Origin of the sequence: Arsukibacterium sp. UBA5043 (genome assembly GCA_002415085.1) — a bacterium.
Taxonomy (GTDB): domain Bacteria; phylum Pseudomonadota; class Gammaproteobacteria; order Enterobacterales; family Alteromonadaceae; genus Alishewanella.
This window is the reverse complement of sequence record DIBV01000016.1, coordinates 82,188-139,858: the sequence shown is the minus strand read 5'-3', so window position 1 is coordinate 139,858 and position 57,671 is coordinate 82,188. Positions and strand designations below refer to the sequence as shown.

Annotated in this window: 50 protein-coding genes (2 of these 50 cut by a window edge); 24 read left to right on the top strand and 26 right to left on the bottom strand. The window is 49.2% G+C overall.

The genetic code is table 11. The annotated features are described in order from the left end of the window. Nucleotides 1-27: the end of a phosphoenolpyruvate carboxylase gene (gene ppc, locus B2Q61_RS13745; protein ID WP_290618218.1), read on the top strand. 2,604 nt of this gene lie to the left of the window's left edge; 27 of the gene's 2,631 nt are visible here — the last part of the coding sequence; its start codon lies beyond the left edge, outside the window; it ends in the stop codon at nt 25-27. An 83-nt stretch (nt 28-110) separates the two neighbouring features. Next, nucleotides 111-1,466: a mechanosensitive ion channel family protein gene (locus B2Q61_RS13740; protein ID WP_290618220.1), complete on the top strand. Its 1,356-nt coding sequence runs from the start codon at nt 111-113 to the stop codon at nt 1,464-1,466. Between the two features lie 2 nt (nt 1,467-1,468). On the opposite strand, the gene msrA is transcribed toward B2Q61_RS13740, so the two are convergent. The 3 genes from msrA to B2Q61_RS13725 form a co-directional block, all read right to left on the bottom strand. Continuing rightward, nucleotides 1,469-2,785 carry a peptide-methionine (S)-S-oxide reductase MsrA gene (gene msrA, locus B2Q61_RS13735; RefSeq protein WP_290618222.1) on the bottom strand — a complete coding sequence of 439 codons (1,317 nt, stop codon included), beginning with the start codon at nt 2,783-2,785 and terminating at the stop codon, nt 1,469-1,471. A gap of 89 nt (nt 2,786-2,874) precedes the next feature. After that, the gene (ltaE, locus tag B2Q61_RS13730; RefSeq protein WP_290618224.1) at nt 2,875-3,951 is read right to left on the bottom strand and encodes a low-specificity L-threonine aldolase; all 1,077 of its coding nucleotides are present in this window, start codon (nt 3,949-3,951) and stop codon (nt 2,875-2,877) included. Nucleotides 3,952-4,113: 162 nt separating this feature from the next. Further along, the gene (locus B2Q61_RS13725; protein ID WP_290618226.1) at nt 4,114-6,354 is read right to left on the bottom strand and encodes a TonB-dependent receptor; all 2,241 of its coding nucleotides are present in this window, start codon (nt 6,352-6,354) and stop codon (nt 4,114-4,116) included. A 205-nt stretch (nt 6,355-6,559) separates the two neighbouring features. On the opposite strand from B2Q61_RS13725, the gene B2Q61_RS13720 reads away from it, so the two are divergent. The 7 genes from B2Q61_RS13720 to B2Q61_RS13690 all read left to right on the top strand — a co-directional run bounded on the left by B2Q61_RS13720 (nt 6,560) and on the right by B2Q61_RS13690 (nt 17,713). Further along, nucleotides 6,560-8,668 carry a protein-disulfide reductase DsbD family protein gene (locus B2Q61_RS13720; protein WP_290618228.1) on the top strand — a complete coding sequence of 703 codons (2,109 nt, stop codon included), beginning with the start codon at nt 6,560-6,562 and terminating at the stop codon, nt 8,666-8,668. 48 nt (nt 8,669-8,716) lie between these two features. Continuing rightward, nucleotides 8,717-9,316, top strand: coding sequence for a redoxin domain-containing protein (locus B2Q61_RS13715; RefSeq protein ID WP_290618230.1), 600 nt, complete (start codon nt 8,717-8,719; stop codon nt 9,314-9,316). Nucleotides 9,317-9,554: 238 nt separating this feature from the next. Then, nucleotides 9,555-9,743, top strand: coding sequence for a hypothetical protein (locus B2Q61_RS13710; protein ID WP_290618232.1), 189 nt, complete (start codon nt 9,555-9,557; stop codon nt 9,741-9,743). A 190-nt stretch (nt 9,744-9,933) separates the two neighbouring features. After that, on the top strand, nt 9,934-11,127 hold the full coding sequence (locus tag B2Q61_RS13705; protein ID WP_290618234.1) for a lanthionine synthetase C family protein: 1,194 nt from the start codon (nt 9,934-9,936) through the stop codon (nt 11,125-11,127). A 24-nt stretch (nt 11,128-11,151) separates the two neighbouring features. Then, nucleotides 11,152-14,283, top strand: a complete 3,132-nt coding sequence (locus tag B2Q61_RS13700; protein WP_290618236.1) for a lantibiotic dehydratase — start codon at nt 11,152-11,154, stop codon at nt 14,281-14,283. Nucleotides 14,284-14,387: 104 nt separating this feature from the next. Beyond that, the gene (locus B2Q61_RS13695) at nt 14,388-15,629 is read left to right on the top strand and encodes an HlyD family efflux transporter periplasmic adaptor subunit (protein WP_290618238.1); all 1,242 of its coding nucleotides are present in this window, start codon (nt 14,388-14,390) and stop codon (nt 15,627-15,629) included. Next, complete coding sequence (locus tag B2Q61_RS13690; protein ID WP_290618240.1) at nt 15,629-17,713, top strand: peptidase domain-containing ABC transporter; 2,085 nt, start codon at nt 15,629-15,631, stop codon at nt 17,711-17,713. The genes B2Q61_RS13695 and B2Q61_RS13690 overlap by 1 nt, the downstream gene beginning before the upstream one ends. Nucleotides 17,714-17,798: 85 nt before the next feature. On the opposite strand, the gene B2Q61_RS13685 is transcribed toward B2Q61_RS13690, so the two are convergent. The 6 genes from B2Q61_RS13685 to mtnK all read right to left on the bottom strand — a co-directional run bounded on the left by B2Q61_RS13685 (nt 17,799) and on the right by mtnK (nt 24,256). Continuing rightward, entirely contained in the window at nt 17,799-19,034 is a 1,236-nt protein-coding gene (locus B2Q61_RS13685) for an ABC transporter permease (RefSeq protein ID WP_290618242.1), read from the bottom strand. Nucleotides 19,035-19,038: 4 nt separating this feature from the next. Then, a complete protein-coding gene (locus B2Q61_RS13680; protein ID WP_290618244.1) occupies nt 19,039-20,238 on the bottom strand; it encodes an efflux RND transporter periplasmic adaptor subunit in 1,200 nt (399 codons plus the stop codon). Next, nucleotides 20,228-21,259: an HlyD family secretion protein gene (locus B2Q61_RS13675; protein WP_290618247.1), complete on the bottom strand. Its 1,032-nt coding sequence runs from the start codon at nt 21,257-21,259 to the stop codon at nt 20,228-20,230. The genes B2Q61_RS13680 and B2Q61_RS13675 overlap by 11 nt, the downstream gene beginning before the upstream one ends. Further along, nucleotides 21,256-22,239 (bottom strand): HlyD family secretion protein, encoded by a 984-nt coding sequence (locus tag B2Q61_RS13670; RefSeq protein ID WP_290618249.1) that lies wholly within the window; start codon nt 22,237-22,239, stop codon nt 21,256-21,258. Before B2Q61_RS13670 ends, B2Q61_RS13675 begins: the two co-directional genes overlap by 4 nt. Next, complete coding sequence (locus B2Q61_RS13665) at nt 22,215-22,907, bottom strand: ABC transporter ATP-binding protein (RefSeq protein WP_290618250.1); 693 nt, start codon at nt 22,905-22,907, stop codon at nt 22,215-22,217. The genes B2Q61_RS13670 and B2Q61_RS13665 overlap by 25 nt, the downstream gene beginning before the upstream one ends. Before the next feature lie 146 nt (nt 22,908-23,053). Further along, nucleotides 23,054-24,256: an S-methyl-5-thioribose kinase gene (mtnK, locus tag B2Q61_RS13660; RefSeq protein WP_290618252.1), complete on the bottom strand. Its 1,203-nt coding sequence runs from the start codon at nt 24,254-24,256 to the stop codon at nt 23,054-23,056. Between the two features lie 369 nt (nt 24,257-24,625). On the opposite strand from mtnK, the gene B2Q61_RS13655 reads away from it, so the two are divergent. From B2Q61_RS13655 to B2Q61_RS13640, 4 genes are all read left to right on the top strand, one after another. Beyond that, the gene (locus B2Q61_RS13655) at nt 24,626-25,876 is read left to right on the top strand and encodes an HlyD family secretion protein (protein WP_290618254.1); all 1,251 of its coding nucleotides are present in this window, start codon (nt 24,626-24,628) and stop codon (nt 25,874-25,876) included. Between the two features lie 52 nt (nt 25,877-25,928). Then, on the top strand, nt 25,929-26,309 hold the full coding sequence (locus B2Q61_RS13650) for a hypothetical protein (RefSeq protein WP_290618256.1): 381 nt from the start codon (nt 25,929-25,931) through the stop codon (nt 26,307-26,309). Nucleotides 26,310-26,722: 413 nt separating this feature from the next. After that, nucleotides 26,723-28,828, top strand: coding sequence for a peptidase domain-containing ABC transporter (locus B2Q61_RS13645; protein ID WP_290618258.1), 2,106 nt, complete (start codon nt 26,723-26,725; stop codon nt 28,826-28,828). A 56-nt stretch (nt 28,829-28,884) separates the two neighbouring features. Beyond that, nucleotides 28,885-29,175 carry a hypothetical protein gene (locus B2Q61_RS13640; RefSeq protein WP_290618260.1) on the top strand — a complete coding sequence of 97 codons (291 nt, stop codon included), beginning with the start codon at nt 28,885-28,887 and terminating at the stop codon, nt 29,173-29,175. Nucleotides 29,176-29,341: 166 nt separating this feature from the next. On the opposite strand, the gene B2Q61_RS13635 is transcribed toward B2Q61_RS13640, so the two are convergent. Both B2Q61_RS13635 and B2Q61_RS13630 read right to left on the bottom strand, forming a co-directional pair. Further along, nucleotides 29,342-29,866 (bottom strand): hypothetical protein, encoded by a 525-nt coding sequence (locus tag B2Q61_RS13635; RefSeq protein WP_290618262.1) that lies wholly within the window; start codon nt 29,864-29,866, stop codon nt 29,342-29,344. Between the two features lie 210 nt (nt 29,867-30,076). Beyond that, on the bottom strand, nt 30,077-30,964 hold the full coding sequence (locus B2Q61_RS13630) for a LysR substrate-binding domain-containing protein (protein ID WP_290618264.1): 888 nt from the start codon (nt 30,962-30,964) through the stop codon (nt 30,077-30,079). 134 nt (nt 30,965-31,098) lie between these two features. Between B2Q61_RS13630 and B2Q61_RS13625 the strand changes: the two genes are divergently transcribed. Together B2Q61_RS13625 and deoA are read left to right on the top strand one after the other, a co-directional pair. Beyond that, on the top strand, nt 31,099-31,530 hold the full coding sequence (locus B2Q61_RS13625) for a cytidine deaminase (RefSeq protein WP_290618266.1): 432 nt from the start codon (nt 31,099-31,101) through the stop codon (nt 31,528-31,530). 2 nt (nt 31,531-31,532) lie between these two features. After that, nucleotides 31,533-32,849, top strand: coding sequence for a thymidine phosphorylase (gene deoA / locus B2Q61_RS13620; protein WP_290618268.1), 1,317 nt, complete (start codon nt 31,533-31,535; stop codon nt 32,847-32,849). A gap of 57 nt (nt 32,850-32,906) precedes the next feature. Here deoA and B2Q61_RS13615 read toward each other — a convergent pair whose 3' ends face one another. From B2Q61_RS13615 to trxA, 3 genes are all read right to left on the bottom strand, one after another. Further along, nucleotides 32,907-34,202, bottom strand: a complete 1,296-nt coding sequence (locus tag B2Q61_RS13615; RefSeq protein WP_290618270.1) for an NAD(P)/FAD-dependent oxidoreductase — start codon at nt 34,200-34,202, stop codon at nt 32,907-32,909. A gap of 80 nt (nt 34,203-34,282) precedes the next feature. Next, nucleotides 34,283-35,548: a transcription termination factor Rho gene (gene rho / locus B2Q61_RS13610; RefSeq protein WP_290612559.1), complete on the bottom strand. Its 1,266-nt coding sequence runs from the start codon at nt 35,546-35,548 to the stop codon at nt 34,283-34,285. 191 nt (nt 35,549-35,739) lie between these two features. Further along, nucleotides 35,740-36,066: a thioredoxin TrxA gene (gene trxA, locus B2Q61_RS13605; RefSeq protein ID WP_290618272.1), complete on the bottom strand. Its 327-nt coding sequence runs from the start codon at nt 36,064-36,066 to the stop codon at nt 35,740-35,742. A gap of 101 nt (nt 36,067-36,167) precedes the next feature. On the opposite strand from trxA, the gene rhlB reads away from it, so the two are divergent. Next, complete coding sequence (gene rhlB, locus B2Q61_RS13600) at nt 36,168-37,454, top strand: ATP-dependent RNA helicase RhlB (RefSeq protein ID WP_290612561.1); 1,287 nt, start codon at nt 36,168-36,170, stop codon at nt 37,452-37,454. After that, nucleotides 37,420-38,979: a guanosine-5'-triphosphate,3'-diphosphate diphosphatase gene (gene gppA / locus B2Q61_RS13595; RefSeq protein ID WP_290618274.1), complete on the top strand. Its 1,560-nt coding sequence runs from the start codon at nt 37,420-37,422 to the stop codon at nt 38,977-38,979. Before rhlB ends, gppA begins: the two co-directional genes overlap by 35 nt. A 58-nt stretch (nt 38,980-39,037) precedes the next feature. On the opposite strand, the gene B2Q61_RS13590 is transcribed toward gppA, so the two are convergent. Next, entirely contained in the window at nt 39,038-39,661 is a 624-nt protein-coding gene (locus B2Q61_RS13590) for a superoxide dismutase family protein (RefSeq protein WP_290621897.1), read from the bottom strand. 172 nt (nt 39,662-39,833) lie between these two features. On the opposite strand from B2Q61_RS13590, the gene B2Q61_RS13585 reads away from it, so the two are divergent. The 6 genes from B2Q61_RS13585 (at nt 39,834) to B2Q61_RS13560 (ending at nt 47,810) form a co-directional block, all read left to right on the top strand. Next, nucleotides 39,834-40,061, top strand: a complete 228-nt coding sequence (locus B2Q61_RS13585; RefSeq protein WP_290618277.1) for a ChaB family protein — start codon at nt 39,834-39,836, stop codon at nt 40,059-40,061. A gap of 22 nt (nt 40,062-40,083) precedes the next feature. Then, on the top strand, nt 40,084-40,992 hold the full coding sequence (gene pip / locus B2Q61_RS13580) for a prolyl aminopeptidase (RefSeq protein WP_290618278.1): 909 nt from the start codon (nt 40,084-40,086) through the stop codon (nt 40,990-40,992). A gap of 5 nt (nt 40,993-40,997) precedes the next feature. Continuing rightward, entirely contained in the window at nt 40,998-41,771 is a 774-nt protein-coding gene (locus B2Q61_RS13575; RefSeq protein WP_290618279.1) for a TVP38/TMEM64 family protein, read from the top strand. Next, a complete protein-coding gene (locus B2Q61_RS13570) occupies nt 41,768-44,023 on the top strand; it encodes a hypothetical protein (RefSeq protein WP_290618281.1) in 2,256 nt (751 codons plus the stop codon). Before B2Q61_RS13575 ends, B2Q61_RS13570 begins: the two co-directional genes overlap by 4 nt. After that, nucleotides 44,020-45,315 (top strand): glycosyltransferase, encoded by a 1,296-nt coding sequence (locus B2Q61_RS13565; protein WP_290618283.1) that lies wholly within the window; start codon nt 44,020-44,022, stop codon nt 45,313-45,315. Before B2Q61_RS13570 ends, B2Q61_RS13565 begins: the two co-directional genes overlap by 4 nt. A 68-nt stretch (nt 45,316-45,383) precedes the next feature. Then, nucleotides 45,384-47,810: an endonuclease/exonuclease/phosphatase family protein gene (locus B2Q61_RS13560; protein WP_290618285.1), complete on the top strand. Its 2,427-nt coding sequence runs from the start codon at nt 45,384-45,386 to the stop codon at nt 47,808-47,810. Here B2Q61_RS13560 and hemB read toward each other — a convergent pair. From hemB to B2Q61_RS13505, 11 genes are all read right to left on the bottom strand, one after another. Then, a complete protein-coding gene (hemB, locus tag B2Q61_RS13555; protein WP_290618287.1) occupies nt 47,807-48,817 on the bottom strand; it encodes a porphobilinogen synthase in 1,011 nt (336 codons plus the stop codon). The two genes, B2Q61_RS13560 and hemB, sit on opposite strands and share 4 nt — an antisense overlap. Next, the gene (locus tag B2Q61_RS13550) at nt 48,807-49,547 is read right to left on the bottom strand and encodes a GGDEF domain-containing protein (protein WP_290618289.1); all 741 of its coding nucleotides are present in this window, start codon (nt 49,545-49,547) and stop codon (nt 48,807-48,809) included. Before B2Q61_RS13550 ends, hemB begins: the two co-directional genes overlap by 11 nt. Beyond that, on the bottom strand, nt 49,544-50,350 hold the full coding sequence (locus tag B2Q61_RS13545) for a TatD family hydrolase (RefSeq protein WP_290618291.1): 807 nt from the start codon (nt 50,348-50,350) through the stop codon (nt 49,544-49,546). The genes B2Q61_RS13550 and B2Q61_RS13545 overlap by 4 nt, the downstream gene beginning before the upstream one ends. A gap of 1 nt (nt 50,351) precedes the next feature. After that, nucleotides 50,352-50,900 (bottom strand): hypothetical protein, encoded by a 549-nt coding sequence (locus B2Q61_RS13540; protein ID WP_290618293.1) that lies wholly within the window; start codon nt 50,898-50,900, stop codon nt 50,352-50,354. Beyond that, nucleotides 50,900-51,658: a twin-arginine translocase subunit TatC gene (tatC, locus tag B2Q61_RS13535; RefSeq protein WP_290618296.1), complete on the bottom strand. Its 759-nt coding sequence runs from the start codon at nt 51,656-51,658 to the stop codon at nt 50,900-50,902. Before tatC ends, B2Q61_RS13540 begins: the two co-directional genes overlap by 1 nt. Next, nucleotides 51,648-52,016 carry a Sec-independent protein translocase protein TatB gene (tatB, locus tag B2Q61_RS13530; RefSeq protein WP_290618298.1) on the bottom strand — a complete coding sequence of 123 codons (369 nt, stop codon included), beginning with the start codon at nt 52,014-52,016 and terminating at the stop codon, nt 51,648-51,650. Before tatB ends, tatC begins: the two co-directional genes overlap by 11 nt. Further along, entirely contained in the window at nt 52,017-52,265 is a 249-nt protein-coding gene (tatA, locus tag B2Q61_RS13525; protein ID WP_290618300.1) for a twin-arginine translocase TatA/TatE family subunit, read from the bottom strand. It abuts the gene before it with no gap. A 53-nt stretch (nt 52,266-52,318) separates the two neighbouring features. Next, the gene (ubiB, locus tag B2Q61_RS13520; protein ID WP_290618302.1) at nt 52,319-53,947 is read right to left on the bottom strand and encodes a ubiquinone biosynthesis regulatory protein kinase UbiB; all 1,629 of its coding nucleotides are present in this window, start codon (nt 53,945-53,947) and stop codon (nt 52,319-52,321) included. Nucleotides 53,948-53,950: 3 nt separating this feature from the next. Beyond that, entirely contained in the window at nt 53,951-54,559 is a 609-nt protein-coding gene (locus B2Q61_RS13515; RefSeq protein WP_290618304.1) for a ubiquinone biosynthesis accessory factor UbiJ, read from the bottom strand. Next, entirely contained in the window at nt 54,559-55,314 is a 756-nt protein-coding gene (gene ubiE, locus B2Q61_RS13510; RefSeq protein ID WP_290618306.1) for a bifunctional demethylmenaquinone methyltransferase/2-methoxy-6-polyprenyl-1,4-benzoquinol methylase UbiE, read from the bottom strand. The genes B2Q61_RS13515 and ubiE overlap by 1 nt, the downstream gene beginning before the upstream one ends. 98 nt (nt 55,315-55,412) lie before the next feature. Further along, on the bottom strand, nt 55,413-56,435 hold the full coding sequence (locus B2Q61_RS13505; RefSeq protein ID WP_290618308.1) for a GGDEF domain-containing protein: 1,023 nt from the start codon (nt 56,433-56,435) through the stop codon (nt 55,413-55,415). A 235-nt stretch (nt 56,436-56,670) separates the two neighbouring features. Here B2Q61_RS13505 and B2Q61_RS13500 point away from each other — a divergent pair, with 235 nt between their 5' ends. After that, nucleotides 56,671-57,671: the 5' portion of a DUF885 domain-containing protein gene (locus B2Q61_RS13500; protein ID WP_290618310.1), read on the top strand. It continues 745 nt past the right edge of the window; the window shows 1,001 of its 1,746 coding nt (coding positions 1-1,001); the start codon lies at nt 56,671-56,673; its stop codon lies beyond the right edge, outside the window.

Below are 57,671 nucleotides of genomic sequence, written 5' to 3'. Positions count from 1 at the left end.
GCTGCAGGCATGCGTAACTCGGGATAACCAGCTGCAGCTATAACCGTGAGCCGTAGCCAACAGGCTGCTATAGTTAGCTTACTGAAAAATAGGCTTAAGCCGGAGGGATAATGCGGCAATGGTTATTACTGATACTATTCATTGGCATCTGGGGATGCCCCGGCGTTGTTGCTCAGCAGAGTGACAACGGGCAACCTGCCACGGAAATAAAAGTTGTTAATGCGCCGCAGGATCAAGAGATTGCCACCCGCTTAACACAGATAACCGGGTCAATCTCTGGTTTGGAGCATATTGAAATAACGGTGCAGGCCGGAGTTGTCACCCTGCAGGGTGAGGTCGCCAGCGCTCAGCTGAGAAATGAAATAACCACCATTGCCAACAGGCTGGAAGGGGTGGTTCATGTTCAAAATCAGTTACAGGAACAATTGGCAGTGCGCTCGCGCCTGGCGCCGGCTGCCGAAAAATTCCGGGAGATGCTCGGCACTACAGTGCAAATGTTACCGTTGTTGTTACTCGCTGTGCTGGCCGTTGTGCTGTTTTCATTGCTGGGCAGTTGGCTATCGAGGCGCAATGCTTTATTGCGCCGGGTCGGCCTTAGCGAATTGGCCACCAACCTCGGTATGCGTTTTGTGCGGTTGATTGTTACCAGTATTGGTATTTTAATTGCGCTGGAACTGCTTGATGCCACCGCACTGGTTAGTGCCATGCTGGGAGTAGCCGGTGTTATTGGTATCGCGCTGGGGTTTGCTTTTCGCAATATTGTCGAAAACTATCTGGCCGGGGTACTGCTCAGCACCCGCAACCCTTTTGCCATTGGTGATTTTATTCAGGTTGACGACATGACCGGCAAAGTGATGCGGCTAACCTCGCGCGATACGGTGCTAATGACCTTAGACGGCAATCATTTACGCATTCCTAACAGTCAGATAATTACCTCACCGATGACCAATTTCACCCGCAATCCACTGCGCCGCTTTGAATTTAATGTTGGTGTATCGGTAGAGCTTGATCTGGTCAGGGTAAGAGCGTTGGCAATAAGCACGTTAGCCGATATGCCCGGCATTCTGGCTGAACCCCGGCCCCGGGTTCTGGTGCTGGAGCTGGGTGACAGCGCAGTAACCGTGCGGGTGCTGGCCTGGATTGACCAACGGCAGACCGATTTTTTAAAAGCCCGCAGCGAAGCAATTCGCCTGGTGAAAACCGCCTTTGATCAAGCCGGTATTGAAATGCCAGAGCCTATCTACCGGATCCATATGGCTGATATGACAGCAAAAAGCACTGAGCAGAATAATAATGAACCCGCAAAAATGGCGAAAAGCCCGGTGGTAGCCGACTCGGTTGCCGCGGCGGTAGACGTTAGCGCCGACACCACTATTGAGCAGCAGCTGAATGAAGAGCTAAGCCAGTCATCAGAGCAGAACTTACTGCCAGCCACTAACAACAGCCCCGCTGGCAACGGGGCCTGATCTTATGTCCGTGGTTTAAACTCCAGCACAGTGGCGTTGATGCAATAGCGGGGACGACCATTGGGGCCGTCATTAAACACGTGGCCTAAATGAATGCCGGAAACTTTAGCGCGGATCTCTGTGCGGCGTATGCCATAACGGTTATCCGGTTTTTCGACCACGGCATCCTTAACCGGTCTGGTAAAGGATAACCAGCCACTATTTGAGTTAAAGCGATCGCGGGTGTCAAATAGTGGTGCACCACTGAGTTTATCGATGAAAACGCCATCGGGGGTGTTGTTAAATATTTCATATTCTTTGCAAAACCGCTGATCAGTTCCCTCATCAAAAGCCACATCGAATGCCTCACTGTCACCCAGTTTAAATTTACCTAACAGCAAATAAAACTCATCCGCAGACAAGAAGCCCTGTCGGCTATAAACCTCTTGGCCATCTTGGAGCAATATAATAGTAGGTGTAGCCCAGGTTGGTGATGTAATTGACAAGTCCTTAAGCTGGCTGGCAAACCGGAAATGCATCGGAATGTCACCCATGTAGGTGCTGGCAACCTCTGCTTTAAACTTTTCGCAATATGGACAGTAGCTTTCAGAATCGATCACCAAAATGTGCTTGCCGTTTAGCATTGCGCTGTTATCCACTGCTGCAGTCTGTGCTGGCGTATCGCGGTTAAAGCGCACCCCGGTGGAGTGATCCGGGCAGTAACCATTCGGGTTTTTGGCAATATAATCCTGATGATACGCCTCGGCTGGAAAAAATTCTGACAGCGGTTTTAACTGCGTCACAATCTGGCCATAGCCGGCGGCGGTTAATAACGGCTGATACTGCTGCATCACTGCCTCAGCCCGAGCGTATTGCTCGGCGCTGTTGGTCAGAATAATGGAGCGGTACTGGGTGCCGACATCATTACCCTGGCGGTTAAGCTGGGTCGGGTCATGACTTTCAAAGTAATGTTGCAGCAAGGTTTCAAGGCTGATTTGTTGCGGATTAAACGTTACCTGTACCACTTCAGCATGGTTGTTGGGGTTCATTTTATTACTATGCTTTGTAATAGCCCGATAATTCGGCTCCACTCCTTTACCATCTGCATAACCGGATACGGCATCAACGACACCAGCCAGCTTTTCGTAGCGCATCTCAGCACCCCAAAAGCAGCCTGAACCCAGTACTATAGTGTCCAGCTGAGCAGTAAGCGGCATGTCCGACGCCAGTTGCTCTGGCTTAATCGGGCTGGCAGCGGGTAATTCCCGCGCCGGGGCATTTAATGCTGAAAATACCAGCAAGGATAGTAATAATGCGACAATAAAACTCAGATATTTCATCAAATTTTCCTGCAGTTGCTTTGGCTACTGAACTTGTTCGGTTACTAAAGCAGACCGGATAGCTCGCTGCAGGCTTTCAAGTGCTAAGCTTATTTCATCGAAAATTGGCGAACTAACGTTAAGGTCTGCTCTATCTGGCGGCGGCTGATATCCAGATGACATACCCAGCGCAGCCGCATCAGCGTCCCCCGGGCAGCATGATAACGACTGGCGGTAACCTTAATACCCATATCAGCCAGATAAGGTAGCAAGCCATCAGCCAGCACGGGATCCACATCGGTAAATACGATATTGGTTTGCGGTGCGATCACTGTCAGCGAGCTCAGCGTAGGCAATTGGCGGGCCAGCTGGCTTAAGCCGTCAGCCAAAAGCTGAGCATTGCCATGGTCGTCGGCCAGCCTGTCAATATTGTGTTTAAGCGCATAAAGGCCGGCAGCGGTTAGCACACCGGTCTGGCGCATGCCGCCGCCGAGCATTTTTCTGACCCGTTTTGCCTGTTGAATAAAATCTGTTGAGCCCAGCAGTAGCGAACCGACCGGGCAGCCCAGGCCTTTAGATAAACATAAAGATACCGAGTCATAACCCTGACATAATTGGCGGGCCATTTGCCAGGGGCTTAGCTGGTGATCGGGTGCCAGCGCCACCGCCGCATTCATCAGCCGGGCCCCGTCAATATGACATTTCAGGCCTTTTTCTTTGGCTAGTGCTGCGACATCGCGCATATAACCTAGCGGTAATACCTTACCACCGACGGTATTCTCAATCACAATTAAGCGGGTGCGGGCAAAATGAGGGTCGTCAGGTTTGATAGCTGCGGCGATATCGTCAAGCGCCAGCGTGCCATCGCTTTGTAACTCCAGGGGCTGTGGCTGAATGGAGCCCAGTACCGCCATACCGCCCGCTTCCCATTTGTAGGTGTGCCATTGCTGACCAACAATGGCCTCATCACCACGCTGGCAGTGGCTCATCATGGCGATTAAGTTAGTCTGGGTGCCACTGGGCGCAAACAGCGCGGCGTCAAAGCCCAGCAGCTCAGCAGCATAGCGTTGCAGCTCAAGGGTGGTTGGGTCGTCGTTAAACACATCATCGCCCAGCGCAGCATCATGCATGGCGTGGCGCATTGCCGCGCTGGGTTGGGTTACGGTATCACTGCGAAAATCGGCCATTGAGGTTCTCTGGGTTGTCAGTTCTGTAAAGTTGCGCTGATACCTTCAGGCTAAAACGGCAATACAGAGAAAAGCAAGTTCGAAACGTCGGATAGCACTTAAAACAGGAAATAAAAAAACCGCCCGGTTAACGCCGGGCGGTTTTTATCAAGCGAGTACTATTTAGTAGAAGCTGATTCTGAAATCAACGCCCAATACCCGCGGTTCATTAACAAAACCAGTCAGGTTGTTGAAGTCGATCGCACCTTTGAGGTTATCTTCATCGGTAATATTGCGACCAAAAAAGCCCACTTCATAATTGTGTGCATAGTTGATATACGCCACCCTTATGCCCGCTTCGAAGTTATTGTCCGAGTTAAACTCGGCTGATTCATACAGAAACAGGTTAGTTTCGCCCTGTAACTGATAATCGGCGTAAATATAAATTTCACCACTTTCGATTGGGAAGTCGTAACGGCCATTTAAGGTCAGAATGGTTTCCGGTGCCTGTGGGAACGGGTTACCATCAATAAATACCAGATTGTCACCGGCGCTTGGGTCCAGAGGCGTACAGTATGGTTGGAAGCTCTGATTTAGTGCGCCACAGTAGGCTACTGTTAAAGAGTCATCTTGTAGTTCAGTATGGTTATAACTGAAACCACCGCCAAGGGTGAAGTACGGCGTAGCACGCCAGTCAAAGTCGATTTCAAAGCCGTAGCCTACGCCTTTGTTAGCGTTGATCAGCTGGTTACCCTGCGTTTCACCACCAATTGCTGACAGCTGAATGTCGTCTATGGTGTAGTAAAACAAGGCGCCGTTTAAGCGCAGGGTGTTATCCAGTAAGTCTGACTTAGCACCGACTTCATAAGACATAATGGTTTCTGATTCAGCTACTGATGGTGGCGCTTCAAACGCGACATCACGACCCTGAATAGACTGGGCACGGAAGCCATCAGCTGCGCGGGCAAATAAACTGGTTTTGTCAGTTAATCGATAGTTAGCACTTAGCTCCCAGCTGATCTGATCGTCAGACACTTTAATCGGATCATACTGCTGAACTCTTGCATCACCGGTTACCAGTGCAAAACCATTAACGTTTTGCTCGCCAACGTAAAAGGTTTTTTCATCGTCGGTGTAGCGGATACCGGCAGTGATATCCAGTTTGTCATCTACTTTATAAGAGCTCTGGCCAAATACAGCCCAGCTGGTATTGCCATGGAACACTTCCGTGGCACCAAAGTAACCATCAATACTGTTTACGCCAAATGATGAATCGAAATAGAAACCACCTACCTGCCAACTTAATGCATCACGGGTGTCACTGGCTAAGCGAACTTCCTGCGTGAATTGCTTTAAATCTTTTAACTGGTCTTCGGTTACCGCCTGAAACAAAATAAAGTCAGGGCCGGTCGGGTTGCCGCCGTCAATATCGCCAATACCACCGCCATCGGCTTTCTCCACCGCTGAAATACTGGTTAGGGTCATATCCTTAAGCTCAAAGTCCATTTTTAATGAACCGCCCCAGCCATCATAGCTTTGCGGGTTATTACGCCCTTCGTTGTACGCTACCGAATCACGATCATAGTTGTCATTGAGCTCGTTACTGCCCGGGCTTAAAATATTGGCCCGGAATAAGGTGGAAGTGCCGTCATAATTGCGGGCATGCAGGTTTAGCAGGGCATCAAAACCAGCACCTTCATATAAAAACTGTACCCGGCCGGCTTTTTCATCGTAGCCGCCCATGACATCGTTATTACCGTAGAAGCTATTGCTGACCCAGTCGTCACGGTGGTTAGACATTAACGAAAGCCGCGCAGATAACTCATCGGTCAAGCCGCCGCCGATGGCACCTTCCGCATTCATCATGCCCAGGCTGCCCACACTGGTCTTAAAGTAACCATCAAATTCCTGGCGTGGCTTAACCGTATCAAACTTAATAATACCGGCAGTGGTGTTACGGCCAAACAAGGTGCCCTGCGGGCCGCGGATAACTTCCACTGCCTGCATGTCAAATAATGGAAAGCTTTTTAATATCACGTTCTCCATTACCACTTCGTCCATAACAATAGACACTGGCTGGGAAGCCGCTAAATCAAAATCGGTATTCCCTAAACCACGAATATAAAAGCGCGGTGCAGCACGGCCATTGGATGTTTCAGCATACAAACCAGGAACTTTTACCGCCAGCGCGGTAATATCATCGCCGCCGGAAAAAATGGCGTTAAAACGATCCTGGCTGATGGTCGCTACCGAAATAGGCACTTCCTGGATACTCTGGCTGCGTTTCTGCGCCGTAATGGTTATGGTTTCCAGCTTATTATCTTTTTGCTCGCTGTTATTTTCCTCAGTTTGTGCCATCGCAGCAAAACTTGCAGCGCCAAACAAACCAGCGCAAATTGCCAGATTCAGAGCAGACTTTTTCATGCCTTTCATTAAGTTTAACCTTCATATCATCACTGGGGTGGGTTCAGACTAGCCGGAGTGATCACGACTGGCCACAGAATAAAGCAGCACCAATATAGCATTTTGTCGTAAATTTTGCTGTTTTTGGCGTAATAAAACCGCATTCAGTGCACTTTTTTTGAACTTTAGTGGCTTAATAACGTACGGCCGATAAAGAGGTAACACAATGATCCGATTACGTAGCGGGTTGCTACTGAGCGCCGCTTTGGCGTTGAGCAGCATACTGGCAAGTTTTTCATTGCATGCCAGCAGCAGCGGCTGGCAGCAAGCTAAGCACATTAAAGCTGAGCTGGTAAGCGAGTACCGCACGGTTGCACCAGGCCAGACTATTGCTGTGCTGCTGCATTTTGAGCCCGACCCTGGCTGGCATACCTACTGGCAAAACCCCGGCGACTCGGGGTTGCCTTCCATTATTAACTGGCAGGTGCCTGCCGGGGTCCAGACTGCTGATATTCAGTGGCCAACGCCTGAAGCTTTTCTCATACCGCCGCTGGTTAATTATGGTTACGCCGGCCAGACGTTGTTACTGAGCAATATCACTCTACCGCCTGATTATACTCACGACACGCTCACCATCATGGCTGATGTTGACTGGTTGGTATGTGAGGAAATTTGCATTCCGGCTGATGCCAGCTTTGAACTGACAATAGCCGTTGCCGACCAGACCGAATTGGCAACCAGCCAGCAGCCACTATTTAACAAGGCCCGTGCGGCCCTGCCCATTGATACCGGCTTTACCGGCGACTACAGTATAAGTGGTGGCGCGTTCTCAGCCGTGTTAAATGATCAACTGCCTCAACCGCCAGTGGCGTTTTTTGTGGCCGCTGGCGAGTTAGTTGACCATGCTGCACCGCAGCAGCTGATACCGCAACACGACCGCCTATTATTGCAACAGGCGTTAAATACCTACTTTAGCAGTGCACCAGAGCAGGCCGAAGTTGTACTGGTCGATGCGACTGGCCAGGGTTACACCGTTTATTTTCAGCAGCGGCAACAGGATCTGCTGGCCAGCGGTACTACCGAGATTCTGGTGACGGGTGGCACGCTCAGCCCAAACAGCTTCTGGCTAATTTTACTGATGGCCGCCGGTGGTGGCCTGATCCTGAATTTAATGCCTTGTGTGTTTCCGGTATTGTCGCTCAAAGCGCTAAGTATCGCTGCTAACAGCCAGCAACGGCAACTTCAGCGCCGTGACGCCTTATTTTATGCGGCAGGGGTGGTACTAAGCTTTCTGGCATTAGCCGGTTTGCTGATCGCACTTCGTGCGGCCGGCAACGTGATTGGTTGGGGGTTTCAGCTGCAAAGCCCGTTACTGGTTGCTCTGCTGGTCTATTTATTACTGGCGCTGGGCTTAAGCTTATCCGGCCTGGTGCAGTTTGGCCTGGGCTTAATGAATACCGGTGGTGCTCTCACTGCAAAAAGTGGCGGCAAAGGCTCATTTTTTACCGGAGTACTGGCAGTGGTGGTCGCCAGCCCCTGTACGGCGCCGTTTATGGGCACCGCGCTCGGTTATGCAGTAACCCAAAGTCCGCTCGTCGCTTTACTGGTATTTGCCGCGCTGGGTCTTGGCATGGCATTACCATTTTTATTGCTGGCATATATTCCGGCGCTGGCACGGCTGTTACCCAAACCCGGCGCCTGGATGGATACGCTAAAGCAGCTGTTGGCCTGGCCCCTTTATTTAAGTGCAGTGTGGTTGCTATGGGTATTTGGCCGCCAGGCCGGTATCGATGCTATGGCAATATTAATGATTGGTATGGTGTCGTTGGCTGCAGCGATATGGCTATGGGGCAGGGTGCAACTGGGTGCTGGCGGGTTCAACAAGCTGACGGCACTGGGCTTGTTATTACTGGCGCTCGTTATTCTGTGGCAGGGGGCTAAGCTGCACCCTGAAGCAAATATTAGTTCGCACGCCGATAATAAGGCGCAACACTGGCAAAGCTGGTCTGCTGATAAACTCAGTGCACTGCGCCAGCAGGGTAAACCGGTACTGGTGAACATGACCGCCGACTGGTGTATTACCTGCCTGGTAAACGAGCGGGTAGCATTGAATACCGAGCGCAGCAAAGCAGCGCTCAGCCAATATAATGTCAGTTACTTAAAGGGTGACTGGACCCGCCGCGACAGCGATATTACTGCTTATTTGCAGCAGTATCAGCGTGATGGTGTGCCGCTATACGTGTTGTACTGGCCAGGGCAGCCGCCACAAGTGCTGCCGCAAATTTTAACACCTGATACTCTCAGGCAAACATTTGAGTCGATAAGTCAGCAATAAGCTGCCAACAATTAAGTTGTAATCAATCACACAACAGGAGTGATATCTATGAAATTAGCAAAACTCGTTGTTTCCGCTGGTGCCATGCTTTTTGCCGCTACACTTGCTGCGGCGCCACAAGTTGGCCAGCCAGCGCCGGATTTTACGGTGAAAGATGCAAATGGCCAAAGCCATAGCCTGCAAGATTTTGCCGGTAAAAACGTGGTATTGGAATGGACTAATCACGACTGTCCGTTTGTGGTCAAACATTACAGCGGCAATATGCAGCAGCTGCAAAAAGATATGCAGGCCAAAGACGTAGTCTGGCTTAGTGTGATCTCGTCAGCACCGGGCAAGCAGGGCCATGTAGACAGCGCCAAAGCAGCAGAGCTAACCAGCAATCGCAAGGCGGCGCCCACCGCAATTCTGTTCGATGAGACGGGCGTTATGGGCAAAGCGTATGACGCGAAGACCACGCCACATATGTATGTTATCGATAAAAACGGTGTACTGCAGTATATGGGCGGCATCGACAGTATCCCATCCGCTAAAGTGGATGATATTGCCAAAGCTACGCCGTACTTTGCCAACGCCGCCAAAGCCGTACTGGCCGGCAATACACCGGACCCGGCCGTTACCCGTCCTTATGGCTGTAGTGTTAAATATTAGTCAAGTGTGTGGCATTGATGTGCTGCGTTTAATGTCGCCATACTGAGCAATGGTGTGCGAAGCTTGTAATTTAATCAGTTATGTTGAATTGCGGTGATGTTTTGGCGTCGGATGTTTATCTTGTTTTATCAAAATACTAATTTGTTGCCAGTGATTTAAATTTGTGTATTATTAGTTCTTGTTGCTTAGCGATTTGCAACATAAATATTTTAGAACTAATTATAAGAAGGAACATGTTATGAAATTAAATTTCAAAAAAGTTGAGCTTGCAAATTTATCTAATGATAACAAAGTATTGCCTCAGGATATGACGCCTGACAACAAGGTGCTTCCTAACGAATTGACTCCTCAGGTAGCTGGTGGTGGTACTTTGACGCTGATGTCTTTCAATGACTGCACCACTGTTTACACTTGTAAGCAATACTAAGTAATTAGTATCTGACATGCTTACGTTCACAATGTAGGCATGTCAGCTTTTGCTCAGTGACTATAACCTGGACGGTTACAAAGCGGGTTTTAAAAGTAAGTTATAGCGAATAATGTACATATAATTTAACATTATTTGATTCGCGTTAGGTAACGCCGTGATTAACAAGACGTAAGTTCTGAGAATTATTTTGAAGTATGAATCTGAAATTCAGAGTGTTATTCAAAGGCTAATTGATGCTACGCAATCTACTGATGCTTCTATAACAAAAAATTTATCATTGCTTACGGGCACGCCAGGACATCTTCTGTTTCATTGGTATGCGGCGAAATCATCGCTATATCAGCTTGAAACATCCCAATTCCAACTGCAACTCGATCAATTGATAGATAGCATCCCTTTAATGGGAAATAATATTAATTTTGGTTATGGTTTAGCAGGTTATGGCTGGTTAATGGAGTTGCTGCTTACTGAACAAAATGAAGGTTATGATCCTGAGATTAATCAAGAGATAGAGGAATACATCACATCGGTATTAAAACAGACCCCAGTGTGGCACGGTGAGATTGAATTTGTTTTAGGGCTAAGCGGAATTGCTGTTTTCGCAGAGCGGCGCCTCCGGCACGAACGTGGGGTGGAGCTTTACCGGATTATTATCAATCGACTCTCAGAATGCGCAATATACAAAAGCGCCGATACCTGTACTTGGTCAACACCCGCTACGTCAATTTATCGCTTTGATAAAGCGAATCCCGACAAACCTGAACACAATTTGGGACTAGCGCATGGTGTACCCGCAATAATATGCGCGTTATTACCTGCAGTTGCTCATCCTGATTCTGGTCAGAAGGCTAAGAAGTTGGTGTCAGACGGGTGTAACTGGTTGATTCAACAACAGCTACCCGCTGGAAAGACAGGCAGCCTTTTTTCTAATTGTGCTGAAGAGAATCAGCCAAGTCGTTTAGGATGGTGCTACGGTGACCTCACTATCGCACTTACCTTGGCAAGAGCCGGAAAAGCCTTGGGACGCCAGGATTTAATAGATTTTGCTTGCAACTTAGGTGTTCATGCGGCGCAGCGCAGAGAAGATAGTGCTATGGTCCATGACGCTGGGATTTGCCATGGCAGTTCTGGGTTAATGTTAATATTTCAGTTGCTTAACGACATCATCCCTAAGCCTGAGTTTAAAGTTGCGTCAGATTACTGGTTAGAAAATACCTTAGCCCGGATAAAAAAAGATAACAAGAAGGGCTTTTATGCTAATAAAGCTGGCCAGCTGGTTGAGGACAGAGGTTTGTTAGAAGGTTATTCGGGAATTGGGCTTTGTTTACTCGCCAGACAAGGTATTGCACCGGATTGGGCTGACGCGCTACTGCTAGCCTGAAAATAATAATAAGAAAGGTATAAAATGGGCAGTAAAACTGAATGTTTGGCTGATTTTATTGTAGTTCGGGTACCACGGCTGAGCTTGAATAAAATCAAAGATCTTCCTGGTTCAGCGCTATCTTTGAACGATTACTTGTCGGGCTGGCTTGCCACTCCTGGTATTTTAGAGGCTATTTATTTAGCTAGCCCTTCCTTAGCTGAACGGCTTGAAATCTGGCGCGATAAGCCTGAAAGCAAATCAGGTCGCAAGGTAACGACTGCATTATTGAAATATCTGATTCGGATGTGCAGCAGGCCGACACCTTTTGGCTTGTTTTCCGGAGTCGCCGTCGGCAGTTTGTCTGACTCAAGTAATTTCAAGCCTGAAGATTTGCAACAAGATAGCCGCAAAACCCGGCTGGATATGTTTTATCTGAGTACGATTCAACAGCAATGGGCGCAAAGCGAGGAAGGTAGACGGCAGTTATGTTATAAACCCAACACTACCTTATATCGGTTGGGTTCATATTTACACTATATTGAATCTTACCAATCTTCACAGCGTCACTATCGTCTTAGCTCGGTTGAGCTGGATGAAGCTTTAGAATCTATGCTTCGCCTATCTGGAGAGGGGCAATCGGAATCTAAACTGGCACAGTTATTCGGTCAGGAATATCCAGAGGCGAGCAAAGCAGACATCGAAAACTACATCCAGCAGCTGATTAAAGAGCAAGTTTTGGTTGCTGAGTTGAAATTGCCACTCACCAGTGGGCAGCCAGATCAGGCATTTGTACGGCAGTTATTGCAAGTAGAAAACAAGCGGGATGGAGAGTTATTGCAGGCGGTATTAGACCAGCTGGAAGTCCTTGACCAAAAAGGTGCTGCAGAGCCAAACGATTATCAAACCGTAGTAACTCAATTAAAGCAATTGCCATATCCTGTTTCGGAAAATAAGCTTTTTCAAACAGATAGTTGGCGTGCGATGAAGCACTGCCAACTCGATCGCAGCCTCCTGACTATATTGGAAAACACTGTACTTGCTTTAAAAGCCCAGTCAGGGAAAAGAGATAGTCCTTTTAAGGCATTTGTTACTAGTTTCCAGCAGCGATTCGAAGGACAATTCGTACCATTGTTACCGTTGCTTGATGAAGAGAGTGGCATTCCGTTTTCGGCAGAAACCGGCTATGAAACGCCATTACTTGCCGGAATAAATATTGCCAACCGCCATCATGAGTCCCCGGGCCAGCCTCAAAACCCATTAGAGCAACTTGTGGTAAATGCCATGCAGCACCAGGGAAGAGTGAATTGTATTCAGCTGAGCAGTAACGAGATTCTAAAAGATACCGATAGAGTAGCTCTTTGGCAGAAGCTTCCGTCATCATATGCACTTAATATAAGTTATTATTTAGATGACAACAGGCAGCCCTTAATCCACTTTCATGGTTGCTCCGGTCCCTCCGGTGCAAATTTACTGGGGCGCTTTTGCCACCTAAATAGTGAGCTCCTGCAGCAGGTCCGTCAATACTTGGCCGCTGAAGAGGCGCTATCGCCAACGGTGATTTTTGCTGAAGTTGTGCATATGCCCGATGGCCGCCCTGGTAATGTTATAGCCAGGCCGCCTTTGCGAAATTATGAAATTGTTTTTCTGGCGGATACGGTTTCACCTGATGAAAGACAAATCCCTGTGCAGGACCTTTATGTATTTGTCGAAGCAGGCCAGGTTAAGTTATGGTCAAAGCGTTTAAATAAGCAAATTGTTCCTCGATTAACGTCTGCCCATAACTATTCAGGTCGAAGTCTCGGCGTATACCGTTTTCTATGCGTTCTACAACATCAGCAAGGACGATTGCCGCACTTTAGCAGCCCTGCAAACTTTTCGCAGATGGATTATCAGCCGCGGATACAACTGGATAATGTGATTTTACACGAAGCGCAATGGCAAATAGATCGCAGTATGCTGGAAGCGTTAGTGGTAAATAATCAATGGCAGCGAGAAGCATGGGATGCTATTGCGCAACGATACCAGCTTTGCCGTTATGTTTGCTATGCGATTAGCGATAATGTCTTGATAGTCGATTTACATAATCCGGCTATGATCGACCTGTTATTATGCGAAACAGCAGGGCAACCGCGGATTAAGCTAAAAGAGTCGTTGGCGATGCAATATGAAAGTGCAGTAGTGAACGACGAAGGGAATTTTGCCCATGAAATTCTTGTTCCCATGTTGAATCCTCAGGCTGCTCCATTCGAAACGTTACATCCGAATCCGGCAAAACAGCTTGATATGACTGTGCAGCGCTACTTTGCACCCGGTTCTGAATGGCTAAGCCTGAAAATCTATGCCGCAAACAGTACCGCTGAGCTAGTGCTTATTGAAAGTTTAACACCGTTCCTGCGCCAGTATTGTCAGCAGGGGCTTGTTAAAAGCTGGTTTTTCATTCGTTATGCCGATCCAGATTGGCACTTGAGGTTGAGATTATTTGGTGAGCCTGCGGCGCTGTGCGGTCAATTACTTCCCCTTTTACAAAAGCAGTTAGCGTCATGGCTGAGTTGCCAGCGGATCAGTAAAATTGAAGTATTCACTTACCAGCGAGAAGTCGAGCGTTATGGTGGTGACATTGCGATGCTGTACTGTGAACAAATATTTCAAGCTGACAGTGAGTTTGTTCTCAGTAGTCTGCAATTAATTTCTGAACATGGAGAATCAGTGCGATGGCGCATGGCCCTGCTGGGAATTGATACAATGCTGGATGCCTTTGGGTATGACTTGTCCCAAAAGCTAAAATTGATAAGCGGTTTACGGGAAAGCTTTGGGCAGGAGTTTCAGGAACACGCCAAATTGCGTAGTCAATTGGGTTTGAAATTTCGTGATTGTCAGCAGCAGCTGCGCCAGGACTTTCAGGCGATGGAATATGGTTCTGCTGAACAGCCGAGACCACAAATGTTGAAAGTCCGGCAACAATTTTTGCAGCAATTGCAGCCAGCAGTGTTGCAGCTTTTAGCGCTAGAAAATAGCAATCAACTTAGCTGTACGTTGGACATTTTGCTGCATTCTTTACTGCATATGTTTAATAATCGTATTTTTAAAGCTTATGGTCGGGAGCAGGAGTTCGTGGTGTACGATTTTCTTCGTCGATACTATCTATCTTGTCAGTCCCGCCAAGAGTTGCATTAGCGCATGGCAGTAATACGCCTGAATGGGTTAATCATTGCGTGTGTCGCTGAACCTTCTGGTAGGATGGCAAAGGGCAAATTTCTGTTGAACACGATTAAATCTCTATGAAATCTCTATTCCGTGAACAAGTGCTCAATCAGCAAACGTCGCGAATGCAGGGCGAGGTTAGCCTGGTGCAGGTACCTGCTTTTTACTGGCTAACTGGTTTGATCCTCTTTGTTGTGGTCTGCTCATTCATTTTTCTACTCAGTGGAAGTTATGCGCGCAAAACGGTTGTGTTTGGCGTTTTGCAGCCTGAGCAAGGTGTAATTCGGATTCAAACATCTCAGGCAGGCACTGTACAAAAGCTTCTGGTTAAAGAAGGGGAGAAGGTGAAAGCGGGCCAACCTCTGATAGAGCTAACTATGCAGCACTTTTCATCTGAACAAACTGAGCTGAATGCATCACTAAAAAAGGAGCTCGGCGCTATTCTGTCAAATCTGCAACGGCAAAAACAACAGGAAATCGCCAGTCAGCGTATCCGCGAGCAAGATATTATAGAGCGTAATGTCAGTGCGCAGTTGCAGCTTAACCAGGTATTGCAGCAGCAAGCGACTTTTCAACAGCGGCTGGAGTTAAATCAACGGTTAGTTAAGCAGGTTTCCCAGCTTTCAGGTACCGGTTTTATTTCGAATCTGGAGTTAAGCCGGCAACAAGATACGTTGCTGGCATTGCAGCAGCAGGAGCAAGTGTTGCAAGGTCAGCGACTGACGCTGGAAGAACAATTAAAGCAGCAGCAAAGCCTGCAAAAACAGCTACCAATAGACCATCAAGCTACCGTGGCACAGTTAGATAACCAAATTTCAGAACTTCGGAATCAACTTACACGCCTGCAGCATGAACAAAGCAGCATGATCAGAGCACCTAAAGCGGGGACGATCAGTGGTATTTTGCCTGGGCCAGGTTATTTCATTAACGCTGGTAGTATTGTTTTAAGCTTGCTTCCAGAGGGCGCTGAATTAGAAGCCATTGTTTATGTACCCACAAGTGCCGTTGCTTTTATTGAACCCGGCCAGGATGTCCGGCTGCGTTTTCACGCTTTTCCTTATGAGCGTTTCGGTGTGCAATTAGGGCGGGTGAATGAAGTAAGCCACACGGTACTCATGCCTGAAGAAGTTGCGGACATTACTCTCCAGGAGCCAAGTTATAGAGTTCGGGTGCAACTGAGCTCGCAGCAGATACAGGCTTACAACCGCGAGCTACCGTTAAGGGCTGGCATGACGCTAGATGGCGATGTTATTACCGAGCGCCGGAGTTTGCTGCAATGGCTGTTTGATCCGATTTACAGTATAAAAGGACAGATGTAGTGCAGGCATTGACCGAAAAACTGACTTTTTGGCAAGGCAGCCGCTTGCCCATGATCCATCAGACAGAAGCCGCTGAGTGTGGACTGGCTTGTATGGCGATGGTGGCTGGCTTCTACGGCTATAAAGCGAATTTAAATGAATTGCGGCAGAAGTTTTCACTATCGATTGAAGGTTGCACGCTGCTTGATTTGATGAATTTTGCCGAAAGACTACAGCTAACATCCCGGCCGTTGCGTATCGAATTAGAAGATCTGCCAGCCTTAAAGCTTCCTTGCATTTTGCATTGGGATCTCAACCATTTTGTGGTGCTTAAAGCAGTACACGCTAAGCATATTGTCATCCAAGATCCTGCATTCGGAATCCGCAAACTGAGCCTGGCAGAGGCAGGAAAACATTTTACTGGCGTCGTTCTGGAGTTAACACCTACAAATGAATTTAAACTGAAAGAGGGACAACGCAGGTTAGGGTTATCAAATTTCTGGTCAAAAATTTCTGGACTTAAACGCTCCCTTGTTTTGCTATTTACGCTGTCAATATTGCTGCAGGTGTTCACCCTGATCGCTCCTTATTATATGCAACTGGTAATTGACGATGTGATATTAAGTAATGACACCAGTCTGCTGTTGGTGTTGGCCTTAGGTTTTTCATTAGTGTTGTTGTTTGAAATTGCTACAAGCGCGTTGCGGGGTTTTGTCATGCTGCATTTTAGCAATTTAATGAATATTCAAATGTCCGGCAATCTGTTCCACCACTTAGTGCGCTTGCCATTAAATTACTTTGAAAAGCGCCATATGGGTGACGTGGTATCGCGTTTTGGTTCGCTGCGACAGGTTAGAGAACTACTGACTACAGGCATGATTGAAGCATTAATTGATGGCTTGATGGCAATGGCCATTTTGGTGGTTATTCTGATTTATAGCCCGATGTTAAGCATGGTAGTGTTGGCCGCGGTGTTAGTTTACGCCCTATTCAGATTGGCGATGTATCATTCACTGCGGGCTGTATCAGAACAAGAAATTCTTGCCTTGGCGAAAGAGAATTCAAATTTTATGGAGACTGTTCGCGGTATTCAAACCATAAAACTATTTGGTTCTGAGGTTAAGCGGGAAAGTATCTGGCAACATCATTTTGTTGAAGCGACAAATCAATCTATCAGGCTTGGCGTATTCAATATCTCATATCAAACAGTGAACCGGCTACTTTTTGGTATTGAAAATATATTGGTTGTTTATCTGGCCGCCCATCTAATTCTGGCAGGTGGCTTTAGCACGGGTATGCTGTTTGCTTTTATGGCTTACAAAACTCAGTTTATGGATCGGATGGCGCGGCTAATTGAAAAACTGATTGAGTTTAGAATGCTTAGTCTTCACTTTGAACGCTTAGGTGATATCGCACTGACAACAAAGGAAAATGTACATCCGGAGCAAGAGCGTGAACAGAAACTACTGGCTGGTAATATGGAACTTCGGGGTATTCAATTCGCTTATAGCGATACAACGCGCCCTGTATTACAAAATGTCAGCCTGACGATTCAGGCAGGTGAATCTATAGCCTTGGTCGGTCCTTCAGGTTGTGGCAAAACTACGTTGATGAAAATCATGCTGGGGTTACTGCTACCCAGTGACGGTGAAGTATTGGTTGATGGTATGCCTCTGCAACAGCTGGGGCTGGCCAATTATCGTCGACAAATTGCAGCCGTCATGCAGGATGACCAGCTGTTGTCGGGCTCTATTCGCGACAATATTGTATTTTTTGAAGAGCAGCCAGATATGGCCAGAGTACTGGAGTGTGCTCAAATGGCTGCGGTGCACCAGGATATCGAGCAGATGCCAATGGGCTATAACAGCCTTATTGGCGATATGGGATCGGCCCTATCTGGAGGGCAGAAACAGCGGATCCTGTTGGCCAGAGCACTTTATCGCCAACCACGCATTTTATTTATGGATGAAGCTACCAGTCATCTGGATACTAAAACAGAATCCTATGTCAGTAATGCCATTAAAAATTTAAACATCACAAGAATTGTTATTGCTCATCGCCCGGAAACCATAGCCTCTGTTGATAGGGTAATAGAACTTGGCTAGCACTATTAGCGACTTACGATTGATATGTTGCCAGTACGTCCTGTAAAACCGAATTATAGTGCTACTGGCAAATTATTACACTTAGCTATTCACTTTGCAGCGCCGTTATCGGGTCCAGTTCTGAGGCTTTAATGGCCGGATACACGCCAAAGGCCACGCCAATCAGGGCGCAGATACTAAATGACAAACCAATTGCTAACAGTGACCAGCTAACGGCCCAGTCGGAGTAAAAGGCGATAAGCTCCGACAGCAAGATGCCAAATACGATACCGAGCAGGCCGCCAAGAATGGCGATAGCAAAGCTTTCGGCCACAAACTGAATTTTAATATCGCGCCGGGTGGCACCGATGGCCCGTAGCAGGCCAATTTCCTTGGTACGCTCCAGTACCGTCGCCAGCATGATATTCATAATGCCAATGCCGCCGACTAATAGTGAAATGCCAGCGACGCACGACATCACAATATTGAATATCTGTTGGGTTTGCTTTTGCTGTGCCAGTAAAGCAGCCGGCACAATAATGTTGTAATCGTCGATGTCGTTATGGCGCTGCTTTAGCAAAAAATCCAGCGCCCTGGCGCTTAACGCATTATTGGCATCCTCGCTCAGTTGCAGCCGGAATGAGGTAAGCTCGGCAGTTAGCGGCTCGGCTTTAAAGCGGGTCTGGGCGGTGTTCAGTGGCATAAACAATTGATTTTGCTCGCCGCCCAGTTTAATGCCCTGAAATTCATTACTGCCGGCATAGGGCTCGGCCAGTACACCCACAACTTGTAACCAGACATGGTTAACCTTTACTGGCTTACCAAGCGCATCGCCATCGGGAAATAAGCTTTGCGCCACCCGGGCACCTAAAATGGCCACCTGGGCGGCGTAGCGATTTTCCTGTTCGGTAAAGTTGCGACCGGCAACAAACTGCAGCTTACTTAACGCCATATAACTGGGTGACACCCCAAGCGCAATACCATCACTTTTGCCCTTGTGGCCGTAGATGCCGTAGGTATCCAGGGTGCGCTCAGCGCTGTAAGAGGTTACGCCGGGAATGGTGGCTACGGCAGCATCAATGTCGCTTTGGTTCAGGCCCAGCGAGTGCTTGCGCTGCTCTTGCAGGGTTTTTTCATCAAATTTGCGGCCTTCCACAATTAGATTGCGCAAGCCCATGGTTTCAATGGTTTTTAATGCTTCACGTTCAGCACCCTCACCGATATTCAGCATCGCAATCACAGCGCCCACGCCGAAGATCATACCCAGCAGGGTCAGAAAAGTGCGCAATTTATGCTGAGCCAGTTCGGCCAGGGTGTCTTTAATCAGAGGTGTATGTTTCATGGCTTCAGCTTTCCGGGTTAACAAGGGCAATTTCATCGCCGGCGGCGATACCACTGCTGATCTCAGCATGGCTCAGGCTTTTACTACCCAGACTGATGGGTTGTCTGACAAAAGTGCTGCCATTGCGTTTGTAAACATACAGCTGCTGTTGTTCACTAAAAATGGCTTGCAGTGGTACTTTTAATATTTCAGGTTTTTCGTTTACCCACAGAGTGGCAATAGCTTTAATACCAGGCATAAAGCGGGGGTCTTGTTGCTCGGGTGCGACAATGACTTCGATATATTTACGCGGGTCGCGTCGCTCGCGCGATTGCGCTATCGCGCCAACGGAAACAATTTTACCGTTAAGCACCGTATCGGGCCAGGCGGCCAGATAAAATGTCACCCGCTGCTCTGCTGCCAGCCCAATGGCCTCTTGTTCGATAACCTGTAATTTCAGATGCTGCAGGCTTAGATCGGGAATGCTGCCTATTTTAAAGCCAGGAAACACCATGCCGCCTACTTCTGGCTTTTCACCGCGCCAGTTGGTATCGAACAGCAAAATACCAGCGTGTGGCGCTTTGACTTCCAGCGCGGCTAAACCAGTTTCGGCCTGTTGCAGCAGGCTTTGTTGCTGGCCGCGTTGCAGCTGAAGCAGTTCTAGCTCGCCACTACTGCGCTGACTGAAACTTTGTTCCTGCCAGCCCAGATATTGTTTTTTCTCGCCGAGATATTCTTTATTTTGCATCGAATCAAGAATTTCCAGCTTTGAACGAATTTGCACATCGTCAATACTGAACTGATCGGCAAAACGGAATTCCTGCGCTATCAGAGATTGATCCAGCCCCAGGCCTTTTTGCTCGTTATTTTGTTCAGCCAGTTTTTGCTGCTCGTCGGCCAGCACACTGCTAAGGCTGGAGCTGGCTTTACGCTGCGAGCGCTCCAGCTGAGTGGCATCGAAAGTTACCACCACATCACCAGGTTCAACCCTGGTGTATTCGCGGGCCAAGCTGGCAATAAAACGTGGGCCCTGCACATTACGCGGCGCATTAATAGTTACCGAATTTACCGCAAATAATTCACCTTCAGTATGCACCTTATGCACCAGAGTGGCGGGTGCTACTTTATATACCGGTACCTGTAGCTCGGGCTCAGCACAGCCCGATAAAACGAGCAGGCCAAAGGTAACTGTGGCCGGCAGCAGTCGATAACACTTAGTTTTCATTCGGCTCTCCCTGCAGGTTGCCCAGACTGATATTAAGACGGGCCGACATACCAGGGCGCATCAGCTCGGTATCCAGATTGGTCAGGCTGACACTGGCATCGACTACCCGGCGCAGGTTGTCGTTAGATTTATCCCGCACTGCGTTGCCCAGGCTTTGCAGTACGCCATTAAATCGTCGCTCCGGATAAGCATCCAGTGTAACTTCAACCGCTAATCCTGGTTGCAGCTGTTTTAAATCGATCTCGTCAATTTCGGCTTTAACATACAGGCTGTCCAGCTGGCTAACTTCGGCAACCGGCTGACCAAACTGGGCACTGTCGCCAACTGAAAATTTCTCGCCGTCAAAACCAATGCTGTAGACCATGACACCGGCAAAGGGGGCTTTAACCTGCATACTGGCGATATTGCGTTGCAGCTGGCTAACCTCTGACTGCAAGCGACTGACTTTTGCCAGCAGCATTTGCTCTTCAGCCTGGCGCTGTTGCTGATGGCTGGCCAGCCTCGCCTGAGCCAGCTGGTATTGGTTGTCGGCAATGGTAAAGTCTATTTGGGCTTTACGCCGGTCATTAGCAGAGGTCGACTGGTCAACAATCTCGGCTTTACGTTGCTCGCGATCATATTCCATTTTCCGCTCGGCCAGGGTCAGTTTCAACTCTTCAAATGTCTGCTCGTCGCTGCGCAAACGGTTGGCCAGTTCCTGCTCGGCACTTTTCAGTTCAATATTTTTGTTATTCAGCTCGTCGGTCAGCCGCTGGCCGTCAAACGCCACCACTACGGTGCCTTCGGTTAACATGCTGCTTTCCGGTGCTAACTGCTTAATATTATATTGCCACATATTGCTGACGCTGGGTGGCGAGGCTTTAAATGAATTAGCGGCGGTTAACTCGCCGGTGGCACGGACATAGCTGACAACAGCACTGGTGCTATCCTGGACGCGTTCCGGCTGACAAGCGCTCAGCAGCAAGGTGCATAATACCGCGCTAAGGCAGTACTGGTATGGTTTTGGGTTTGATAAAGTCACTTTGCCGCTACCTCTATTAACATGCCCATACCCAGCATCGGACTGGTAACAGGCAGCTGGGCGGCGGTAAATGAAGCTTTATAATACAGGGCATTACCCCAACTCTGGCGTTTCTCGCCCTGATTAGCTAACTCACTGAGAGTAACAGTGAAAGGTTGGTCGGGGGCAATATCAAACCGTGCCTGCAGCGCATCGGCCTGCTGCAGGCGCGGTAAATCCGTTTCATGCACCCAGGCTTCAATATATAAATTGTCTTTGCGGTTCAGTTCAGCAATCAGCCAACCCGGCTGCGCCGTAACGCCGGCATATATTTTGGTACCATACCAGGGGTGGTTGCCATAACTGATATTGCCATCCTGGGTAGCGTAAACACTCATCCGGCTTAGCACATTTTCAGCGTCCGTTAGCTCAGCCTGGGTTTGTTTTATAAGCAACTGTTGCTTGGTTAATGCGGCATCGGCGGTGATCCTGGCAACGGCTAATTGTTCTGCCGCCTTGCTGGCTTCCGTGCGCGCCCGCTTTTGTTCCAGTTGATATTGCTCGAAGTCGTATAAGCTTAAATTTGCCTTAGGTACGCCGGCATCGATACCGGCTTTTTCCAGCAGCAGCTGGCGGCGATTCAGCTCATACTCTGCTTCCATCACACTTTGTTTATGCTCACTTTTCAACTGATTTAGCCGCTCTTCATGGTTAACTAAGCTGCTTTTCAACTGTTCAATCTGGGCCTGGGTATTACCAGCGTCAAATACTGCAATCAAATCGCCGGTTTTCACCGGCTCACTTTCATTTTGCAGCCATTGCACCTGTACCCGCCAGTTATCACTCATCGGGGCAACCACACTCTGGCGGTCAGCTGATTGTAAGGTTCCGGTGAGTAGTAACGGTAACTCACTATTGCCGGTGGTGTCCGCGGTGCTGAAGGCACTGAAACTTAACTGGCCGACAGCCAGAAATACTATGCTGAACGTGCGTTTGAACATGCGCTGTCCTCCGTTATCTGACCATCACGCATCCGGATCACGCGGCCGGCATAGGCAGCGATTTCATCTTCATGGGTGACCATAACAATAGTATTGCCCTGCTGGTGTAAGTCACACAGCAGCTGCATGATCTCTTTGGAGGTTTTGCTATCCAGATTGCCGGTAGGTTCATCGGCAAAAATCACTTTAGGCCGGTTTACCAGAGCCCGGGCAATGGCCACGCGCTGGCGCTGACCACCTGACATTTCATGGGGCTTATGGTCTTTGCGATGGCCCAGCCCCACCTGATCCAGCAAATCATTGGCCCGGGCGATAGCCTGCTCCGGGGCAATATCAGTGTAGCGTAATGGCAATGCCACATTCTGGGCAGCGGTAAGTCTGGGTAATAAGTGAAACGACTGAAAAATAAAACCAATATGCTGATTACGCATCGCCGACAGGCTGACATCATCCAACTGGCCAATGACCTGGCCTGCCAGTTGATATTGGCCGGCACTTGGCGTGTCCAGGCAACCAAGAATATTCATCAGAGTCGACTTACCTGAACCTGAGCTACCCATCACGGCAACAAATTCGTTTTCAGCAATGTCCAGGCTGACATTACGCAGCGCCTGTACCTGGCTATCGCCACTGCCAAAGTTTTTATAAAGGGCTTTCGCCGTAATCATCTGCTCAACCTGCTTGTGGTTAGAATCGCTCCAGTTTGCCACAAGCTAAACTGGCCTGACAGCCGGTTATGGCTGCCAGAGTTGATTAATTGTAAGTAGATGTAAAATACGTCAGGCGGGCTAGACCCAACGGCTAATTGGCGCGATCAGTCAGACTGCTGATAGCGCACTAAATTAAGTAACTGGCTGATATTATTTAAATCTGAGCGCTGCATAATCAGCTCCCGACCCAGCTTTAACGCATTTCGCTGACACTGCGCCCGCTTACCAGCATCGCTGATACTGTCAATATCTGCCGCATGCGCCAGGCCTACCGTCCGTCGAATCAGCTCACAGCCGGCATAGCCGGCTGTATCGCTAAATACCTGCTGTAAAAAGCGTTGCTGATACAAGCTGCTTTCCAGCGCCGGGTCCTGGGTCTCCCGGCTCATCAATTCAGTAAATGTCTCGCTGAAATCCAGCCACAGCTGTTCAGCTTGCTCCAGTAAATAGGCCTGCTGGCTGGTGCAATCAGCTGCGTCCTGTAAGCCAGGGCAGGCTAAATAGTTAATAAGTAAGTTGCCCAGCAAGCTGCCAACATCAAAGCCTATCGGGCCAAAAAAGCCAAATTCGGCATCAATTACTTTGCAGTTATCGCTGTTAATAAACACGCTGCCACTGTGTAAATCGCCATGTAATAACGCCTGAGGCTTACTTAGAAAACTGGCTTTTAATGCGGCAACCTCTGCTTTTAAGGCATCGTCATGCCAAAGTGTTTTCGCTTTTTCCAGCATCGATGGTTCAATGTTATTGCGTTCATGATTGCAGTAAGGGTCGGTAAAAAATAAATCTTCTGTGATCAGGCACAGTTCCGGGTTTAAAAAACGGGCAACTTCGGCTTTTTTATGTTCGCTGCTCAGCACAAAATCGCTGGTGTAAAATAAGGTATTTGCCATATAGCTGGCCATTTGTGGCGCTAGATGGTTAAATTTTTTGCCGTCGATCAGTTCGGCACGTAATATCCGGTAGTCGTCCAGGTCTTCCATTAGCATGGCGCAGGCTATCGGGTCAAAATAACGTACTTCAACCGTATGCTGCGGGCAAAACCGTCGGTGTAATTTCAGCACTTCGGCTTCAATCCGCGACCGATCGGTGGTCAGTGGCCAGCTTTCACCCATCAGGTGGGCGTAAGGTAGAGCTTGTTTTACAATCAGCGAGGTACCTTTATCATTCTCGATCCTAAAAACCAGGTTTTGATCGCCGTCTGTTAATTCAACCGCGCTGAGCTTGCTATGCTCGCCAAACAATTCGCTGTGTTCATCGGCAAAGGCGATAGCGTCATCGGCATTGAAGGTTTTGTACTCACTCATCAGGCGCACCGTTAATTGAAAAGATAAAAGCAGGGCTGCATAATCGCAAACCCGATAGCCGTCTGCAATGCTAAAAAAGCGTTAAGCAGGGATTAGTCACGTAAAATGTAACTGCGTTTAGCCTGGTCGGCCGGATATTGCTTGGTCGAAATTTAAGCGATCAGTGTTCTGCAATTTTTTAGAGGCCAAATGTACTGCTGATAAGTACCTGATTTTACTACCCCCCCCCCTGTTAATTTGTTGATTAAGCAATATTAATATAACAAAAAAGAATATAACAAATTATTGTGTATTAAATTGAAACATATTAGCTTGCTCGAACTTACAAAGTTTGCAGTATTGTAAACACAATAGAAGTTTGAGGTTGTTGTGGCAGAACAGGGATTGTTTCGCGCTAATGCTGTTAAGCAGCAGAGCGCGCGTTTAGATGGCGATGTAATTATTGCCCAGCCGCTTAGCAGCACAGTGCTAACCACTATTTTACTCTGTGTGGTGGTGGCTATTGTGGTGTTCCTTAGTGTTACCTCTTTTAACCGCAAAGAAACCGTAACCGGTTACCTGAAACCCGATATTGGTCTGGCCAAAGTCGTGTCATCCCGCGCCGGGGTTATTCAGCAAGTGTTTGTTGAAGACGGCCAGCAGGTTAAGGCCGGCGATCGCCTGGCGTTAGTAACCATTCCCGAGCATTTATCGGCTGGCGACAGCCTGACCGGCACTTTGTTTCAGGGCCTGGTGCAGCAAACTGAGCTGGTTACCTTACGCAAGCAACAATTGGTCAGTCAGTTTAGCCAGCAGGAAACTGAGTATCGCAATCGCTTAACCCTAAGCCATAATTTACTGGATGATATTGCTGCCCAGCAGCAATTGTTGCAACAACGGCTGCAGTTAAATCAACAGCGCCAGCAGGATTTTCAGGGGCTGCATAAACGCGGTGCTATTTCCACTACCGAGCTGCAACAACAACAGGAACTGGTGTTGAATATTCGCCAGCAACTGGCCGAACTTAATGCCAATGAACAAAACCACAAAGCCCAGCTAGCCCAGCTAAGCGGCCTGCTGCAGCGCCTGCCCAGCGAGCGAGAGCAGCAACTGGCGCTGCTGGATAGCGATATTTCCCGCCTGCAGCAACAACAAACCGAGCTTAATGCCCGCGGCGAAATGCTGATTACCGCGCCTATCAGTGGCCGGGTTACCAACCTGGTAGCAGAAATTGGCAATAATGTGCGGGTCGGCTTGCCGCTATTAACCATTATGCCCGACAACGCTCAGCTGCAAGCCATTTTGCTGGTGCCGACCCGTGCCTACGGCTTTGTAATGCCGGGTCAGCGCACCCGCTTACGCTTTGATGCCTTTCCGTACCAGCGTTTTGGCTTGTATGAAGGGCAAGTAATAAAAACGGCGCAGGCTATCGTGCTTCCCAACGAAGTCGATATGCCTGTCGCCGTACAGGAGCCAGTGTATCGGGTACAGGTAGCACTGGATTCGCAACTGATCCGCGCTTATGGCAACACAGTCCCGCTGCAATCGGGCATGCTGTTAAGCGCAGATATCGTGCTGGAACAACGCAGTCTGTTAGCCTGGTTGTTTGAGCCGATTTTAAGCCTGAAAGGGCGCTTATAGCTCTGAAACAGAGCAAACCTTTAAACTTAAAAGCATCTCAAGGAGAGATACTATGCAAGAGTTAACATTTGATCAAGTTGAAGTGGTTAGTGGTGGTGTATATCAGGCAAGCAACGGCAGTGATGCTCCAATCACAAATCTAACTAGCCCGTCAGCCATGGATATGAGTGGAGATAATCAATTTATTATTACTAGTGTTGCTGGTGGTATTTTAGGTGGATTCATTGGTGGTGTTGCTGCTGCATTTAAAGGCGAGAGCATTGGAGCAGGTGTGGCTGGAGGAGTAGTTTCTGGAGTATTGCTTGGTTCAGGCGCGGCTCTTGCAACAACCGGGCTACGTGTAGCTGGTCAGGTGTACACCTCAGTGGTAGGCGGAACAAGTGTAGCAGGTGTTGGTGTCATTACCGCTGTAGTGCCTCACGCTCCAAATTAATACTCAAATATATTTTTTAAAGCAGGGATAGCTCCCTGCTTTCTGAGTGAGTACTCAGAAAACTTGAGGAAAGAGAAAATCATGTCACTCCTTTTCATTTTCATTAATGTGTTTATTGCCATAATTATTTTGTCCCCTTTATTTGCAAAAAAAGAGCATAAAAAAATCATTTATACCTGCGTTTTGATTTTTGTGGTCAATTCTTACTCATTCTATTTGAAATTTCCAGATGCAGTAGTTTCGTCAATAGTTAAAGCGCTTTTCTTTACAGTGATTATTGTTTCTGCAACATATGTTCACTCACTTGTGATCGCTAAGTACGGGAAAGGCAAGTAACGATGTACTATGTCCAGAAAAAAAGTATTGTTTTGCATTGTTATGCTAATTCGCATCAATCTTGTGATATAAAATAAATGATACTACAAACCGAATCAGCTGAATGCGGCCTGGCCTGTATGGCTATGGTGGCCAATTATCATGGCCATCAGCTGGATTTAACCACATTACGCAGCCGCTATAGTGTGTCGCTAAAAGGCGCCAATATGCAGCAGTTAATGCTGCTGGCTAACCAGTTAAATATGACTGGCCGTGCATTAAAACTGGAGTTGGATGACTTAGCCAAGCTGCAAACGCCTTGCATTTTACACTGGGAAATGAACCATTTTGTGGTACTAAAGAAAGTGCATCGCAATGGCATTACTATTCTGGACCCGGCCATGGGCGAGCGGCGCTTGTCATTTAAGGAAGTGGATAAAGCCTTTACCGGGGTAGCACTGGAGCTGACACCCACCAGTGAGTTTAAAAAGGTTGATGAGCGGGTAAAGCTCGGCCTCACCGCATTCTGGACCAATATACGTGGCGTAGTGCCAGCCCTGGTAAAGCTGTTTGCTCTATCGTTAATTTTACAAATTTTTGCCCTTGCCTCGCCATATTATACGCAGCTGGTAGTTGATGAAGTATTGGTTAGTCATGATAAGCCTTTACTAATGGTGCTGGCATTGGGTTTTGGTTTACTGATGCTGATTCAAATGGTGGTGGGGGTGTTGCGTAGCTGGATAGCGCTGCACCTTGGCACCATGATGAGTATGCAAATGGTAACTAACCTGTTCCGCCACTTGCTGCATTTGCCTGTACCATTTTTCGAAAAGCGCCATATGGGAGATATTACTTCACGCTTTGGCTCGCTATCGGCTATTCAATCATTATTAACCACCAGCCTGGTTGAAGGGCTGCTGGATGGCATTATGGTAGTTATTGTTTTCGCCATGATGTATCTGTATAGCCCGCAGCTAAGCCTGGTGGTGGTCGTTGTAGTGCTGCTGTATGCGTTGGTGCGCTGGGCATTTTATTGGCCAATGCGTAAGTTGACTGAAGAAAGCATTATTACCTCGGCTAAAGAGCAAAGCGTGTTTATGGAGTCGATACGCGGTATTCAAAGTTTAAAGCTATTTGGCCAGGAAGTGCAGCGGCTTAACCTATGGCAAAACCGCCATACTGAAACCATTAATGTCGGTTTCAGGTTGGCCAAGTGGGGCATCAGTGCCGGGGTGGTCAATCAATTATTGTTTGGCATTGAGGGTATTTTAATTATCTATCTGGCGGCCCACTTAGTGATGGCCGGAGATATGACCGTTGGAATGATGTTTGCCTTTGTTGCGTACAAAAGCCAGTTTACCGGCCGGATGAGTAGCTTAATTGGCCTGATAGTACAGATTAAAATGACTAAGCTGCATTTGGAGCGATTAGCCGATATTGCCCTGACCGAGAAAGAAGACGAAGGCAATAGTATTGATGGCAAGGAGTTAACCGGAGGGTTAGTTTTGGAAGGGGTGAGTTTTCGTTACGCTGACACCGATCCGCTGCTGTTTGAAAACCTGAGCCTTAACGTTAAAGCTGGCGACAATATTGCGATTATTGGTCCATCTGGTACCGGTAAAACCAGTTTAATGAAAATTATGCTGGGTTTAATGCCAGCAACATCCGGTAAAGTAAAAGTTGATGGGATTGATGTCGGCCACTTTGGCTTGCGCAACTACCGTAGCCAAATTGCCGCAGTAATGCAGGATGATCAGTTAATGTCGGGTACCCTTGCCGAGAATATCAGCTTTTTTGACAGCCAGATGGATATGCAGCAGGTTATGGCCAGTGCTCAACTGGCGGGTATTCATCAGGATATTTCAACCATGCAAATGGGCTATAACAGCCTGGTCGGTGATATGGGCAGTTCGTTATCGGGCGGCCAGAAACAGCGGTTATTGCTGGCAAGGGCACTATATCGTAAACCAAAAATACTGTTTATGGATGAAGCCACCAGCCATTTAGATGTGCAGCTGGAGCGCTATGTAAACCAGGCGATTAAACAACTAAATATGACCAGAATCATCATCGCCCACCGGCCACAAACCATTGTAAATGCCGAGCGCATTATGCAACTGCATAACGGTAAGCTGCGGGATGTCACCAAAGCGTACAAAGCAAAATTTGGCTTGCCGAAGCCAGTGGTCGAACAAAGTGCTTAGTAGGGAATAGATGCGTACAGAAAGAGAACTACAGCAGTTTGCACCGGAGGTTGCTAATGCTGATTGAACAGTGTCCGCATTGTCAGCAAGATATACAGCTGCGTGACAGATTGGTGCTTATTTACAAATTTTACGGTACCTGTAAGCATTGCCAGCAGGATTTTTTGCCAAAGCGAGGGCCAATGGTCTGGAGCTCTGGCGTAATTGGTGGCATAACCGGAGTTCTGGCAACTGCCATTCTAAAGTTAGATTTTCTAAGCGCGATGGGGCTGTCGCTACTGCTGGTTTTTATCATTCAGCGCTTTATAAATGTGTTTTATAGCTTGGATCCGCTGTCCGACGGCTAACTTTAATTTATTGCGTATCATGAAACATACGCCTGACTATTCAATCAGGTACAACACAGCTACGATCATAAAAATAAAAAAAGCCCGGTTAAATTAACCGGGCAAAGGACGAGGGTAAAACGGGGTAAAACTTGTTACAGTTAAAACAGTTTTCGCTTAAAACAGCTTATTCAGCGCTGTTATACGCGATTTGATTGGTTTCAACGCCATTAATATCGGCGGTTAAGCGTGCCAGGTTGTGCTGGTTAATATCGTTGGTATTTAACGATACTGCGCGTTTAAAATCTTCCAGCGCAGCGACTTTGTCGCTGGCCAGTACGTGCATTACACCGCGGTTGCTGTAAGCCAGGGCACGCATTTCGCGTTTGGCGTCGGTTGGTAATGCCGGGGTAGTTTGTGCCAGGCTTACTGCCTTGTTGCAGGCGCTTTGGGCCAGATCAATCTGGTTTAAGCGGCTGTAAGCGACGCACAGGCTCATGTGTAATGAGAAGCTGTCTGCTTCAGCACCGCGATAGTTGGTTACTTCGCTGATGCCTTGCTGTAACTGACCTGCCTGAATGGTCGTGACGCCCGGGGTGTCTTCAATTAACACCATTTTGTAACCATTGCTCGCAGCTGAAGCGAGAAATGGACTTGAGGCCAGCACGCTCAGTGCCACGGCGGTAGCAAATTTTTTGGCTGTGAATGTCATGTCGTATTCTCCCTTGGTTTAAATTTGGGTCACCGGCCTTTCGTAGGGAAAGTTTTTGCGGCGACAGGGATACTTTAGCCAGTAGCAACTGGTCTGACAAACGAGATAAATCACACCGATAGGTTAAGAAAATTCACCTATACTTCGCGCTGAACGCCCTGTAACTGTCATAAAAGGCTGCTATGCGAACACGGTTAACAGCAGCGGGTTTTAGCCGTGGGCTGGCTGAAAACTCTTTAATACCCAGTCAATCAGCAACTGAATTTCCGGCCGGTTAGCGTCGTCATCATGGCGCACTAAGTAATAGCGATCGCGGCTTAACAACTCCTGTTCAAACAGCCGTACCAGGCTGCCGCTGCTGAACCAGCTCTGGCTGATGGGCAGTGGAATAAGTGCAACGCCTAACCCTTGCTGAGCGGCGCGGGCCACGCTGAACATACTGTCGAGCTGAATAATCTGCTTTGGCTTAAAGTTATGATAGCCGACATGTTCAGCCCACTGATGCCAGGCATGTGGCCGCGCCTGATGCAGAATGAGCGGGGTTTTCTCCAGCGCCCGGTAACTTTTGCCATGAATTTGCTCATACAGCTTGGGGTTGCAGGCGGGCACATAGCTTATTGGAAATAAATCGTAAGCCTGCATACCCTCGGGCTTTTTACCAGATAGAACAATAGACAAATCAGTGTATTTCGGGCTGTCGCGGCGTGATTTCACCGTTTCCAGCTTTAAATTTATATTCGGATATTGCGCCGACCAGCCAATAAGCTTGGGTACAAACAGTTCGCTGGCAAAAAACTCCGGCATCGAAATGCTGACTTCCTGCATCCGTTCAACCTGACTGAACTGGGCAATGGTATCGGCCAGCTGGGCCAGCAGCGGTTGCACTTCCTGATAAAAGCGTTTGCCGGTCTCGGTTAACGCTATGGCGCGGGTTTTACGCTCAAACAAGCTGAGGTTTAAGTTATCTTCCAGTTGTTTTATCTGGTGGCTGACCGCTGAGGGGGTTAAATACAGCTGCTTGGCGGTTTCCTTAAAACTTAAACACTCTGCTGCAACGCAAAAACAGCGCAAGCCGCGAAGTGGCGTGTGTATTGTCATGTTCGGTATTACCTAAATAAAATGGCAACGTAATGATGTCGTTAATTTCGCTTTATCTCAAGCGTATTAACAGGCTTGACCTGCAACCATTTCGCGGCAACACTGTACGGCCGTAATTTAGCAGGTTATCCCGCGTGACAGCAATTAATTGGGCAGCACTGAATGCTGCCGCCAAAGCGGCCTCTGAGCAGGCCTATGCTCCCTATAGTCAGTTTCCGGTTGGTGTGGCTGTACAGGCCGAAAGTGGCCAGATTTATGCTGGTTGTAATGTCGAAAATGCCTCCTACGGCGGCACTGTTTGTGCCGAGCGTAATGCCATCGCCGCAGCGGTAGTGGCTGGTGAACGCAAATTTGTCGCGTTGCTGGTGTATACCCCGCAAGCTAAGCTGACCCCCCCTTGCGGTATATGCCGTCAGATAATTGCCGAATTTTTCATGCCGGATGCGCCTATTGCCAGTAGCAACCATTTAGGCCAGCAGCAAAGCTGGAACCTGCAGCAATTGTTACCCGATGCTTTTACCCCTACTTATCTGGCTGCCAGCGAAAAAATCAGTAAGGACAGTTAATTATGGCTATTCCTCAGGAAATTATTAAAACCAAACGTAACGGCAAGCCGTTAAGTCATGCCGAGATCCGCCAGTTCGTTCAGGGCTTAACAGATGATAGCTTCAGTGACAGCCAGGCAGCAGCACTGGCGATGGCCATTTATTTAAATGGGATGGCGGTAAGTGAAATTGTCGAACTGACATTAGCCATGCGCGATTCCGGCACGGTGCTTAACTGGCAGGGGCGCGTAAATGGCCCGGTAGTGGATAAGCACAGTACCGGCGGCGTCGGTGATAAAGTCACCCTGATGCTGGCACCGATGGTCGCTGCTTGTGGCGCCTTTATGCCAAGTATTGCCGGACGCGGCCTTGGCCATACCGGCGGCACGGTAGATAAACTGGAAAGTATACCAGGCTATAGCTGTACCCAGAGTTTAAGCCGGATTGAGCAATTATTGCCGCAGCTGGGCTGTGTGATTGTTGGTCAGAGCAGTGAATTAGCGCCGGCAGATCGTCGCTTGTACGGTATTCGCGACGTTACCGCCACGGTAGAATCTATCCCGCTGATCACCGCCTCTATTTTATCGAAAAAATTATCTGAAGGTCTCGATGCGCTGGTGATGGATGTCAAAGTCGGTAATGGCGCCATTATGGCCACTGCCAATGATGCCAGTGCCTTAGCAACCAGTATAGTTAATACCGCCACCGGTGCCGGTGTTGCCACCCGGGCTTTAATCAGCGACATGAACCAGATTTTAGGCAGCACAGCGGGCAATGCGCTGGAAGTTATTGAAACTCTGGATTATTTAACAGGTAAATACCGCGAGCCAAGACTGCACCAACTCACGTTGGAGCTTGGCGCCAATATGCTGATGCTGGGTGGCCTGCATGCTGATAAAGCCTCGGCAATAGCGGCACTGGAGCAAAGCTTAAGTTCGGGCAAAGCAGCAGAAATATTCAGCAAAATGGTGGCAGAGCTTGGCGGTCCGGCAGACTTGCTGGAAAAGCCGCAGCAGTATTTAGCCAGCGCTCCCGTAGTGCAGGATATTGTTGCGACGCAACCAGGATATGTAAATTATCACAATACCGTTGGCCTGGGGATGGCGGTGGTTCGCTTAGGCGGTGGGCGGTCTCATCCCAGCCAGCAAATTAACCCGGCGGTGGGCTTTAGCCATATTATGGCAACAGGTAGCAAGGTTAAGCAGGGCGACAGGCTGGCGACCGTTCATGCAGCCAGCGCAGCAGCGGCTGAAACTGCCCGCAACGAATACCTGCAGGCACTGAGTATTGACGTTGAAACTTCAGAAAAATCAGTTCTGGTTCACCATACGATTGGTTAAAGATAACCTGGCGTTAGCAAAGGGCCTGTTAAAACAGGCCCTTTGCAGTAACGGCCGCTAGTGCAATTTAAGCCGTGGTCGGACGATGCGGTTAATGCGGGCAACGAGTGAAATAACCAGCATTTTCAGCCAGCCGTGCAAAGCAACCTGGTGCATCCGGTACAACGAGATATAAGCTAGTCGGGCAATCCGGCCTTCAATCATCATCGCCCCTCCTATCAGGTTACCCATTAAACTGCCTACGGTACCAAACCGGCTTAAAGAGATTAGTGAGCCATGATCTTTGTATTGGAAGGTATGCAAGGGCTTGTCGTTCAGGGAGGCGATCAGGTTTTTCGCGACCAGGCTAGCCATTTGATGTGCTGACTGAGCCCGCGGCGGTACCCATTTACCGTCGGCCAACGGGCAGGCGGCACAATCACCAATCACATAAATGCTGGGGTCACGGCTGCTTTGCAGCATGGGGTTTACCACCAGCTGATTGAGCCGGTTACTTTCCAGCCCCGCCAGCCCCTGCATAAAATCAGCTGCCTTGATGCCGGCAGCCCAAACCATTAGTTCGGCATCCAGTTGCTCGTCGCCTAATTGCAAGCCATGACAATCAGCGGCGGTGACCCGGGTATTAACCCGCACGTCGACGCCAAGCTTTAGCAGCTCTTTATGAGCTGCACTGGCAATACGCTCAGGCAAAGCCGGTAAAATACGAGGCCCGGCTTCCACCAGATGAATATTTAAACGCTCTGAGCGTAAATCAGCAAATCCGTATAAATTCAGCTCTGCTGCTGCATGGAAAAGCTCGGCAGCGAGTTCCACACCGGTGGCACCGCCGCCAACAATCGCGATATTCAGTTTGTCTTTTGGGTGCTCCGGTGAGTTCAGCTTCAGATAGGCATCAAGTAAGCGGCGTTGAAAACGATGTGCCTGCGCCGGACTGTCCAGAAAAATACAATGCTCTGCCACACCCGGGGTATTAAAGTGATTGGATATACTACCGATGGCTAACACCAGGTAATCATACTTAAGCGTACGCTCGGCCAGTAATTGTTCGCCGTCTGCAGAGGCAATGGCTGCCAGGGTAATCGTGCGTTGCTCGCGATTAATATCGGTAAATTTGCCTAACTGAAACTCAAAACCATGACTGGCGGCGTGGGCCCGGTAACTCAGCTGGTCAATTTCGACATCGAGGGTGCCGGTAGCGACTTCATGCAGCAGCGGTTTCCAGATATGGGTATGGTTACGATCAACCAGCGTGATATGGGCGCGTTTTCTCCGGCCCAGTTTATTGCCCAGCCGGGTAGCCAGTTCCAGGCCGCCGGCACCACCGCCAATAACTACGATGCGAGGGGGTGTCATTGCTTTGTCCTTAGGTTATTACAAAACCGGGTACTTTATTGCAGCGATAAAAAAACCGGCGCGAAGGCCGGTTTTAAGCGTTATGATTTTTGCCGTTTCATCGAGTCGAAAAACTCATCGTTGGTTTTGGTCATCGATAACTTATCGATTAAAAACTCCATACAGTCGCTTTCGTCCATCGGGTGCAGGATTTTGCGCAGGATCCACATTTTTTGCAGCTCTTCCGGCGACGCCAGCAGCTCTTCACGACGGGTACCTGAACGGTTAAAGTCAATAGCCGGGAAAATGCGGCGTTCAGCAATTTTGCGTGATAAATGCAGCTCCATGTTGCCGGTGCCTTTAAATTCTTCGTAAATGACTTCGTCCATTTTCGAACCGGTATCCACCAGCGCGGTAGCGATAATGGTTAAGCTGCCGCCTTCTTCTACGTTACGGGCGGCACCAAAGAAACGCTTCGGCTTATGCAGAGCATTGGCATCGACACCACCGGTAAGCACTTTGCCAGAGCTTGGAATAACAGTGTTATAAGCCCGGGCTAAGCGGGTAATAGAGTCGAGCAGGATAATCACGTCTTTTTTGTGTTCGACCAGTCGTTTGGCTTTTTCAATCACCATTTCAGCTACCTGAACATGGCGACTTGCAGGTTCGTCGAAGGTTGAGGCAATAACTTCACCTTTTACCAGCCGCTGCATTTCCGTTACTTCTTCCGGGCGCTCGTCAATCAACAATACCATCAATACACATTCAGGATGGTTAGCGGCAATAGACTGGGCGATATTTTGCAGCAAAATCGTTTTACCGGCTTTCGGCGGTGCGACAATTAAACCACGCTGGCCACGGCCGATTGGAGAGGCTAAATCCAGTACCCGGGCGGTAATATCTTCCCGGCTACCGTTACCGCGCTCCATCCGCAGCCGCGAATTGGCATGCAGGGCGGTTAAGTTTTCGAATAAAATCTTATTGCGGGCCTGTTCTGGCCGGCCGAAGTTAACTTCATTAACTTTTAGCAGCGCAAAATAGCGCTCACCTTCTTTCGGTGGCCTAATTAAACCAGAAATGCTGTCACCGGTACGCAGGTTAAAGCGGCGGATCTGGCTGGGTGATACGTAAATATCATCCGGACCAGCTAAGTAAGAGCTGTCAGACGAACGTAAGAAACCAAAACCATCCTGCAGAATTTCCAATACCCCTGCGCCGAAAATTTCTTCACCGTTTTTAGCGTGGGCTTTTAATATTGCGAAGATAATGTCTTGTTTACGCAGGCGGGCCATGTTTTCCTGGCCCATGGACTCGGCCAAATCAACCAGTTCGCTAATTGGTTTCAGTTTCAGTTCTGTTAAATGCATAGTTTGATGGGTTCTTGTTGGTAAAAACAGAAAATGCTTATCGGCTCGATAACAAAGGTTTGGAAGTTGGTTTATTCGACAGACAAGCGTGGTTTAAGATATTTGCTTAGCCACACAATAGCAGCAGATGTTTGGCACGTCCAGCGGGCAACAGCAAAAAGGCGTACAAAAATACGCCTTTTCAGTCATTTTCAGATATTGCTATCTAAAAACTCTTTTAATTGCGTTTTTGATAGCGCGCCAACTTTGGTCGCGGCAACCTGACCATTCTTAAACAACAGTAAAGTTGGAATACCACGAATACCAAATTTTGGCGGGGTATTCGGGTTTTGGTCAATATTTACTTTAGCAATACTGACTTTGCCGCTGTATTCTGCCGCAACGTCTTCCAGAATCGGTGCGATCATTTTACAAGGGCCACACCATTCTGCCCAGAAGTCGACCAGTACCGGCGCTTCGGCTTTTAAAACATCAGTTTCAAAACTGTCGTCAGAAACCTGTAAAATTTGTTCGCTCATCTATTTCTCCGTTCAGGCTGTGCAGTTACACTGCAAAAATGTGTTATCAATTTAAACGTGGCTGTTTCTTATTGCAAGCGTAACAGTTATGCTAGGCAGGTATGAATAAAACTCACTTAACCTCACATAAATTTGCCGATTTCGCATTGGCACCACAGGTTCTTGACGCTTTAGCGGCGCAAGGTTACAGCTATTGTACGCCAATTCAAGCTCAGTGTTTACCCCTGGCGCTTGCAGGTAAAGATATAGCGGGTCAGGCCCAAACCGGCACCGGAAAAACCCTGGCTTTTTTAACAGCAACTTTTCATTACTTGCTAAACCATGAACCAAAAGGTTCAGGACAGCCACGTGCCATTATTATGGCTCCTACGCGGGAACTGGCTGTGCAGATCCATAACGATGCAGTAATGCTGGCTCAGAAAACCAATTTACGTCTTGGCTTAATATATGGGGGTGAAGGTTACGATACTCAACGCCAATTATTGCAACAAGGCGTAGATATTCTGATTGGCACTACTGGCCGGCTGATAGATTACCTTAAACAGGGCTTGTATGAGCTTGATCAAATTCAGGTTGTTGTACTGGATGAAGCAGACCGGATGTTTGACTTAGGCTTTATAAAAGACATTCGTTTTATGTTTAACCGGATGCCGCCGGCGACGGAACGGTTAAGTTTATTATTTTCTGCCACCTTATCGTACAAGGTGCAGGAGCTGGCGTTTGAAAAAATGAACGAGCCAGTGCATATTCACGTCGCGCCGGATGAGATGACCGGTAGCCAGATTAGTGAAGAGCTGTTTTACCCGGCGCATGAGCATAAAATGAAGTTGCTATTGACGCTGATGGAAGAAGACTGGCCTGATAAAGCCATTGTGTTTGCTAACACTAAGCACGCCTGTGAAGATGTTTATGCCTGGCTGGAGGCCGATGGCCACCGGGTTGGCATGCTGACAGGCGATGTAATTCAGAAAAAACGGCTGAAAATTCTGGATGATTTTACCACCGGCAAACTGGATATTCTGGTCGCAACCGATGTTGCCGCCCGGGGTTTACATATTCCTAAAGTCAGCCATGTTTTCAATTTCGACTTACCCGACGATTGTGAAGACTACGTACACCGGATTGGTCGTACTGGCCGTGCCGGTGAAAGCGGCAAAGCGATTAGCTTTGCCTGTGAGCGTTATGCCCTGAATTTAACTGCTATTGAAGACTATATTAAACACACTATAGCGCTAACTCAGTATGATGCTACTGCCTTGCTTGACGATTTAACCGTACCGAAACCACGGGTACGTCGCCGCCCGGGTCAGGCTCGTAGTGGCCCTGGCCGTGGCAACAGTGGACGCAGCAGCAATGGCCCAAGAAATCCCCGCAGCCGCCCCCGTTAACCCTGTGCCGCCGGTAACGGCGGACCATTCTGGCGACACGTCACCGCATAGTGATATCTATGCGGTGATTGATCTGGGCTCTAACAGCTTCCATATGCTGATGGTAAAAGTGGTGGGCGGTTCTGTGCAGGTGATAGGCCGGGTAAAACGCAAAGTTCGCCTGGCGGCCGGTTTAAACGATAATCTGGTGCTCAGCCGTAAAGCCATGAAGCGTGGCTGGGAATGCCTGGCGTTATTTGCAGAGCGGTTACAGGATATACCGGCGGCAAATATCCGGATTGTTGGCACCGCTACGCTGCGGTTGGCGCAGAATGTTAAAACCTTCCTGAAAGAAGCTGAAGTTATTCTGGGCCAGAAAGTCCGGGTGATCAGCGGTGCCGATGAAGCGCGGATTATCTATCTGGGCGTGGCCCATACCTCAAATTGTGACTCCAACCGGTTAGTGATTGATATTGGCGGCGCCAGCACTGAAGTGGTGGTGGGGCGCGGCTATGCTCCTGAATTGCTGGCCAGCCTCAATATGGGCTGTGTCACTTATCTGGAGCGCTATTTCGGCGATGGCGAATTAAGTGAAGACAATTTTAATCAGGCAATTGATGCTGCTGTCCTGCAAGTGCAAACCATCAGTAATGACTTTCTGGCCAAAGGCTGGCAAATAGCCGTAGGCGCCTCTGGTACCGTGCAGGCCATTCAGGAAATTCTGGTGGCTCAGGGCAAAGATGAAGTGATTACCCTGAGAAAGCTGGAAGATATTATGCAGCAGGCCATGGCATGTGGCCCGATTATGCAACTGAATATAATCGGCCTGGCGCAGGAGCGTAAGCAGGTTTTTTCGTCCGGTTTAGCTATTTTAATCGCGTTGTTCCGGGTATTACATATTGACGGCATGACGTTATCGGGTGGCGCCCTGCGTGAAGGTGTGTTGTACAGCATGTTACCACAGCTGCAACATAGCAATGTGCGTAACCGCACCGTCAGTAGTTTAATGGTGCGCTACTTTATCGATCAGCGCCATGCTGAAAGGGTAGCAGATATGGCGGTGGAATTGGCTGGCCAATTGCAAAGCCGCTGGGATGTCGACAAATTTGAAGGGCTGAGCATGTTACGCTCGGGAGCACTCCTGCACGAGCTTGGCTTACTGATAGAGTATAAAAACCACCATCATCACGGTGCTTATATTATTAACCATTCTGATTTACCTGGTTTTACCCGGGCCCAGCAACAGCTGGTGATGGCGCTGGTGCATAATCATCGTGCCGACATTAGCCGGGAAGTGATTGCCCGTCAAACCATGACCTCCGTTCTGCTAACAGTAAGGCTGACCCGTATCTTGCGTCTGGCGGTAATCTTATCAATGCGTCGCCGCCACGAAGTACTGCCTGCAGTCAGGATAACCACCAAAGCAGAAACGCTGAACTTGCATATGCCGGCGAACTGGCTGGAACAGCATCCGTTGATGCGGGCTGAATTAGAGCAGGAAGTACAATACCAACAGTTGGCTGGCTGGCAGCTTCTGATCAAGTAAGGCGCTGCCAACCGGTTTTATGGTAATTATTACCGTGCTCAGTTGTAAATATTGCTGATTAATCAATAACGCCACAGGCAATACGTGGCCCGCTATCGCCAGCAGGGTTAGTCGAATAGTCGTCCTGGCCCTGATGTACTACCAGCGCTCGATTTTGCAGATCGTTAAGCGTTAAACCCGGCATAGTAACATCCTGCTGAGCGCCCATATCATCAACTACCAGCATCGGCAAATCGCCTTTATGACCGTTTCCATCAGGGCCAGTGTGCTGACCGGTATCCGTTGGATCATAATGGCCACCCGCGGCGGCGGCTGCAATCTTTTTACCGTCTTTTACTTCAGGTTCACAGCTTGGATTCTGGTGGATATGAAAGCCATGCTTACCGGGATTCAGGCCCATCAGGTTAGGGCTGAAAACCAAATCATCACCACGCTGGGTAACGGTTATTGTGCCTGCACTGGCGCCAACTTCATCTGTTGTAACGCGATTCATATAAACAATCAGCGTTTTACTGTCGGTGTTTGCATTGGCGGGTGAGCGTGGCTGCTCGGCTAAGGGCGCGGCATCACTGGCCGGCATTGTGTCAGGAAGCGGATCTGTGTCCGGGCGTTGGTCAGGGTTACAGCCCGCTAACATGCCTGCGGCGACGACTGACAGTGAAAAAATCCGTAATCTCATCATGATCTCCTTCTGTTTTTCTGCTGGCAATATTTGCCACGTAACATTATTCACTGCTGGAAGTGCAATTTTGAGGCCAATCGGCCAATGGAAGTTAGTACAGCAAGCTGGCACGTGCTTTGCTTTTGTAACAAATTAGTAGCCAAAGCAACCAGCTGTCAGCAGGAGAGTACTGATGCCGTATGATCAACGCAGTGAATTGCCCGATTCTGTCCGGAAGGTATTGCCAGAACATGCTCAGGAGATATACCAGAAGGCATTTAACAGCGCCTGGGATGACTATAAAAACCCTGATGATCGGCAGGGTGATGACAATCGGGAAGAGGTAGCACATAAGGTAGCCTGGTCCGCAGTGAAACAGCGTTACCGTAAGAATGACGACGGTAACTGGGTTGCCAGCTAGCTAACAGTCATGGAGTGTAAAGATGCCATATCTTCATGTTGGTGACGGCCATCAGCTTTATTACCAAATTCAGGGCGATATTCGCAGCGCTACGCCGCTGCTGTTTCTGCATGGTGGCCCGGGAGCCGGCGTCAGGCCTGGTGATAAAAAGCTGTTTGCCGGATTACGCCGGCCGGTGATTTTTATCGATCAGCGAGGATGTGGCAGTAGTCATTTTGCCGGGCGGTTGCACGGCAACACCACCGATAAGCTGCTTGCAGATGTAGAGCTATTGCGCCGTACTCTGGCAATCGACAAGTTTATGCTGGCCGGCGGCAGCTGGGGTAGCACTCTGAGCTTGCTTTACGCTATCCACTATCCGCAACATGTTTTGCGGCTAATCTTATGGGGCGTCTTTTTATGCCGGCAACAGGAACTTGACTGGTTTTACCTGCAGGGAGCAAATCAGCTTTATCCTGATGAATATCAGAAGTTTATCGATACCATCGGCCCGCATGATCAGCCGGTAGCGGCTTACTATGAGCTGTTAAACAACGGCAGTAACAGTCAGCAGCAAGCCGCAGCTGAAAGCTGGGCCAGGTGGGAGGCTGTGAATTCATTTTTAACGCCAACTCAGCAAAAAATTGCTGAATTCTGTGATCCCACGACCAGCTTACCCATGGCGCAGCTTGCCAGTTATTACTTCGTCAATAATGGTTTTATAGCAGACGATTACATTTTGGATCACTGCGCTGCTTTGCAGGACATTGCCATCGATATTGTTCATGGCCGCTATGATTCCATCTGTCCCTGTGCTTCCGCATGGCAGCTTGACAGGGCGCTACAACAGTCGCGGCTGCTCATTACGCCACACGCGGCCCATGATGCCAGTGAGCCTGAGAACTTTGCTGCACTGCGGGCAATTCTTCAGACAATAGAGCCAGAGGAGTAACTATCTTGGACCCGGTAGCCAGTGACAGCAAAACAGCAACGCGACCGCAGCAGAAAAGCGGCACCAGAAAAGCCTTACTGGGTATGGCAGGCAGTGTGTTGTTTGTGGCTGTGGTGCTTGGCCTGCTGGTTTATTTTGGCGTCCATACCGAGGTTTTGAAATTGCTGGAGTGGTTTAAGCAGCAGGGTGCCTGGGCGCCATTGCTGTTTATATTGATTATGGCGGCGGTCGTGGTGCTGCTGTTACCCGGGGCATTGTTTACCATAGGTGCCGGTTTTGTATTTGGCGTGGTGCAGGGCTCGGTTTACGTGGTACTGGGCACAACGCTGGGTGCAACCATAGCGTTTTTGCTGGCGCGTTACACCTTTGGTCAGCGAGCAAGACACTTTATTATGGCCCGGGCAAAGCTACAGTTGGTTAATGAAGAACTGAGTAAAAATGACTGGAAGATAGTGATGCTCACCCGCCTTATCCCTTTTTTCCCAAGCAAGATTTCAAACTATTTTTTTGGTTTAACGCAGTTCTCGTTGCGCGGATATATTGCCGGTTCGTTACTTGGTTTTATTCCCTTTACTGTTCACAACGTGTATCTGGGCTCGTTAGTGGCCGATATCACGACGTTTGAATTTGGTGCACAGCAACGTTCGGGCTGGGAGTGGGCCCTGTACCTTGGTGGTTTTATCGCCGCTGTGGTTGTTATCATTTATCTGAATCGGCTGGCTAACCGGGCGCTGACCAAATATACCAAGCAAAACACTGATAAGGAGCCTTTGGCATGACCTGGTTAAAGTGGTTGCCCTGGCGGTACGTGGTGCGCTATGTCGCCCACAAGCATGGCTTTATTGATCCTGTGGCGTTACTGGCCAAATTACACAATTTTGCTCAACCCTCTGAAGTGGGCGAGCCGATCGAGCTGCTGCGTGCCGGAGTGGTGTTTCACGCGCGCGGTTTAATTAACAGCCGGGTTATTCAGCATAACCTGGATTGGGTTTGGCCGTACTGGATTGAACGCCAGTTTGACCCAAATGATAAGTCATTTATACCCCGGGCATTTTCCATTACTCATATTAACCTGACTCATCGCAACTGGACTGCGATCGGTTACCCGGATTGTCCTGAGCTACCCATTGTTGACCCCCGGGGTTTGCTCACGCCATTTTTGGACAGCTGGTCGCTGGATGGTTGGATTATGCCTGAGCAGGGAGACTGTCTGCTGCCCTCCCGGGCAGACGACAGTCAGCAACAAATGACCGTCGCCGGCGATGTTAGTATCACCACCACCAGCCGCAAGCAGGGCATGATTTTACAAAATACCGCCTGGGTAGCGCTGGAAGACGGTGTGCCGGTAGCAAAAATGCGCCTGAAAGCAAAAGCTGATACAGCGGGCTATCTGGTATTAGCATTGCGTCCACAAAACCCTGAGGGGGTCAGTTTTATTCATAAGGTATTGCTGAACGGGCAACATGATCAGTGGCTGGTTGATGAGCGGAAACGCGTTTATTTCAACCGGCCAGCTGACAGATACCATGTATCTGCCTATAAACAAGGAGATGTCTATATTCACCTTGCAGATGCGCAGCAACAGACAGAAGGTCTCTGTGATGTGGGTATGGTCACGGCTGCCGCGTTATTCAAAATGTCGGAGAATGACTGGCATGAAATAGAAATAACAGTGCCGCTAACCTCTGCGGCGCAGCCACAATTGCAAGCAGACGCCTGGCCGGCAGAGCAGCAAAAATGCTGTCAGCTGCAGTGTCCGGATCCGCAATATCAATTTTTATATGACGCCGCAATAAACTCATTAATTCTGCATTCTCCCGAAGACGTCTATCCCGGGCCCTACACCTACAAACGGTTCTGGTTCAGAGATGCCGCTTTTATTATTCATGCGTTATTGTGTGCGGGTCTTACCGAGCGCGCCGCCCGGGCTTTACAGCAGTTTCCTGCCAGGCAAACCCTGCTCGGTTACTTTCGCTCGCAAGAGGGGGAGTGGGACGCTAATGGCGAAGTACTGTGGATCCTTAAGCGCTACGTCGAACTGACCGGCCGCGAGTTGTCATCGGACTGGCATAGCCCGCTGAAAAAGGGGGCGCGCTGGATAATCAATAAACGGCTGTCAGATAAGCTCGACGCCCCGCACGCCGGATTATTGCCTGCCGGTTTCAGCGCCGAGCATCTGGGCCCCAATGATTACTATTACTGGGACGACTTCTGGGGCGTTGCTGGTTTGCAGGCTGCCGCCAGCCTGTTTAAAGAAGTTGAACCAAAGCTGCAACAAGAATTTACCGATGCTGCTGCGGATTTCAGTGCGGCAATAGATAGCAGCCTGCAGCAATGTGCCAGCCGGCTGAAGCGACCTGGTATGCCTGCATCACCTTACCGGCGGCTGGATGCCGGTGCCATTGGTTCGCTGGCTATTGGTTATCCGGTGCAATTGTGTCGCCCCGACGACCCCCGCTTGCTGGACACAGTAGAATTTTTGCTGAAGCGCTGTTTTGTTCAGGATGCGTTCTATCAGGATATGATTCACTCAGGGTTAAATGCTTACTTAACCCTGCATGTTGCCCAGATTTTATTACGAAATAATGATCCCCGTTATCTGGTGCTGATGGATGCTGTAGCAGGGCTGGCATCGCCCACCGGTCAATGGCCGGAAGCGATTCATCCGGCTACCAAGGGCGGTTGTATGGGTGATGGCCACCATGTGTGGGCCGCTGCCGAATGGCTGTTGATGGTCCGCAATTGTTTTGTGCGCGAGGAAGAGGACCATCTGGTGTTAGCGGCTGGCGTGCCCGATCGTTGGCTAAACAGTGAAAGTGCTATCCGGTTTGGACCGGCGCCTACCCGGTTTGGCAGTATTAGTCTGACAATTCGCCAGCAGGATGAAAATGTTGTGCTGCAGTGGCAGGCAGACTGGCATAAAGCAAAGGGACCGCAGCTTGAGATCTGTCTGCCCGGTTATCAGAGCCTCTCGGTAGCAGCTGCAACGTCAGGACATGTCAATTTAATAAAACGGAGCTCCAGCAGATGAATATTGTCATCTTTACCAATACCTATACCCCGCATGTGGGCGGGGTGGCGCGTTCGGTTGAGGCATTTGTAACCGAATACCGGAAGATGGGGCATCGGGTATTGGTCGTGGCGCCGGAGTTTGCCAATATGCCTGAGCATGAACCTGATGTGGTGCGCATTGCTGCCATTCAGAATTTTAATGCCACTGACTTCTCCGTTGCATTGCCGTTTCATGACAAGCTCAGCCAGATCCTTGATGAATTTAAGCCCGATATTATTCACTCCCAGCACCCGTTTCTATTGGGAATGAGTGCCCTGCGTACCGCCCGCTATCGCAAGTTACCCTTGGTTTTTACCCACCATACTCTGTATGAGCAATATACCCATTATGTACCGGGTGACTCGCAAACCATGCAGCATTTTGCTATCGCGCTGGCAACCCGGTACGCCAATCTCTGCGATCAGGTTATTGCGCCAAGCCAGAGTATTGCTGACTTATTGCACGAACGGGGTGTGACCAGTCCGGTCAGGGTGATCCCGACCGGGGTGTATCTGGAAAAGTTTGCCAAGGGCGATGGTAATTTGGTCCGTCAGCAACTTGGCATTCCGGCAGATGCTATGGTGATAGGCCATCTTGGCCGCTTAGCGCCGGAAAAAAATCTTACAATACTTAGCCAGGCAGTGGCCGATGCGCTATGTGCGCACGCAAAGGCACACTTTCTGGTCGTGGGAGCAGGGCCTTCTGAACAGTCAATCCGTCATATATTTGCAGACGCAGGGATAGCTGACCGCTTACATATGGCCGGCGTGCTGCAGCAGCAATCTCTGACGGATGCGCTGCACGCCATGGATATATTCGGATTTGCCTCGGCCAGCGAAACCCAGGGAATGGTAGTGACCGAGGCGATGGCTGCAGGCTTGCCGGTCGTGGCCTTTGACGCTCCCGGCGTCCGCGAAGTGGTGGTAAATGACCAGAATGGTCTGTTACTCAGCCAGAAAACATCCACAGCTCTGGCGACGGCGTTGAGTCAGCTGATGGAGAACCCCGCAAAGATAACAGCGCTGGGTGAGGGAGCACTGCAAACCGCAGGGAATCTTGCTATGTCATGTTCGGCTGCAAAAGCTTTGCTGTGCTTCCGTTCGGTACTGGATAGTGTACCTGCCAGCACAAAAACAGAAAGAGACTGGGAAGATGTGCTGGCCTGGATAAAAGCCGAGTGGGATATTTTAAGCAGTGTCGCGGTGGCGGGTACCACTGCGATAAGCAGCGGCTTATTTGCTGACGGCAAATTAGCTGCCAGCAAAAAATAACCGGATCCCAGTCCACTTTTATTAATTCTTCAGTACCTTTTCATTATTAACGCTGTCCGGAGAACCTTATGATCAGTCGGGTCGAAGTATGGTTTCGTTGGTTAAGGCGCAGCCTTAGCCGCAGTCACTGGTTTACACACCTGCTGCGCTTGCCGGTGTCAAAAGGTTCGGGGGTCCGCTCGGGTCTGATTATGATCCAAATCGATGGATTGGCGCAGCCACAGTTACAACAGGCATTAAAGCGCGGCAAAATGCCATTCTTACAACGCTTGTTGCAGCGCGAGAATTATAAGCTGCAAGCGCATTATAGTGGTTTACCCGCAACCACTCCTGCTGTGCAGGCAGAACTGTTTTATGGCGTGAAAACAGCCGTTCCGGCCTTTTCATTTCGTGATCGGCAAACCGGCGAAATTGTCCGGATGCTGCAACCTGATACTGCCGCAAAGGTAGAGCAGGGCTTACGGCAGCAGAGCCACGCGGCGCTGCTGCAAGATGGCAGTGCCTATTCCAATATTTACACCGGCGGGGCTGCTGAATCCCATTTTTGCGCTGCGACAATGGGTTGGGGGGCGGCCTTGCGCGCCGCTAACCCTCTGGTATTGCTGGGGCTTTTTATCAGTAATTTATACAGCGTGTTGCGGATTATTGGTTTGTTTTTTCTGGAATTAGGGCTGGCAATCGTCGACTTTTGCCGCGGCATTATTAAAGGTCAGGACTTTCTTAGTGAATTAAAATTTATTCCGGCCCGGGTTGCAGTGTCCATCGTGTTGCGGGAGCTTTGTGTCATAGGTGGCAAGATGGATATTTCCCGGGGCCTGCCGGTGGTGCATATCAATTTACTTGGATACGATGAACAGTCCCACCGCCGTGGACCCTCGTCGCTGTTTGCCCACTGGACCTTAAAGGGTATTGATGACAGCATTGCCCGGCTCTGGCGTTCAGCACACCGCTCGCAATGGCGTAGTTATCAGGTATGGCTTTATTCTGATCATGGCCAGGCCAAAGTCACGCCGTATCACGTAATGCAAGGTTATCCGCTGCAACAGGCGGTAGATGCCAGCTTTGAAAAACTGAATTCGTTACCGGCGGGCCTGCAGCGCAAAGTTACCGGCAGCGTACAAACCCAGCGCGCACGCTTATTAGGGGGGCGAAAAGTACAACGGATGTTTTCTGTCAATATTAGCGACGACCAGATGGGCGCTGATAACCAGATTAAGGTGGCAGCACAGGGCCCGGTGGGCCATATCTACACCGGTTTGCCATTATCTGAGGCCGATAGCGCTTTGCTGGCAACGGAACTGGCGGCTAAACATAAAGTACCGCTGGTGCTGGTAGTGGCAGGGCCTGATCGGCTGCGGGCCACCACGGCTGACGGCACGTTTTACCTGCCGGAAGATAAAGCTGCAATATTCGGCAACGATCATCCCTTTCTGGACAGCGTCGCCAAAGATATTCTGCGGTTGTGTCAGCATCCGGATGCCGGCGAGCTGGTGATTATGGGTTGGCGAAAAGGGGTAAAGGCCCAGTCGTTCGCTGATGAGAATGGGGCCCACGCCGGCGCAACTCCGGCAGAAACGCATGGTTTTGCAATGTTGCCGGAAGATGTGACATTGCCTGATACGCCGTATGGTTATATCAGGCCATCCGATATCTACCATGCTGCGCTGCAACAGCTGGGCAGGCGTTCATCAAAGCCGGCTGGCCGCACTGCCAGCAGCCCGGAGCGCTGCGACAGCCTGCGGGTAATGACGTACAACGTACATAGCTGTATTGGCCTGGATGGCAAAATTGACGTTGAACGGATTGCCAGGGTGATTGCCCTGGCTAAGCCGGATGTCGTGGTACTGCAGGAACTGGATGTGGGGCGCGATCGCACTCAGGGCCTGGATCAGGCACAACTGATCGCCAGGCAGCTGGAGATGGAATTTCATTTCCATCCGGCAATGCATTTGGAGGAAGAAAAGTATGGCGACGCTATACTTACCCATTTACCCCTGACCCTGGTTAAAGCAGGTCCACTGCCTGGTTTGGCTGATAAACCAAAACTGGAGCCGCGCGGCGCAATCTGGGCTACCATCGAGCTGCATGGCCAGCAGATTAATATTATTAACACTCATCTGGGGCTGCAACCCCGAGAGCGTCTGGCGCAAATTGATGCGCTGCTGGGCGAAGAGTGGCTAGGTCATCCGGATTGTGCCGGGCCGGTAATATTCTGTGGTGATTTAAATGCGCAACCGGGTTCAGAAGTCTGTCGGCGTCTAAACCAGAAAATGACAGACGCCCAGACGCTGCTGGAAGGGTATAGGCCCCGGGGGACCTTTCCCAGTCGCTTTGCCGCCATTCGGATAGATCATATTTATGTCAGTGAGGCCGTGGAAGTAACCGCTGTGGAGATACCCGGATCGCAGCAGGCAAAAATAGCGTCAGACCATCTGCCGCTGCTGATTGCCCTGGCCATTCCACGGTCGCAGACTGTAGCTGAAAAACCTGCTTAAAACTCAGTCTGCTTTAACCAGATGGCTACTTTTTTGGCGAAATAAGTCAGAATGCCATCGGCCCCTGCGCGCTTAAACGCCAGTAACGACTCCATAACTACTGGCTGCTCTGCCAGCCAGCCATTCTGAATAGCGGCCATATGCATCGCGTATTCGCCGCTGACCTGATAGGCAAAGGTTGGCACGCCAAATTCATCCTTTACCCGCCGCACTATATCTAAGTATGGCATACCGGGTTTAACCATAATCATATCGGCACCTTCTTCCAGGTCCATCGCCACTTCGTGCAGGGCCTCATTGCTGTTAGCGGGATCCATTTGATAATTCTTTTTATTGCCGCCTTTTAAATTGCCGGCTGAGCCCACCGCATCCCGAAATGGCCCGTAATAGTTGGAGGCATACTTGGCCGAATAGGCCAGAATGCGGGTATTTACAAACCCGGCTTGTTCCAGTGCTTCGCGAATCGCGCCGATCCGGCCGTCCATCATATCTGACGGGGCAACAATATCGGCGCCGGCTTCTGCATGTGACAATGCCTGTTTAACCAGGGCTGCGGTGGTAATGTCATTCTGAACATAGCCCTGCGCATCGATAATCCCATCCTGACCATGAATGGTGAATGGGTCCAATGCCACATCGGTAATGATGCCAAGTTCTGGCGTATGCTGTTTCAGTAACCGCACGGCACGTTGGGCCAGACCATCCGGATTCCAGGCTTCTTCTGCCTGCAGCGATTTATGTTCAGCCGGGGTAACCGGAAACAGCGCAATAGCAGGAATGCCCAGCGCGACCAGTTCTTTGGCTTCTGTAACCAGTAAATCCAGACTAAGTCGCTCGATGCCTGGCATGGAGCTGATACCTTCCCGTTGGTTGTTACCTTCAATAATAAACATCGGGTAAATTAAATCATTTACGCTAAGCTGGTGTTCCGCCATCAACCGCCTGCTAAAGTCATGCTCGCGCATGCGGCGGGGCCGGCTGGCCGGAAAAAAACGGTTAGTTTTCATTTAATGATCCCTTACTGATTGGGGTTACGATAGCGTTGGCACTGGCTGTCCGATTGCGCCCCAGATATTTTGCCTGATAAAGCGCACTATCGGCTGCTGCAATGTAATCGTTGCTGCAACTATGGGCATCAGCCACTGCCGCATAGCAACCGGCACTGAGAGTAACCGTTAAACTAAGTGAGCCTATTTGCAGTGGTGTGCTGCCGATTTTTTGTCTGATATCTTCTGCCAGTTCAATACATCCGGCCAGTGAGGTACCGGGTAGTAACATAGCAAACTCTTCACCGCCATAACGAAACACGGCGTCGCTGCTGCGCTTTAAGCCGGCGGATAGCTCACTGGCTATCTGCTGGATAGCGGCATCGCCCGCCAGATGACCATGGGTGTCATTAATCTTTTTAAAGTGGTCGATATCGACTAACACCAGGCCGAGGCATGTTTTTTCACGCCGGCTGCGATTGAGCTCATTTTGCAGCCGTTTATCAAAACAAGCCCGGTTGAATATGCCACTTAGGGTATCCAGCATACTTTGCTGTTCCAGTAGCCGGTTTTTTTCTGCCAGCTCGTCCAGGGCAATTTGTAATTCCAGTTGCTGAATTTGTGTGCTGGCTTCGAGTTGCTCGGTGTATTGGCGCTGCCAGCGTCGCCAGTGCCACGCTACCACCACGGTTGTGAGCAACACACCTGCGGATGCTCCGCCAATCAGCCACAAGATGTCGTTGATGTTCATGTCGGCAGTCCGTTAAGTGTGAACAGCCTGCGGGCATTGTCAGTAGTGCAGCGTGCCAGTTGCTGGCTGCTAATGTTTTTTAAACGACAAATTTCAGTGGCAATGACTGGCAGCAGCGCCGGTTCATTATATTTGGGGCGGGGTTTAATGGTTCGAGGTAATAAATAAGGTGCATCGGTTTCCAGCAATATCCGATCCAGCGGCAAATACTGGATTGCCTGCTGTAAGCTTTGACCACGGCGCTCGTCACACACCCAGCCGGTAACGCCTATATAAAGACCTAAATCTAGATAAGCTTTCAGCTGACTACTGTCACCCGTAAAACAATGGGCAACACCATGGCTTACTTGCTGCTCTTTTAGCATACCCAATTGGGTAGTAAACGCGTCACGTTCATGTAGGTAAACAGGTTTCTGTTTGTTTTTTGCCAGTTGCAACTGACTGGCAAAAACGTATTGCTGCTGCAACCGCGGTGAAAAATCGCGATTAAAGTCCAGGCCACACTCACCAACAGCAACCACAGCAGGTAACGCCAACAGGCTCGCCAGTTGTTCCAGCCAATCATTGGCGACATTAGCGGCCTGGTGAGGGTGCACGCCGGCAGTAGTATAACTACCACCCTGCGTGATACAAAACTGCTGATTCTGACGGCTCTCATCAATATCGGAGCCAATTAGGAGTAAACCGTTAACACCGGCTTGCTGCGCGCGGCGCTGAATTTGCTGTTCAATCCCGGCAAACCGTGTACTGAACAGGTTAACGCCACAGTCGAACCAGCCAGGATGCGTGCCGGTTTCAGTCATGTTAATCGACCCGGCGAACCTTTACAGTTCGGTTATTATCGTCGTTGCCCAGACGAAATGAATTAAACATACCCCGTTTAATATAATGTTGTTCGCCAACCGCAATTTTATAGTAACCATTGTCTGATTGGCGCCAGATCTGACCATTATCAAATTCTACAATCAACTCTTTGTGCGGACTATAGCTGATATTGCTCACGGTCACATAAAGCTGGTCAACCCGTTTCTCAGCAATTTTCTTATGTTCAAGGCCAAAGTCTTCGTCAGCTTCTATGGTACCAGCCACCACTGTGCTACGGTTTACTGCTGTCTGTTGGGCCAGACTTGTGGCGCTTTGTCGAGCAGTGTGATCAGCCGGGGCGGGAGTAGCAGCTGAGTGGGTGGTCAATTGCAGGTTGATTTCATCATAGCACAGCAGTCGTTTCACAGAATTTTGCTGTTGCCGGCACTTGTTAAGCGCAGCGGACAGCTCGCTAGCTTGTGCCAAAGGGCTAAGCAGGCTGGTAGTGATCATCAGCAAAGTACTGAACAGGCAAAGTATTTTTTTCATTATTGTTGGTCTTCCTCTGCAGTTTGTTCCGGCTCGGGTCTTGGCTGATAAAAGCGGCTTAACCATAAACCTGCTTCAAACAGTAACCACATGGGCACCGCCAGAAGGGTCTGGGATAACACATCAGGCGGGGTAAGCAGCATTCCCAGCACAAAAGCGCCAACGACAATATAGGGCCTTTTACTGGCAAGGGTGGCCGGAGTAACGGTACCAGTCCAGACCAGCAGCAAAATGGCCACTGGAATTTCAAATGATAAACCAAAAGCAAAAAACAGCTTTAACACAAAATCGAGGTAGCTACTGATATCAGTAGCAACAGTAACACCAACGGGCGCTACGCTGGTAAAAAAGGCAAACACCAGCGGAAATACCACAAAATAAGCAAAGGCAATACCAGCGTAAAATAGCAAGGTGCTGCTGATCACCAAAGGCGCGACCAGACGCTTTTCTTTGCCATACAAGGCGGGGGCAATAAACTGCCAAACCTGTAACAAGATATAAGGAATAGCCAGACATATAGCCACGATAAAGGTAAGTTTAAAAGGCGCAAAAAAAGGCGCGGCAACGTCAGTGGCAATCATACTGCTGCCCTCGGGCAACACGGCAATAAGCGGTGCTGCCAGCACCTGGTATATATCAGCAGCAAAATAGGCCAGACAGGCAAAAACTACAATTACTGCGATAACGCATTTTAACAAGCGGTTGCGTAACTCCAGTAGATGGCCAAGCAGACTATCGGCTTCTGGTTTAGTTTTCATTTTTGTTTTCAACAGACTTAATATCAGCGCCAGGTTCTGACGCCGTGGATTTGTTTGCTGCCGGTTCTGCCACCGGCGCTGACGGCGGGTTTACTGATTTCGCTGCCGCCCGTAGTTCGTTCAGCGCGGCTTGTTCATCCGGGGTCAGGTTAAGCAGGTTTTTACTTTCGGCATCTTTTAATTTCTGATGCAGCTCGTGCACCCGCAGGTTTTCGCTAAGCTCCGCCTGCATCTGGCTGCCAAACTGTTTCACACTACGGATGGTTTTTACGGTACTGCGGATGGCACCGGGTAACCGTTCAGGCCCCAGCACCAGCAAGGCAATAACCCCTATAACCAGCAGTTCCCAGAAGCCCATTTAGCTTTTATCTTTCTCTGTTTGTTTAGTTGACTCGGTCTGGCCATCGCTGTGGGTACGTTTTTGCTCTGCCAGTTGTTCGGGTGTTTCGTCTTCTGCCGGGGGTTCATCTTTTATCGAGCTGCGAAACCCCTTGATAGCCGAACCCAAGTCCGTGCCAATGCCGCGTAATTTTTTGGTGCCGAATAACAACACGATAATTGCCAGAACAATCAACAATTGCCAAATACTAATGCCGCCAAAACCCATAATAATTACCTCTGTAATCTATGCTGAAGTTGCTATGCCAGTTTGCAACATGTTTATGACAATAGTGCTTTTGCACCGAAAAAGATAGCCCCGCCCAGCAACGCACCGGCCAGCCACAGTGGCCCGAAACTCAGCACTATAGTACCACTTATCAGGGTGCCCGCTGCAAGTGCTGCTGCAACAATTTGCCGGTTGGTTTTGTCCTGTTGGCGCTGCAGCAACTGCAACTGTTGTAACAGCATTGCTTGTTGTTTGGGGCCTTGTTCCAGATAACGATGCAGCAAGGTTGGCATTTGGGGCAGTTTTTCTGCCCAGAACGGCGCATTGTCCTTAACCTGGCGCCACAATGCGGGTAAACCAACTTGCTGTTTTACCCAGCTTTCTAAGAAAGGTTTGGCGGTTTTCCAGAGATCCAGTTGCGGATAAAGCTGGCGGCCCAGGCCTTCGACATACAGCAGCGTTTTTTGTAACAGCACTAATTGCGGCTGAACCTGCATATTAAAACGGCGGGCTGTGCTGAATAAGTTCAGTAACACGTGGCCAAACGAAATTTCTGCCAGTGGTTTCTGAAAGATAGGCTCACAGACGGTTCTGATAGCGCTTTCAAACTCTTCCACGTTGGTATCCAGCGGGACCCAGCCAGAGTCAAGGTGCAGCTGAGCAACTTTACGATAGTCGCGGTTAAAAAAAGCGACAAAGTTCTCAGCCAGGTAACGTTTATCTTCACTGTTTAAGGTGCCAACAATACCGCAATCTATACCGATGTATTTCGGGTTGTGCGGATGCTCACGCGACACAAATATATTGCCCGGATGCATATCGGCATGAAAAAAGCTGTCGCGAAATACCTGGGTAAAAAAAACCTCTACCCCACGTTTAGCCAGCAGTTCCATATCGGTTTGCTGGGCATTCAGGGCCGCTATATCTGACACTGGTATGCCGTAGATGCGCTCCATCACCATTACATTGGGGCGGCTGTAATCACTATGTACGTAAGGGATATATAAGGAGTCAGAGCCTTCGAAATTACGGCGCAACTGAATGGCATTGGCGGCTTCACGCTGCAGGTCAAGCTCGTCGATAATGGTTTTACGATATTCAGAGACCACTTCGCGTGGTCGCAGTCGTTTGCCGTCAGGTAAGTAGCGGGCGGCAAAAGCTGCCAGGCCATCCATTAAATCCAGATCAGCAATAATTTGTTTAAGGATGTCTGGCCGAATCACTTTGATGACAACATCTGCTTCGCTGCCATCGGGCAGGCGAAGCACTGCGGCATGCACCTGGGCTATTGAGGCTGATGCCAGGGGCACAACATTGAAACTACTGAATAATTCATTAATGTCTGTTAGTTCCAACGCTTGCTCAATAAGCTGTTGGGCTTGCTCGCCGGGAAAAGGGTCTACTTTATCCTGCAACCTGGCCAGTTCGTCGGCAATGTCAGCTGGCAACAGGTCACGCCGGGTCGACAACATCTGGCCAAATTTAATCCATACCGGGCCCAGGCTCTGCAACGCCAGCCTCAGGCGCTTGCCTACCGGATAATCCGGATACCGGTTATACAACCAGAACGCACTTTTGCGCATGCTGCGCGCATACCAGGGTTGCCAGGCGGGCGGAATTAACTCATCAAGACCGTACTGCAATAACGTTTTCTGAATATGGTAAAAACGGCTGAATCGCAACGGCTACTCCTTCTGGCCTGGCAGGCTGGCAATAAGCCGGTCAACCCGGGCTCTGAGTTCACTGACATCCTGGCTAAATTGCTGCAATTCCAGACTGGTTGGGCTGAGCAAGAGTTCGTCCTGGCCCAGCATGGTGACACTATGGCCAAGCAAGCTCACTTTTTGTTGTAAGTAACGCTGCAGTTGACCAATGATTAAGCCAATTTTATGTGCCATGGCGTCACCGACATAGCCTGCTAATGCCTCCTGCCAATCGGGGTCCAGGCGTTGCAAAAAATAGCTGTATTGTTGCGCAACCTGAATATCGCCCTCAATTTGCAGCGCATCAGCTTTAATCAGCCGGGTTAACTGGCTGGCGTCACGAAGTTGTCGCAGGCTGGCTAAATCAGTACTAATGGCGCAATCAACGGCTTCGTTATGCTGGTTAAATAATAGACGGTCGCTACCAGCAGTAAGTACCAGTCGCACATTAAATTCACGCAAGGTAAAGGCTAATTGTTTACCCTGAAGTTTCTTTAAACGCTCATTGGCGCCACTATCCATGCTGATCAAGCTATGGCACAGGCGTTCGGCACTGGCGCAGAGCATTTGCGGCAACAGGGCGGGTAACATCAGAATTTAAAACCTCGATGCAGGGCAACAATACCACCGGTCAGATTGTGGTAGCTGACTTCAGCAAAGCCGGCTTCAGCCATCATCGCCTTTAGGGTCTCCTGATCAGGATGCATCCGGATCGACTCTGCCAGATACTGGTAGCTTTCTTTGTCATTGGCAATTAACTGGCCCATTACCGGCAGTAATTTAAAAGAATACATATCGTATACTTTACTCAGCCATTGCTGTTCAGGTTTGGAGAATTCCAGCACCAGCAGCCGGCCGCCGGGCTTTAATACCCGAAACATTGATTTTAAGGCGGCAGCTTTGTCGGTGACGTTCCTCAGGCCAAAGCCAATACTGATAATATCAAAGCTGTTATCAGCAAAAGGCAGTGCTTCAGCATTAGCCTGAACAAACTCAATATTATTTATCAGCCCTAAATCACGTAACTTGTCACGCCCAACGTTGAGCATTGACTCGTTAATATCGGCCAGCACTACTCTGCCATTTGTACCAACCCGGCGGGAAAAAAGCGCAGCAATATCACCCGTGCCCCCAGCCAGATCAAGTACATGCTGCCCCGGCCTGACTCCGCTGCAATCAAGGGTAAAACGCTTCCATAACCGGTGAATACCCAACGACATAACGTCATTCATAATGTCATATTTAGCAGCAACTGAATGAAACACGTTCGCCACTAACGATACTTTCTCAGCAGCAGGGACGGTTTTATATCCAAAATCGGTTGTACTATGTGTTGGTTCAGTCATGAAGTTGCCTGTTTCAGCGCCAAAAAAGAGTGACTAGTGTAAAAGAATTGACCGCACTAGCCAACTGCTGTGTGTATACGTGACAAGCGCTGTCAGGTTCAGCCAGCGTGCAGCATTAATTCATCGGCCACCTGATTGCGGCCTCGTTCTTTGGCCAGCTTTAACACTTGTGAGCTGCGGGCTAAAAACTGATACCAGCTTTCTTTAGCCTGAAATAACGAGACACCCAGCGAAATAGTGACCTTGGGCAGGCTTTTTTTATCGCGGGAAGAGACGAACCGAAGTTTTTCAACACCTTTACGTACCTGCTCAGCTATTTCATTAGCGGTACGTAAGTCGATATCTGGCAGCAACAATAAAAACTCTTCACCACCTGAGCGCACCGGCATACCGCTGGCTTGCACATAGCTACCGACTTTTCGCGCCACTTTACTCAAAATAACATCACCGATCGTTTGGCCATAATCCTGATTAAAGCGACTGAAATGGTCAATATCAACTACGATGGCGGCGATTCGTCGTTCAGGTTGCTCTGATAACCAAATATCAACCTGATTTTGCATTGCAATTCGATTATAAAGACCGGTTAGCGGATCCTGCATCCGTTGTAACTTAAGTTGTTCGAGTTCATGACGTAGTTGATGGCTTTGTTTATTCGCCATAGCCAGCTGGCTATGTAATTGCTGTTGCTGCTGTTGATATAACTGTGCCTGGGACAGAATAATCCCGGAGATATCGGTTACTTTGGCAGGAGCAGTAGCTAAATCATGTAATTGTTGCTCTAATTGCTGAATAAACTGGCCGGTAGCTTCTGCTGCTAAATCAGTATAACCAGATAAACGGCCAACAATACCCGTTACCTCATGCAGCAGTTGTTCCTGCTGCGCGTTTTCATCAGCCAGCCAGCGCTGATAAAGCTCGACCATAATAAAGTCGTCAAATGCCGTTTTGCTGGCCAGCTTTTGCTCAACGGCCTGACACAGGCCGGCATTATTACCGCTAATATAGTCGTAGGCCACCGCATAGTTGATAGGGTGAATAGCAAGTTGGTTATGCTGCAGGAAAGCTTTTACTAAACCCGCTTTTTCCAGCGCTTGTTGCAGCGAGTCCTGATACTTCATAAGACGATATTGAGCTCCGGGGCCAATCATTTTATTATTTTTTTCAGGCCCCATAGTAACCGAATCCGGCTCGCTGGCAACCTGCTATGTAAACAAAATCGTTCAGTCGCTGAAAATAGCGGCAAACCATCTGTTAAATCTCGGCTCAGCGGCAGGTTTTGTAAGTTTAAGCGGCTTTATTCATGGCCAAATCAGGTTACAATCGTTAACAACACGGGATACAGGGAACAATACGATGCGCATTATATTTACAATGACTTTCTTACTGCTGAGTCTGGCGGGGTGTGCTGCAGGGCCGTTACAGAATGATCCCGATCAGCATTTTACTGAGTTAGCGGAGCAGCTTTGGCAGGCCGAAACCACGCTAACCGCGAGCGAACCAGATCGCTTGCCCGATATGTCGCCGGCAGCCTTAGGTGCCCGTCAGCAGCAACGGTTAAAGTGGCAGCAACAATTGCAGCAAGTGGATGTAGCTAAGTTGTCGGAACAAAACCAGATCAACCATGCCATTCTGGCGTACCGGTTGGCTAATGATATCGATGAGTACCGGTTCAATGCACATTTAACACCGCTAACCTCAGAGTCAGGCTTCCATACGTCGGTGGCAATGATGTTGCAGCGTAGCGCTTTACGCCAGCTGGCAGATTATGAAAATTACTTACAAAAACTGGCGACTGTACCCGTTTATATGCAGCAACAGACAGACTGGATGCGCCAGGGGCTGTTAACCGGCATTACCCAACCGAAAGCAGTACTGGCAGGCTTTGAGCAAAGTATCAGCTCGTATATTACTGAAGACATGGCGGCCAGCGTATTTTTCCGGCCATTTATGACCAAACCAGATACCATTAGCGCCATTAAGTGGCAGCAGCTGCAGGACCGCGCACAGCAGATTATCGTGCGTGAGGTTAACCCGGCGTATCAGGCATACTATGACTTTATGGTGCAGGACTATATTCCTGGTGCCCGCGATACGATTGCTGCCAGTGCATTGGCCGATGGCGAGGCTTTTTATCAGAACAGACTTGAACACTACACCACGCTTAAGCTTACCCCGCAGCAAGTACACGATACCGGGCTGGCAGAAGTAAAACGTATTCGGGCCGACATGCAGGCCATTATTGAGCAATTGGGATTTGCAGGGAGTTTTGCTGATTTTATTCAGTTCTTGCGCACTGATCCGCAGTTTTATCCGCAATCTGATCAGGAGTTAATGCGTTATGCTGCCTGGTTATC

Excerpts from the sequence above, each read along its gene's own strand:
- B2Q61_RS13695 (WP_290618238.1), top strand. The coding sequence starts at position 14,388 with ATGAAATCTCTATTCCGTGAACAAGTGCTCAATCAGCAAACGTCGCGA.
- msrA (WP_290618222.1), bottom strand. The coding sequence starts at position 2,785 with ATGAAATATCTGAGTTTTATTGTCGCATTATTACTATCCTTGCTGGTA.
- rhlB (WP_290612561.1), top strand. The coding sequence starts at position 36,168 with ATGAATAAAACTCACTTAACCTCACATAAATTTGCCGATTTCGCATTG.
- hemB (WP_290618287.1), bottom strand. The coding sequence starts at position 48,817 with ATGAAAACTAACCGTTTTTTTCCGGCCAGCCGGCCCCGCCGCATGCGC.
- trxA (WP_290618272.1), bottom strand. The coding sequence starts at position 36,066 with ATGAGCGAACAAATTTTACAGGTTTCTGACGACAGTTTTGAAACTGAT.
- tatA (WP_290618300.1), bottom strand. The coding sequence starts at position 52,265 with ATGGGTTTTGGCGGCATTAGTATTTGGCAATTGTTGATTGTTCTGGCA.
- B2Q61_RS13740 (WP_290618220.1), top strand. The coding sequence starts at position 111 with ATGCGGCAATGGTTATTACTGATACTATTCATTGGCATCTGGGGATGC.
- pip (WP_290618278.1), top strand. The coding sequence starts at position 40,084 with ATGCCATATCTTCATGTTGGTGACGGCCATCAGCTTTATTACCAAATT.
- B2Q61_RS13550 (WP_290618289.1), bottom strand. The coding sequence starts at position 49,547 with ATGAACATCAACGACATCTTGTGGCTGATTGGCGGAGCATCCGCAGGT.
- B2Q61_RS13725 (WP_290618226.1), bottom strand. The coding sequence starts at position 6,354 with ATGAAAAAGTCTGCTCTGAATCTGGCAATTTGCGCTGGTTTGTTTGGC.
- B2Q61_RS13615 (WP_290618270.1), bottom strand. The coding sequence starts at position 34,202 with ATGACACCCCCTCGCATCGTAGTTATTGGCGGTGGTGCCGGCGGCCTG.
- B2Q61_RS13570 (WP_290618281.1), top strand. The coding sequence starts at position 41,768 with ATGACCTGGTTAAAGTGGTTGCCCTGGCGGTACGTGGTGCGCTATGTC.
- B2Q61_RS13715 (WP_290618230.1), top strand. The coding sequence starts at position 8,717 with ATGAAATTAGCAAAACTCGTTGTTTCCGCTGGTGCCATGCTTTTTGCC.
- B2Q61_RS13640 (WP_290618260.1), top strand. The coding sequence starts at position 28,885 with ATGCTGATTGAACAGTGTCCGCATTGTCAGCAAGATATACAGCTGCGT.
- B2Q61_RS13585 (WP_290618277.1), top strand. The coding sequence starts at position 39,834 with ATGCCGTATGATCAACGCAGTGAATTGCCCGATTCTGTCCGGAAGGTA.
- B2Q61_RS13665 (WP_290618250.1), bottom strand. The coding sequence starts at position 22,907 with ATGATTACGGCGAAAGCCCTTTATAAAAACTTTGGCAGTGGCGATAGC.
- deoA (WP_290618268.1), top strand. The coding sequence starts at position 31,533 with ATGGCTATTCCTCAGGAAATTATTAAAACCAAACGTAACGGCAAGCCG.
- gppA (WP_290618274.1), top strand. The coding sequence starts at position 37,420 with ATGGCCCAAGAAATCCCCGCAGCCGCCCCCGTTAACCCTGTGCCGCCG.
- B2Q61_RS13685 (WP_290618242.1), bottom strand. The coding sequence starts at position 19,034 with ATGAAACATACACCTCTGATTAAAGACACCCTGGCCGAACTGGCTCAG.
- tatC (WP_290618296.1), bottom strand. The coding sequence starts at position 51,658 with ATGAAAACTAAACCAGAAGCCGATAGTCTGCTTGGCCATCTACTGGAG.
- B2Q61_RS13645 (WP_290618258.1), top strand. The coding sequence starts at position 26,723 with ATGATACTACAAACCGAATCAGCTGAATGCGGCCTGGCCTGTATGGCT.
- tatB (WP_290618298.1), bottom strand. The coding sequence starts at position 52,016 with ATGGGCTTCTGGGAACTGCTGGTTATAGGGGTTATTGCCTTGCTGGTG.
- B2Q61_RS13590 (WP_290621897.1), bottom strand. The coding sequence starts at position 39,661 with ATGATGAGATTACGGATTTTTTCACTGTCAGTCGTCGCCGCAGGCATG.
- B2Q61_RS13670 (WP_290618249.1), bottom strand. The coding sequence starts at position 22,239 with ATGTTCAAACGCACGTTCAGCATAGTATTTCTGGCTGTCGGCCAGTTA.
- B2Q61_RS13635 (WP_290618262.1), bottom strand. The coding sequence starts at position 29,866 with ATGACATTCACAGCCAAAAAATTTGCTACCGCCGTGGCACTGAGCGTG.
- B2Q61_RS13720 (WP_290618228.1), top strand. The coding sequence starts at position 6,560 with ATGATCCGATTACGTAGCGGGTTGCTACTGAGCGCCGCTTTGGCGTTG.
- B2Q61_RS13540 (WP_290618293.1), bottom strand. The coding sequence starts at position 50,900 with ATGAAAAAAATACTTTGCCTGTTCAGTACTTTGCTGATGATCACTACC.
- B2Q61_RS13560 (WP_290618285.1), top strand. The coding sequence starts at position 45,384 with ATGATCAGTCGGGTCGAAGTATGGTTTCGTTGGTTAAGGCGCAGCCTT.
- B2Q61_RS13565 (WP_290618283.1), top strand. The coding sequence starts at position 44,020 with ATGAATATTGTCATCTTTACCAATACCTATACCCCGCATGTGGGCGGG.
- mtnK (WP_290618252.1), bottom strand. The coding sequence starts at position 24,256 with ATGAGTGAGTACAAAACCTTCAATGCCGATGACGCTATCGCCTTTGCC.
- B2Q61_RS13505 (WP_290618308.1), bottom strand. The coding sequence starts at position 56,435 with ATGAAGTATCAGGACTCGCTGCAACAAGCGCTGGAAAAAGCGGGTTTA.
- ltaE (WP_290618224.1), bottom strand. The coding sequence starts at position 3,951 with ATGGCCGATTTTCGCAGTGATACCGTAACCCAACCCAGCGCGGCAATG.
- B2Q61_RS13650 (WP_290618256.1), top strand. The coding sequence starts at position 25,929 with ATGCAAGAGTTAACATTTGATCAAGTTGAAGTGGTTAGTGGTGGTGTA.
- B2Q61_RS13680 (WP_290618244.1), bottom strand. The coding sequence starts at position 20,238 with ATGAAAACTAAGTGTTATCGACTGCTGCCGGCCACAGTTACCTTTGGC.
- rho (WP_290612559.1), bottom strand. The coding sequence starts at position 35,548 with ATGCATTTAACAGAACTGAAACTGAAACCAATTAGCGAACTGGTTGAT.
- B2Q61_RS13710 (WP_290618232.1), top strand. The coding sequence starts at position 9,555 with ATGAAATTAAATTTCAAAAAAGTTGAGCTTGCAAATTTATCTAATGAT.
- B2Q61_RS13515 (WP_290618304.1), bottom strand. The coding sequence starts at position 54,559 with ATGTTACCCGCCCTGTTGCCGCAAATGCTCTGCGCCAGTGCCGAACGC.
- B2Q61_RS13630 (WP_290618264.1), bottom strand. The coding sequence starts at position 30,964 with ATGACAATACACACGCCACTTCGCGGCTTGCGCTGTTTTTGCGTTGCA.
- B2Q61_RS13545 (WP_290618291.1), bottom strand. The coding sequence starts at position 50,350 with ATGACTGAAACCGGCACGCATCCTGGCTGGTTCGACTGTGGCGTTAAC.
- ubiE (WP_290618306.1), bottom strand. The coding sequence starts at position 55,314 with ATGACTGAACCAACACATAGTACAACCGATTTTGGATATAAAACCGTC.
- B2Q61_RS13700 (WP_290618236.1), top strand. The coding sequence starts at position 11,152 with ATGGGCAGTAAAACTGAATGTTTGGCTGATTTTATTGTAGTTCGGGTA.